Here is a 57,671-nt window from a genome sequence, read left to right as displayed (position 1 = left end):
ACCTTCTCGGCATTTATACAAGTATTCTGCAATCCTCCCGGCATCTATTTTATCTGTCTTGCCTCGGAGATTCCCTAAAGAGTTACGTATCATATTGGCATTCTCATGCACAATTTTCGCTTTCTTTTTATGAAGTGCATGGAGAAGCGCATTGCAATAAAGCCCACTATGTTCCATTCCAAACACCGCATTGGATAATTTGAACCCTGCAATCTGTTTCAAATCCAAAATAAGGGATTCTATTTCACTGTCCTTATTTAAAACCTGCTTATGATGTAATACAGTCTTTCCTTGGGTAATGACATAATCAAAGAATGATTTAGAAACGTCGATCCCGATGTAAAACTTAAACTTCCTTGTTAATTCTGTTCCCATGTTATTTAAGTTACAACACCTCTGTTGCGGTCGAGTTTTAAAGCGCCCTATAGGTCATTAACCTTGCGGTATTATAAATCAACTCGACCTCCTTCATTTGCATTACTTAGATTCCGACTTTAAACTTCTGATAGGTCTTGAGCCTCAGTTTCCTTTTGAGTCTTACTAAGTCAGGATCTTGAAGCAATCCATCTGAAGTATAGAGGTGTCAACAATGTTACGCCTTTAATCGATCAACTCATAATGGTGACAATAAAATCTATTTGCTTCTTCTCGCTTTTACTGATAACAATATAGCCTTGTCTGCCGGCTAAATGATTCCAAGATTCTGCTGAACTTCTCCAATCAACAAAGACTAAATCGTCAAGATTGTAGCGTTTCACTTCTGGAGGTGATTTTGTTTCATAGTCGTAGTTCCAAACCTGATAGTGGTTGTAGGCATCTAAGGGTAAATTTATTTCGCTGGGGTCGGCTAAAGTAGCTTTCAATACTGCATCCCAAGGTGCGATGGTATTCGTTTGGTCTAAATCGTCACGTAAACCCCAATTGTTAAGCGGGGATAAAGGGGCATTTGCTTTCACCGATTGTTTCTTTTGAAGTCTTTGGCTATATAAAGATAAGCTGAATATAATTAAAACCGTAGTTAATATTATAAAAACGTAAATCATCATCAAATTAGTTTCACGGTACACATTTCATAGCTTCCGATGGCGTATTTGATTGTCGTAATTCCTGCATCAATGCAAGTTTCAATCAAGCCTCTATGAAGACTTTGGCAATCTGTAAAGAATTGCGCTATCATACGTTCCTTCCATTCTTTTGCCAATCTAAACTCATTATAGGAGTAGTTCCCAGGGAATCTTTGCACTCCACCTTCAAAGTAAGGTTTCGCATTCAGAATGTGATGGTATCTGTCTGAATTCTTCAATAATTCAAATTCCCCAAATGTTATCGTTAAATTCTGGTCGTAATGTTTGCATTTTATATCTATACCGCTGGCTTGATATAATGACTTTATACTGTCTCCAATAGAATCACGTACTTCAGCAATCCCGTTAAATACATTACTCAGTGTTATTCCAATAGACATCTTATTTCCTTGAGGCTGCTGAATCGCAATCTTGAGCTGTCCAATACCAATATGGTTGTAACTCCTTGTTCCTCCCTTAGGTACTGAAAGCAGTGTCGGTATTTTACGTGGCGCATATTGACGATGTACTTCTTCTGGTCCTTCATAAAGTGGTTCAAACTTTTCCTTCAATTCAAGCTTTGGGACTGGCGTTGGATGCATCTTGGTAATAAACACATTGGCGTTAAAATCGATACATTCGTATTCACTGTTCTCGCGCAAGGTTTTTATCCATGTAACATAGATATAATTATCATAGGGGAAAACAATATTAAATCTCTCAATTATGTGTTGTCCAGCTTCTTGTTCAAACTGGAAACTAATGTCGGTGTTCAATTTGTAAGCGTTGCTTAGGGTATTTCCATGTTTGTTGGTTGAAATCAGCTTTTGGCTGTACTTATTAAGGAAATCATTCCTAGAGCCACTTACTGCAAAGTTATTTGTTCTCTTAATAAAATCATTGATAACATCTGTATATGGTTTAACCATACTGTAATTTAAGAAGCCGAAGCTAGAAAAGGGTTTAAGAATGTCCTCCGTCATGGGGATTGAGAGTTTGATTCGATAGTCCTCTCGATGGTTAAGAATGCATAAAGCGCAGGACTGAGCTATGTCTGCGTCTAAGAGGTTCGGCAAAAAACCCGACAACAACAAACAAGTCAGCACCTACGCTTTATGCGTAGGCGTGAACTCATCTGCTCTTGTTGTCTTTGTAATTTTGCCGATTCCTTAGACAAGAACTGATAGCTTACGCTAAATATCTATATGTTAATTAATTTTAAATTGCTTTGTTTATCTATAAAATATTGGGATTGATGCAGTCGTAAAGATAATAAGCAAATTTAAATAAAGCGCATTTCTGCGCTCTATTTTATGATTCAAGTTTGTCGACTGTTGCTATGCTCACGTAGTTCGACTCTCCTTCTGCTATACGACGATAAAAGAAGTTATGATGCTGATCAGCCTCTTTAAAGTTAATTCTAAGTGCATATTCAATACCAATGGTATTATCGTTAGAATGGGTAATTTCATACGCCTTTCTAAGAAATTGGTTTGTTAGACCATTACCGAAACGTTCTAAAGCTTCACCCCCGAGATCTACAAAAATATATGACTTGCCTTCCTTGCTGTTAGATAAGGTAATGTTCCAGAAGTAATTTAGGTGTTCTGAAATCATGTTGCTTTTGTACTCATTCTTTAAATGGTCAACGGTTGCATACGTCCTGTATTTGACCAAATCGAATTTACGTAGTTGTTCAACTGCTGCATCAACGATTAAGTTGTATGCCTTCTGTACCTGGGTGTTTACTAATAATTGCTGTTCGTTAATTACAACGAATTGTGTTTGCGGGTGTGCCGTCTTTTGCGTTCTTGCTGTCGCTTTCATCTTGTAAGAGTTTTAAATGTGAAACTTGGTGTAAATAGAAAAAGCATCCCGACTGAGGTGCTTATGTGTTCCTTTAAGAATTAATCAATACTGAGCTGGGTTTTTTGAGCCTTACCTTTACCAGAGTTACTCCCTGTCATTAACTGCTTTCATTAAGGAATCGTGTTCCGAATAACGTTATGGCATATAGAACATCTGTCGTATCAGTCACTCAGTATTGATTTGATTAATTGTGGTTTCTTTAAAAGGAAACTGGTGTATGATGGATAAAACATTGATTTTAAGGCCGCTGCTTTAGGAATTTTCGATTTAATACTAGGTGTTATCGGATCGATAATAATTCATTAAACCCATTTAAAAGGTCTTCTAAAACGAATTCTGTCGTTGGGATTACTATGTCTAGAATTGAAATTTATCGAATTTGACAAGTTCAATTTCCCTGTCACGGGTATTGATTGAGAGTGCTTTCTCGTTTGATTCACGCAGGATGTTTTACAGGTTGAAGCGGGAAATCCCTTTAACTTCATCTCAAACCGAAGCGGGGGGATGAAGTGTTAATACCTACAATGCTCGGTTAACAAATAGCAAATAACAATGCCTGTGGAAAAATATAAAAATAAAATTTTAATTCAGAAGGTAAACTAAACTTTAAGCTTGATCTCTCGTAATCCTTAAAACGAATTCACCTTACTGCATATTATTCCAATATTGCCTTCCTATTCTAAGAATTCGGCAATTTTCTGCAGAACCTCTATAGAGCGCAAAGCAAGCAATTTATTAGAAAGTAGAATCGCGATTATTTCTCTTCAATACGCCAAACATACTTCTTGTCCACTTTAGTGCGTTTAACTTCTTTAAATATGGTCTGCAATTGCGAAGCTGACGCTTTCTTTGGAGTTTCGATTGCCCCCTTCGTCTTCATCACACCGAACTTAACATATAAATTTTGTAATGTGTCGGAAGCTCGTGATGTCGAAACATTTGCATTTCGGTGTGTTTTAAAGTATTCTTCGGCAACATATTGCATAGCCTCATTATTGCGAGATTTTCTAAATAAGTCACGCATTTGATTTATGTTGAAATTATAACGTTTCATCACATCGCTCCCTAGTTCATTATAATATTCGATAATATATCCTAAATCTCTAGGAAGGAAGTCTTGCATTGAGGAATAATTCTCGACATTCTCTGAATTATTATGAAGTTCGTCCAAATATTCAACCATTAATTTGACTTTGTGACTTTCCTTCATTCTGAGGGGGATTTCGGGAATCTTTGGTACGTAATTTTTAGATATAGTTACTTTATAATGTGACTTCTCCCACGCCTGTCTGATATAATCTAAGTGGTTATATTCCTGGTTGCAATAGTTACCGTTAATAATACGGTCAACTTTAAAGTGGCTCAATGTCACTTCTTTAGTTGAAGTGACTTTATCACAATACTTTTCTACAGAGCGCTCAATGTCTTCATCAGCTGGAAAGTCATTATTTGTGCTGTTGTGAATGTGTGCATTATAGTGATTTATTACATCTTCCGCAGTTCTAAACGTACTTTCTTCTATATCTTCGAAATGAGTAAACACCTTTACCGCTCTGTCATTAGTAATATGGATTAAACGGTGTGATTTACTACGATTTCTTCCCAAAGCTTGAACGCATTTATTTGAAATGCCGGAACGTAATGTAAGTTGGTTTACGTCCGATATAACAATTAAAGTGGCATTTTTATCTTCTAAATCCCATCCCTCGAAGTACTTGGTTGTATAGAAATTATATTTGGAGAAAGAGTCTTGTTCTGGCTTTGCCTTAAAGTAGCCTCGGAGTTCATCCAACTCGTTCATGTTCTTGGTATCGTCCTTACAAAAGATGGCGCAGTCTTTAAGGTTAGCCATCCTTATAGCGTTCGCTATTCCCTTAACTGAATTAAGAAAGATATGAACTCTTGACGGAAAATGGTCTGGTGATGTCAATATCGTATGTAGGAGAGCTATTACGTAGGGAGTGGATTTGATTTCAATCGAGCCAATGAAATCATTAAATCTAATGGTGTAGCTGTCGAATGCTTGAATTCTCGCATCAGAGAATCTATAAGGTGTGGCACTTATCATTGATTTATATTTGAATTGAAAGAAGTATTCAAAGGCTAACAGCATGTTTTTTCGGTAGGCATCTGTAATTGTGCTGTGAGATTCATCAAATAATATGAACCATTGATTATGTAGCAGCTCAAGCGGATAACCGCTTTTAGCAATTTTTCCTAATGACTCGGGTGTACAGAATATCTTCTTGAAGGAAGTATCATCGGACATAAACTCCCTTAATTCAGCGAAATTAAAATCCTCTACTTTGCCCCTAACGACATAATGGTTCTCTAAAAGGTTGCCGGTAGAATCGAAACACTTGCTGTCTATAACTGCATTTGTAGGTATAACAATAATCGAATTGCGATCTGCTTTAATCTCCAAATATGTTCCTCCAATACCACATCTGCCTTTGTTAATTATACTATTTGAAGGTATTGCATCGAAGATTTTATCGAGTCGAACATCTGGCGCAATAGTAAAAGTATATTGACTGTTTAAATCAGTTACAATCGTTTCATCTGGTTCAACTATGTACTTTCCGTGTATCATCTTTAGTGTATTCAGCTTGCTTAATTGGTTTGCTTAATACAAAGATTCATGTTGTTACCACCTCAAATCGATTAGTTTAGTACACTCATTTAAAACACAATTATATCACTGTAAATCAGTGCGCTATGTGATACAAGCATTAGGTCTAAAACGTAAAAGAGGAGATAATCTCACCGACTATCTCCTTAAACCGTAATTGAAGATGAAAACTAAAATAGCTTATCTTCGTCGAAGTCATCTTCAGTAATGTCATCATCTGCTGAGGCGTTTTCTTCCACCTTAAATTCCTTAGCAAGATTTCTTTCTAATTCGTCGAAGTGCATGTCGTCAGCAAGGATTGAAGCTTCAAAGTTTTTAGCTTCAATCTCATCTAAAAGGAAATCCGTTTCTATCATGCCTAATTCATCAACTGAATTTGAGTATTCTTCCGATTCAATAACATCCCACACCACCTTGTAAATTAGCTTAAATGGGTCGATTTGGTTGGTTACTTGTAAATCGTGTATATGTATAATATACCTTGTTAAAAGATCAATAGGGATTTCTTTAGGCCCAATAGAGCTTTGATTAAAGAGAGGCTGTAGTCGCACTCTTGTAATTTGAGATTCGAATCTTTGTGCTTTTTCTCCTTTATAGAATACGTCAGCGATTGCGTAATTGTTGTTACCATGCCTCTCGATGTTAACATTTAGGACTTGATAGAAGCCTATTCTCATTCTTATTGGTGTCATTATTGATTATTTTGCTAATATCCCTTTCATTAGGAACAATACAAAAGTCATCCAATTCAGAAACCTAAGTTGAGTACTAGCAACTGTTAAATTAATACAGATTTATATCATTGTAAATCAGGTGATTGAATGCTTTTTATTAACATTGTATCCTGATGTGTTGAATTGGAAATGATTGAGCGCATATAATTAATCTTTTCGATATCCATTTCATGAGGCAAGTTGATTAAACCATGTAACTTACAGGTTTCATATATTACTCTCGCTTGGTCATTTGTCAGGTTTGCGGTGGGATGTGTTAGCGGTGAATGTTTCTTCAAATAGTTTCTTAGGCTTACGCATACTGTGTAAAGCAATTGGCTTCTGAATGCCTTTTCAGTTATGTCGATTAGCTGCAAATTGATTTGTTGTAATAGTGAAATGGTCGGGGTTGTGACATCACGCAACTGGTCAGCCAGTTCTATTGGCAACGATGAATAGTTGTGCTTAATGGAATTGAATAAAACATCTATGGCACCACTCAAGGCACCGCTAATTATTAATGGATTTTGAATCTTGGTAAAGTAGTCGAAATCTCTTCCTTTTAATACATGACTGATTTCTAGATTAAGATTCTTCGTGTTTTCTTTTAAATTCATTAGGTTAATAAGCAACGAAATATCAGCCCTTAATACCTTATGGAACATTGAATCTGCAAGTACGAAGTTTCCTTCCCATTCAATAATATTAGAAGTTATATATGATAAGTGACCAATGTGCAATCGTCCACACAAACCATCAATAACATTGCAATATCCTGTAAAGATTTCTTCAGCATGTACAAGATCCATAGCTGGAATAATCACATCAAACTCGAAATTAGTATCAATGGGTTGATTTTCTGACGTTCTCGACTCATATATGTGTTTAGCTGTAAAATGATATTCACTTAAGACTTTATAGCTGATTTCACCTCCTCCATTAACTAATACTTGTTGCATGATGCCAATACACTTTATGTTCGCTTTAAAGATATAAGGATTAGGCTAAATGTTCAAGCCATAGTATTTGATTCTGCTTTGTTATATTTGTAATCTAAATTATATTGATGGACAATTATCATAGACAAAGCCTGCTCAATCTTGCTTATGAAATGGGAATAACTATTAAATCAGATGATGATTTGATACAGTTCGAATATGAGCTTGTAATAAATGGCGATTTAGATGAGTCCTTACTTACAGATAATTCTGGGGAGATGACAAATATTGGTGCCGATCAACAAGCTCAGCAATTAAAACTTATACAAGACATTCATAAGGCGTTATTCAAAACTGCAACCGATAATAAATCGCTAAGTGAGGCGGAAATGGTTAAGGCTACAAAGGCGAGGTTGTTATTAAATACTGTAAAGGCCGCAAGAAGAAAATGACAAAAGCTTAAAAAGCCGCCTGAAGTACCATTTAGAAGCATTATATAAAGAAAATCTACACGGACATTTCACGGACTTTTATGTATATTTATACCATTATGCTAGAAAAGAAAACCCCTTTAAACAACAAAAAGACCACCTTACAGGTAGCCTTTAATGTGGTGGAGAATATCGGATTCGAACCGATCACCTCTTCACTGCCAGCGAAGCGCTCTAGCCAAATGAGCTAATCCCCCTTATGCAGCAAAAATAGCAATAAGTTTTTCTAAACCAAATGATATTTAATCTTTAAATCTAAAAGCGAAAAGAACAATCAGGCAGTAAATCGAAATTGCCGAGAGTAATGGATAAATTATAAAGAAAAAAAGCAAAAATGTGGCACCCAAAATCAACACAAAAAATGGTATTGCTTTCTATAAAGAATACATAAAACACATTGCAATAAGCGCCAAAATGTTAATAGAAACTAAAACCACTGCAGAAAACATTGCTGCCAAAATAATCGACAGGCATTACACTTAACTTATGCAGCAGTTAAATCAATAATTCTGTTGTTAAGTAAATCTTGATAAACATCAACAAACTGTGCAACATGAAATCCATCCATCAAAGCATGATTGGCATGTATGGAAACCGGCATTATCTTATTTCCATCTAAATCTTTAACCTTTCCAAAAGATATTTTCGGACAACTATCTTTATAAGCGTAATTGCGGGCGTGAGACATTGATGTAAAACTTAACCAAGGTAGCGCAGAATAGTGGATTACATTTTCTCCTGAGAAAGCGGGTATTAAGCCCGTGGTGTTCTTTACCCGTTCCATTTCCTGTTGGGCAGCTGCGTAGAAATCATGAAAGCTGTCTTTGTAATCAAAATAGCCAAAACCAAAAGTTCCATTCGGCCTGTTTACTGTTGCTGCCGCATGTATGTAATCGTATTGCCAAACTTCGCCATTGATAATTCTATATTTAAAATTTTCAATCTGGTTTGCCGCAACCAGCGATTTGTACAAGTAAAGCAAAAAGAATGATGTTTGATTTACTTTCGCTTCTTCGTAAGTTGCCGTGCAGTTTACATCCACCGTTACGCCAAAAAAAGGCTCATCGAAAGCATTGAAAAAGTTAAAGTGATCTTTCCGCAGCCAGGTATTTATATCTATTTTTTCTTTCATTAAATTAATTTTGTTAAAACTTCTGCAAGGCTATCCATCTGATAAAAATTAGGATGATTGATGGTATGGTCGATGTGCTCATGCACCCATGTTGTATGATATGGTATATGAACGGCATGCCCGCCGATAGCGAGCACCGGCAAAACATCAGACTTTAGTGAATTGCCCAACATCAAAAATTCTTCAGGTTTACAATCCAGGTGCTTTAAAAGCTTTCGATAATCTTGCTCTTGCTTATCGCTCATAATTTCAATATGATGAAAATAATGGTCGAGGCCGGATTTCGTGAGCTTTCTTTGTTGATCCAGTAGATCGCCCTTGGTAGCCACAACCAACCGAAACTTTCCGTTTAGCGCTTTCAAAACATCTTCAACACCATCTAATAGCTCAACTGGTTTGCTCAACATCTCCTGCCCAAGTTCAAGTACTTTTTTAAGCACTTCAGGGTTTGCTTTTCCGTTAGTAATTTTCAAAACAGTTTCTATCATGCTAAGCATAAAACCTTTAATGCCATAACCATAAAGCGGCAAATTGGCAACCTCTGTTTTATACAATTCTGAAACGATGCTGTGACGTGGCAAAAAATCTTCCAATAAACCGGCGAATTGGTCTTCCGCTTCACGAAAGTAGGGTTCGTTTGCCCAAAGTGTATCGTCGGCATCGAAAGCAATTACACTAATTTTATTATTCATTGTTATGCTTACTTTAGTGCTGCAAAAGTAAATCAACCTTCATCAATAAGAAAGGACATTTGTCTCGACAGAAATTATGTTACGAACAAACCTTAAATTTTTATCCTTTATAGAGGATTTTCACCTTGCAAATGCCGAAGGAAAAAACATCACCTTAAAATATTTTCCTCCAGGATTTAGGTTTATCGAACAGGGTGAAACGATTAGAAATATTTACGTTATTAAAGATGGGTTAACTAAATGCTTCATTTCTGAAGAGAACGGAAAAAACTTTATCATCGAATTTTTGGGCAAAGGAGAAGTTGTGGGCGAGCTCGAAGCCATTAAAAAAATAGATTGCCTTTGCAATGTTGAAGCCATAAATGCAGTTGCGGCTTATGCTATTCCGGATCATTTCTTTTTAAAACTGGTTGAAGAGAATATCGAGTTCAGTAAACTGTTACTTCAGGAACTTTCAACGCGGATTATCCAAACCAGTTCACGAGCGTCATTCCAGCAATTATACACCTTAGAATATGGGTTAATGAAACTTTTAAAGTTTCAAACGGAAGAAAACATTTCTGTGTCTAAGGAAGACATGGCTGCCTATTTAGGTATTTCGGTACGGAGTTTTAACAGAACTTTAAAACAAATGAAGGCGAAAGGTACTTTTAGCGGTGATGAAAATTTTAATAAACTTTTAGCAAAACTGAGCTGATTTAAATCATAAAAAAATGTCTGGCAATGAAACTGCCAGACATTTCTTTGAATTCATCGAATGATTTTAATTTTTTACCGGTGCCGCACCTGGTGCCGGAGCATTGAAATCAAGCTCATTAAGTGGAATATCGAAGTAATCCATAAAATTGTAATCGATAAAGCAGCTTCTTATTTGTGAGGCGGTAGTACCAAGTGTAGAGCCTTGAATAAGTACATTTGCCGCCGCACGGCCGCCACCTGAAGCTGCAGATTGTGTTACGCCCCACCGTCTGGCATCATAAAATGCGGTTCCACGCTGAAATAAGGCAACCCTGCGTTCGCGTTTTAAAATTGCTATGGCGGCAGCTTGTGTTAATCCTGTGCCAGCAGTTGCCGCAACTTTTGCGCCCTGGTAAGCACGAACCTGATCAATAATTGCCAGACCAGTTTCTACAGCGCCGGTTCTGATGTTCGCCTCGGCAATGTCTAAACGCGTTTCCTCATAGGTTGCACCAACCTCCATAAAGCCTTGATTATCACTAGTTGCAAATTTACCTCCCGATTCAATCGGTACAGCGCCATATCGGGTTCCGAAGTTAAAACCCCTGTCGTTGCGTAAGTTTGGCGAAGTAAGCAAATAAAAATTGGCCGCCAACCGGGCATCATTTGCATCAAATTCCTGCACCAACCGTTCACTTACAAATGTAAACTGAGCGCCCAGGCCTAATAAAGAAAATGGATGATAAAACGCACCGGATAAATCATTTGTGCCGTTAGGATCCATACCGATTCGAAAATTATTGTCTGTTGCCTGCATGCCCGCATTCGCAAGGGTAGAAACTGCCGACCAGTCTGCGGTAGTCATGGTTGCAACTTTCTTGTTAGCCATTAAATTACGGGCTTTGTAGCTGCTTATTTGCCTTTTCCACATGTCGGGCGTTATCCTCGAAGAACGTGCAGCGAAATCAGGCGTTACAGCATCGATTGTAGCATTGTAAGCATCTATATTCGCCGCAGCAACGGTATTAAGTTGCGCAACACATTTATCAAAGTTGCTTGTCGCCTCAGTAATTATCGCATCACGGGTTATAAAATTTCCGTTTGTTGTACCATCAGCATTGTTATTAATTACGCCGGAAATGTACATCGAACCGATGTGTGAGTAGGCATACGCTTTCCACCAATAAGCCCAGGCACGCAATGTTGCCTTCTTTGTGGCCGCGTCGCCTGTAAATTTAGTTTCGGGTTTATCAATTGATGCAAGTAAAAGATTACAACTCGCGTTCAATAAATTCATCGACTCCCATTCGTATTTAAATACGTTTAATTCGCCCGCCGTTCTGCTATTTGTACTTTGTAACTGCAGCTTTTGCTCCGGGCCGATTGGGTTTTTTAAAACCGTACCATTTGGCAAAGTTACGGAGGTAACCTGCTCAGCCCATCTCCAGCCCCAATTGCCATAAGGTGAGTAAAGTTCATCGCCCATAAAGCTGTGTAAAGACCAGGCAATAACGAAATTGGCGCCAAGGCCTTTAACGTATAAGCCTTTCGAAAATGCTAATATTCCGTCTTCAACTGTAAGCGATGCATCGGGCGTTGGCGAGTTTGGGTTAATCAGTTCGAGGTCTGTTTTCTGGCAACTGCTCATAAAAGCAGCCAAAATAAATATGCTAATAATTTTTTTCATGATTTCAGGTTTAAAAGCCAATGTTAACACCAAATTGATAAGATTTTAAGTTCGGAAAACCAAAGTTGTCTACGCCCCTGTCTAAAGTGCCAGTGCTGCTCGATTCCGGATCCAATCCGCTGTATTTGGTGATGGTTAAAATATTTCTGGCCGAAGCGGTTACTGAAACCGTTTTAGCCCATTTGATATTTAAAGCATTACGAAGGTTGTATGATAAGGACAAATCTCTCAGGCGCAGGAACGAACCGCTTTCTGCAAACCAGCTAATTGGATTTGTTGAGTTGTACAAACTTCCGTAATAGGCGGTAAACGCACCGGTCTGACCGTTAACAGTAACTTCCTTATCAAAATCTGCAGCCAGCTGATCTCTATATAACCATTGGCGAGTTAAATTGTAAACCTTGTTTCCGTAATTCCAATCGAACTGAAACGAGAGACTTAAATTTTGATAAATGTTGAAACTGTTTATAAACGACATGGTAAACTTCGGTGTTGGGTCGCCCATATTTTTCTTATCATCGCTACCTGTAACGAGAACTTGCTTTGTCGTTTTATTGGTTACAAACCCATTAACCAACTCATAATCTCCAACATTTGCCGCAGCAATATAACGTGAACCATCAGGTTTTAACTGATCTACTGATGATAGCGGAACCTGCCCATAAAAGATACCGAAGCGTTCGCCCGCTTTTAAGGCAAAGTTGCCTGAAACCACATCCTGGCCATTTGCAATTTTATCCACAATGGTTTGAGAATGTGCGAAGCGAATGCCGAAATTCCAGGTTAGGTTCTTTTTTTGAAGCATGGTTGCGTCAGCACTAAATTCGTAGCCACTGGATTTTAGCGTCATTAAGTTATCGTTTATCGCAACATAGCCTGTTGATGGAGATAAATCGGCTGCCTGGATTACATCGCCACTTTCCCGCTTCCAATATGTAGCTGTAACCGCTATCCTACTCACCCAGGCTTTGTTGTTGTTTGCGAGCACAAAATCAGTCCCTGCTTCAAACTCTTTAGATGTCTGCACCCGTAAAAAAGGGTTACTGGCCGTACCCGGAAGTGTTAAATAACTGCCATCGCCTAAGGTCCCAGCATCTAAGGTTACCTGACGGGCATATCTTCCCGGTTGAATTCCGGCTTCTCCATAGGCTGCTCGGACTTTCCACTGTGGCAACCAGGATAATTTTAACAAATCTGAAGGGTTAAAATAAGCGGTTCCTCTTGGAAATGTAAAAGCCTTACCACCAGCACCAAATTCTGATGAATAATCGGACCTTACCCCAACGGATACTCCCGCCAAAGTTCCCCAATCGATGCTCTGATTAAACAAAAGGCCATAGCTTAAAAAAGCGTTTGAGTTGCCGGTTGCTGTCTTTGTTGTTGCAACGTTGATGTTGTACGGTGGATAAGAAGGCAAACCCACTCCTCTTCCGTTAAAATAGTTATAACCTTCTTTACGCACGTCATAAGAAACCTGCGTTGAGGTCGTAACCGGTAATTTCGAATTGAAATCTTTTACAAAGTCGGTTCTGAAAAATACCGAAGCAATTGAATTGAATTTGGTATTCCTGGTGTTGCTTTGCTCGTAAGAACCTTCCCGTGTTCCAAAATAAAGATCCTGTCCTGTTGATGTCTGGTTTTTATAATAATCGAGGTTATTTAAGGCATAGTAATCTAAACCAACTTTATAATCTAGCTCAACAAATTTCGGGAACTTGTAATTAAGGTTTAAACTTTGTACAAACCGGGTTGATTTATCTTTTCGTACGTGCCAGTCATTTTCGGCAAGTGAGTTACTTTGGTTTTCTTCTTTTGGCTGTACGATAAGATTTCCCAAGGCATCCCTAAACGTAAAATCGATAAACTGATAGGAGTTCAAAAGCGGAAAACGATTTCCTGAAATTAAGTTCTCATCTTCAATTATGGCTTGTGAGGTTGACCTTAAGGTAAAGTTTTTAAACAGCTCCACACCCAAATTGATACCGGCAGTATGCCTGGTAAGTTTGTTGTTCATTACGTTTTGCTGATCTAGTCTGGATACGTTAATCGAGTAATCAGACTTATCTCCACCGCCCGAAATACTCAGGTTATTATTGTAAGTTGAAGCCGTTCTGAATGCTTGTTTGAGGTGATCGTAAACAGGCTCCAGATACGGCTTATTATTTACCGTAGTTGCCCCCGATAAAAGTGCCGGCTCGGTGTATTTGCCGTCAGAACCGCGGGCAATTCTTACGCCGTTGTTGTCTAAAATATAGCCCTGACCATCGGTAACATAATGATGGTATTTAGCCAGGAGGTCGTCTCCCTGTATGATTTGATCGGAACTAAATTTTGAACTGAAATTAATTGTAGGCGCAGTTCCTCTTGTTCCTTTTTTGGTAAAAACCTGGATAACGCCATTTCCACCTTGCGCACCATAAAGCATGCCTGCGGCGGCACCTTTAACTACCTCTACACGTTCTACCAAACTTGGGTCGAGTCCGTTTAAGTCAGAAACTTCTACCCCATCAACCAAAATCATCGGGTATGTGCTACCCAACGTATTAATACCACGGAGAATAATTGAAGCCCCATCGCCTGGCTGCCCGGAACCTGTACGAATAACCGCACCGGCTATCTGGCCCTGGAGTGCTTGTTCTACCGAGCCGGTTACCACACTTTTCGCAAAGTTTTTTGATGATAAAGTTGCCACATCCACGCCGATTTTTCTTTTGTCTGTTGCAGTACCAACACCGGTTACTACCACGTCCGATAGTTGTTTGGAATCTACCGCCATAGACACTTTAAGGTCTGTACCACTAACAGAAACAATTTGAGTAGAATAGCCAAGAAAGCTGAAAGTTAATTCTGTTGCGCTGGCGGGCAGGGAAAGTTTAAAGGTTCCGCTGGCGCCGGTTGTGGTCATGGCTTTAATGCCTTTTGCAGAAACGGTAACGCCCGGAAGCGGCAATCCGTCATCTTTTCCCACTACGGTACCAGTGATTGTACGATCCTGTGCATAAATACCTTGGGCAAGGTAAAGCACCAGAAAAGAAATTAAGAGTAATTTTCTCTTCATAACAATAGGTTTAGTTGATTTTAGGTTTAATTATCACGAATTTATTACAAAACAGATATTAAAACGAACAAAAAACCGCTAATGGTAATATACTGCTACAATAAGTTAATTAACTATCGAGATTTTCTTATCGAAAATGGAAGAAATATATAAAATATCCACTATTTAATTACTTAAAAGTAATAATGACAAGCTCTAACAATAAAAACAAAACAATAAGTTGAATAAAACTCAACTATTTTAATATAAACGAGAAAATATACGGTAAAAACAGCAAAAAAAGCCTGATAAAGTGAACGACTTGATTAATATCAAACTATAATTAAAACCAATCAGTTCGCAGCTTGGTCATTAGCGAAGCTGGATTGTACCTCAATTTAAAGTGCAAAGCGTCTATTTTTTAAGAGAATTTTAACAGTTAGGAATTAATGGAAAACAGGAAATGTTTCTTTAGTTTTATCGCAGAATAAATCTTAAATTATTACAACCCTATAAAATTAGAAGAATGAAAGTAGAAGATGTATTTAAGAACAACGAAAAATGGATTTCGGATAAATTGTCGATCAATCCAGATTATTTCACAGAATTATCTAAAGGCCAGACACCGGAATTTTTATACATCGGCTGTTCTGATAGCCGCGTTACCGCAGAAGACCTGATGGGCATCCAGCCAGGCCAGGCTTTTGTGCATAGGAACGTGGCAAACCTTGTAAACAACGTTGATTTAAACGTTATGACGGTTTTAAACTATTCGGTTCGCCACCTGAAAGTGAATCATATCGTTGTTTGCGGTCACTACAATTGTGGCGGGGTTAAGGCGGCGATGCAACCTGCAGACATGGGGATTTTAAACCCCTGGCTGAGAAACATCAGAGATGTATACCGTATTTATAGAGATGAACTAAACGCAATAGAAGATGAAGGAAAACGGTACGACAGGCTCGTAGAACTTAATGTTCAGGAGCAATGCGTAAACTTATTAAAAACCGCAGCCGTTCAGGAAGCCATCACACAGCGTGGCTTAACAGTTCACGGATGGGTTTTCGACATTAGAACTGGGAAACTGGTAGATTTAAAAATTGATTTTGAGGCGATATTGAAAGACATTAGAGAAATTTACAACCTCTATTAGTTGCAATCAGTTAAATAATAGTAACCGATTTAGCTTTCAAAATCTATCGTGGCAACGATGTTACGCCTAATTTTTTTTTTAAAAGCAAATGCCGGAAGTTTGGTTAGACTACTATCTCAAACTTCCGGCATTTTATTTATTTGCAACCTAATAATCGCAGCAGCGGGAACTACCTTCCCATCCAGCCGCCATCTACAGTTAAAATTGTTCCGTGAACATAATCTCCTGCTTTTGAAGCCAGGAAAATGGTAGGTCCTTTAAAATCTTCGGGCGTTCCCCACCTTCCGGCCGGGATGCGAGATAGAATCGAAGTACTTCGCTCCTCATCATCGCGTAAAGCAGAAGTATTATCCGTTGCGATATAACCTGGCGCAATCGCGTTAACATTTACCCCTTTGGATGCCCACTCATTTGCAAAAGCTTTTGTTAAAGATGCAATGGCGCCTTTACTTGCCGCATAACCCGGAACAGTAATCCCGCCTTGAAATGACAAAAGCGAAGCCGTAAAAATGACCTTGCCGCTCCCTCTCGCCACCATATCCCTGCCAATTTCTCTGGTTAAAATAAAAGGCGCATTTTGATTTACCGCAATCACTTCATCCCACATTTCATCAGGATGTTCGGCAATAGGCTTGCGTAAAATAGTTCCGGCATTATTTACCAGAATATCAATAACAGGATGATCTGCTTTCACTTTTGCTGCAAACTCTAAAGTTGCCTCACGTTTACCGAAATCACATTGATAAGCGTAAAATTTCCTGCCCAGCGCTTTCACCTCCTGCTCTACAGCACTACCGTTTAGTTCTAAACTTGCAGAAACGCCAATAATATCTGCTCCGGCTTCTGCCAGCGCCAAAGCCATCGCTTTGCCAATACCTCTTTTACAGCCGGTAACCAGCGCAATTTTACCCGTTAAATCGAATATGTCAGCCATTTTATTCTTCTTGCTAATTAGTATTAAGTTCTGTTAAATTATTTCACATCGAATGGCTACTTCAATTCTGTTATGGCGCAATGATCCATGTCGCCATAATCCAGGTTTTCGCCGGCCATACCCCAGATAAAGGTGTAATTGCTTGTGCCTGCACCAGAATGGATTGACCAGTTTGGAGATATCACTGCCTGGTCATTCTGCATCCAGATGTGGCGTGTTTCCTGTGGCTGACCCATAAAATGACAAACACTCTGTCCCTGTGGAACTTCAAAATAAAAATAAGCTTCCATCCGCCTGTCGTGCGTATGTGCAGGCATAGTATTCCAAACACTTCCCGATTTTAACTCTGTCATACCCATTTGAAGTTGGCATGTTGGCAAAACACTATTTACCAAAAGCTTATTTATCACCCGGTGATTGGCCGTTTCTGGCGTACCTAATTCTACAATTTCTGCATCAGCTTTGCTTACTTTCTTCGTTGGATAAGTGTGGTGTGCCGGTGCTGAATTGATGTATAGTTTTGCAGGCTTCCCGCTATCTACCGATTTAAAGGAAACATCTTTTGTGCCTTTACCAATGTATAAAGCCTCCTTATAATCAAGTTCGAATGTTGTGCCGTCTGCCTTTACAACTGCTTTGCCACCAACATTAATAATACCTAATTCTCTCCTTTCCAAAAAAAAGTTTGCTTTCAAATCGTCGGGGTTAGGCAAGTCTAACTTCTCGTTTACAGGCATTGCACCACCAACAATATATCTATCGAAATGCGATAGGGTAAGATTCACCTGATTGGCCTCAAAAACATTTTCAATTAAAAAATTATCACGCAGAGAAGCGGTATCCATTTGTTTAACTTCTTTCGGACTTTGAGCGTAACGGCTTTCGAATTTATTCATTGCTTAAAATTTGGAATGACTGACTTGAAAAATTCAAATCATAATGGCAAATATATTTATACAATAATTAATAAGGGAATGAATAGTCAACTTATTTAAAATAAAGGTACTTCGCTCAATTGTTGTCGTTTAAACCGAAAGTTTCGAAAATTTGACGCACCTTGCTGTAATATTAAATTTATTTTTTTTACCAAACAGTTTCAGTCAAGCCAGCCTTTAGGATAAAATTGTCAGCAGGATTTAGATCTTTACGCACGTATGCGGTTTCCATCCATTTGCTTTAAGTTAGCATGGCTTAGTCGAATTTTCAAGCCAAAAATTTTTACACCAGTGGAACAAAACTATTTTCATCAATTGGCGTTTATTGTCAATTGCCTAACCATTATTTGCAGCACTTAGAACTTGACAACAACAGCTAAACCAAACCCACCGAAAAGTTCAGTGGTTTCAAAAATATTGCTTGTACTCGGTTTAACGCTTTTGTTAGCGGTAGAGGGTTATTTCGGTTATCAATTGCATGAACTCTCCAGCCGGCAGGAAGAAATTAAAAAAGATTTCTCGGATTATAACAACATCACTTACGGTTTATTCTCAGTAGACCAATGGAAAGAGGAAGTTTCCGGCATCGTAAATCATCAGGTTCGCCATTTTACGATGACACCCAAGCAGAAAAAGGAGCTTCAGGTAGAGGTTGAACAGATTATTTTGGCGCTGATAAACAAAGCTGAGGCCATTGTAAACAAACCGCAAAAAACAGTTGGCGGAAAACTAACGAAATTTGCAGTCAGGAATTTTGTAAACACCGACGATATAAAAGCCCAGGTTCCTGGCTTCGCCAAAACCATTATTGCGAAAGTAGATAACCCTGCAAACAAAAAGCAATTAAGTAAAATGGCGATGGGTCAATTCAATGCCATTCAACAAACGGGCGATATCGACAGCTTGCTGACGGAAAAAAACACCATGGTTGATCGCTTATATAAGAAATACCATGTTTCTACTACCGATGAGTTTAATACAAAACTATCCGCTTCTTTAGATAAAATCCGTACAACCACATACACTTACTCATTTGTGATGTTGGTTTGCATCCTTGTTGTATTAGCCTTGTGGTGGTTGCTTAGAAAACGCACTGAGTTACATGCTACGCTGTTTATTATGTCGCTACTTTTCGCTTTCATTTTACTGGCCATTGGCTTAACGGCATCAATGATTGAGGTGGATGCAAGAATTAAAACACTGGATTTTGTGCTCTTGGGCGAACATGTTGTTTTTAAAAACCAGGTCTTGTTCTTCCAAAGCAAAAGCATTTTAGATGTGGTAGAAGTGTTGGTAAAACAGCCTGCAATCGATTCTATTCTTGTGGGTATTTTAATCCTGATTTTTAGCATTCTTTTTCCTGTTATGAAACTTACATCCACAGGCATTCACCTGCTTAGTAAGAAGAAAATTGCCGAAAGTAAATTTATCAGATACTTTGCATTTCAATCTGGCAAATGGAGCATGGCCGATGTAATTGTGATCGCAATACTAATGGTTTACATCGGGTTAAATGGTTTGTTGGAAAGCCAGCTGGCAAACCTGAATATTAAAAGCGATACGCTCACCGTGCTTACCACGAATAATACTGCACTGCAGCCCGGTTATATCATTTTTATAAGTTTTGTGCTGTATGGCCTTACGCTTTCAACGATATTGAAATTTATTACCCCGCACGATGCACACTAAATGCTGTTTATACCAATTAAACTATTAACCTGTAACTACGTTGACAACGCACCAAGAAACACCGTCCAATAAAAAAAGCGCACTTAATGTATTTCTCATCATTGGGTTGTCTGTTTTGCTATGCGGAACCATTTATTTTGGCTACCGGCTTAACGAAAATGCCATTGAGCGTGAGCAGATTAAGGAAGATTACAGCATGGTTAATAACATAACTTTCGGTTTATTTTCTGTTGATCAGTGGCGTGATAAACTTGTAGAGGTTGTTAACCGGCAGGTTACCGATTTTAATATGACCGGCAAACAGAAGAAAGAACTGCAGGCAGAGGTCGAACATCAGCTACATGGGCTGGTTACAAAAGCGGTATCTGAAATTAATAAACCTCAGAAAACGCTCAGTGGAAAGCTCACAAAATTTGCGTTTAAACAATTCGTAGATCCTAAAAAAATTCATGCTCAGGTGCCGGCCTTTGCTAAAACCATCATCACGAAAATTAACAGTCCGGCGAGTAAAAAGAGGTTAAAAAATATAGCTACCAGTAAACTGGAACAGCTCGAAAACCAAACTTACGATAGTACAAATGTGGCTAGCGCTTCGGTAATTAAATATATCGCGAAAAAATACCTGGTATCCGATCCGGTTAAGTTTAACAGCCGCATAAACTATAAACTTGCAGTAATTAACAAAGCAACGTACAATTCATCATTCGCGATGCTTGGCTGCGTCCTGGCGGCGCTTGCTTTGTGGCTAATCATGAAAAAGCAGGTTAAATTACACAACACGCTATTTATCATGTCGCTGTTGTTTGCTTTTGTACTTCTTGTTGTTGGAACTACAACACCTATAATTGAGGTTGACGCACGGATACATAGCCTTAACTTTTTAATTCTTGGCGAAAAGATTACATTCGAAAATCAGGTTCTTTTCTTCCAGAGTAAAAGCATTGTTGATATTATCAGCGTTTTAATTTCGCAGCCAAAGCCAGATTCTGTTGTAATCGGCGTTCTGATTTTAATTTTCGTGATTCTATTGCCAATTTTGAGGTTAACGGCAAAGGGTATTCATGTACTTGGCAAAGATCGGTTTGCCGAGAACAAGATTGTTAAATATTTAACTTTCGAATCTGGGAAATGGGACATGGCAGATGTAATGGTTGTTGGCATACTGATGACATACATCGGATTGAATGGTATTTTGAAAAGTCAGCTTTCCAACCTCGAAATCCATAACAATGTTTTAACAACCATGACTGAAAACAATACTTCGCTACAGCCCGGTTATTTTGTGTTTGCGGGATATGTTGTGTATTCAATCATCTTGTCGGTAATTCTTAAACGAATGACGCCGAATGATATGATTATCTAAGCGAAATTTATCGAAACTTTTTTCCGCAAAAATAACTTGTATTAATTATGAAACTATTACAAGCATTAGTGGGCGGCTTTACAGGCGCAATAGCCCTAAACTTACTCCATGAAACCGCGAGACGAGTGGATTCGAAAGCGCCGAGAATCGATTTGCTTGGCGAACAGGCCTTAAACAAAACGCTTTCTGCTGTTAGTGCGCCAAAATTAAGCGGCAATAAGCTTTATGCGGCAACCTTAGCAGGAGATATGGTAAGTAATGGTTTGTATTATTCGCTGATTGGATTAGGTGAGCAAAATAACACCTGGACAAAAGCTATAACTTTAGGTTTAACGGCGGGCATTGGAGCAATTGAAGTTCCAAAAAACATTGGCCTGAATGATGAGCCCGTAACAAAAACAAATAAGACAAAGATTTTAACAGTCGCCTGGTACTTATTTGGTGCGATAGTTACCGCATCCATAATTAACACTATGCGAAAAAATGATACGGCATAAATGAAAAATAGCTGCAATTTGCAGCTATTCCCCGTTCATGAACTAAGATTACAACATCATAAAGTAACTTAGCTTACAATTTGTATTAGATGATGTCGTTCCTGCTTGCTTCGTCATCATCTTCGTCGTCATCGTAAAGCGCATCTTCATCTAAATCCGAAGCGGAACCGACGTTCCGATCCTGGTCAGCGTCGCTTCCATCCAATTGTTCATCCAAGTCATCAGTATCATCGTCATCATCAAGAAACTGATCGGTATCGGCATCACTGGCGTCAATTTCATCACCAAGGTCGTTTGCATCTGCGTTGTCGCCACTCAGGCTTCCGGTTCCAGATTCAGTACCTGAATTTCCTGACGCACCGCCCCCTTCATTTTGTCCTTGCCCAAAAGAGCCACCTGTGGTTTCGGGCTCAGATGCGGTTCCATTTCCGCCCCCCAAATTTTGGTTTTCTTCCAAGTTGCTGTCGTCTAAATTTTGATTTTCCATGGTTAAATTTTTAAAATAGGTAGATTGCTGCGTTAAGCTTTTCAACGCTATAAATACAACTCCTTTTCGCAAACTAAAGTTCGCTGTAGAAACACCGGTTCGTTATGTATTAATACGGAAATGCTAATTATTTATCGCTAAAACCTGTACCGTAAATTTTTGTTTATTAACTGTTCTACAACCGATTTTATATGCGATACCGCTTTACCAATCTTATATCACTTTTTCTCCCATTGATAGTTTTAGCTTCCTGTAAAACAGGTACGATGAACTTATTTAAAGCGGGTTCGCCCCACGAACTTTACCAGAGAAAGTTGGTTTCAGCGGGACTTGATAAGACCGCTATTGGGGGCGAGTGGATTAATTTAGCTTCAGGTATTTTACAAAAACCGCTAACCATAAACATTCCTTACAAAGAAACAGGCTACTTCTCGGCAGAAAATGCAAACGCCGCAGCTTATCGCTTTAACGCCATAAAGGGCGAAAAAATTCAGGTTTCCATTATGAAAAAACCAGCTGAAGCCGCCGTGATTTACACAGATATCTGGCTAGAGCCAACTGGTGGAACGATCAAATTACTCGCATCAGCAGATACCCTTGGCAATAACATAGCACTTGATATAGAAGAAACCGGAAATTATATAATCAGGCTACAGCCAGAGCTTTTACGAAGTGCAGAGTATACCCTTGAAATTACCTCCGGGCCATCGCTGGGTTTCCCGACAAAAACTGGCAGAAACAATATCCAGAGCTTTTGGGGCGACGGCCGGGATGATAATCATCGTAAGCATGAGGGCGTTGATATCTTCGGAAAATTTAGAAGTCCTGTTGTAGCCACGAACGATGGTACCGTAACCCGTGTAAATGAAAATAACCTGGGCGGAAAAGTAGTTTGGTTTAGGCCGAAAGGCAAAGATTATACTTTGTATTATGCCCATCTGGATGAACAGGCAGCAAAATCAGGTCAGGAAGTTTTGGCCGGCGATACAATTGGCTTCATGGGCAACACCGGAAATGCAAAAACAACACTACCACATCTGCATTTCGGGATATACACCTTCAGCGGAGCGGTAGACCCACTTCCTTTTATAAACCCGGTTATTAAACAAGCGACAAAAATTACAGCGCCAGTGTCAAATCTTAACAAAACATTTAGAACAACATCCAAAGTTACGCTTAGAGCTGCATCGGATAACAAATCTACCGGAATTGCTCAAATTGCTCCGGGCACAGTTGTTAAAATAAACTCGGCAACGGCAAGCTGGTACAAAGTAGAGCTACCGAACGGAGAGAAGGGTTTTTTACAAACTACGATGATAACTCAGGCTTCAAAAGCACTTCGAAAACTTGGAATAACAACATCAAATACTTCCGTTTATGATAAGCCTGACAGCCTGGCCGCTGTAAAATCAAAATTGAGCGCCGGCGATAAGGTTGATTTATTAGGTAACTTTGGAAATTATAGTCTGATCAGTACCAACAGTTCAACATCCGGGTGGATTAAAAATTTACGATGAAAATATTCCAAAAAGCATTTACGTTAAAGGAGAAGAAAAGAGGTTTTCATCTCATAACAGATGAATTAGTTAATTCGTTTCCGGAATTGAAGAACATTTCAATCGGTTTATGCCAGGTGTTTATACAGCACACCTCGGCGGCGCTTACCATAAACGAAAACGCAGACCCAACGGTTAGGATTGATTTTGAAATGTTCTTTAACAGAAGTGTTCCGGAAAACGATCCGGATTATGAACATGATTACGAAGGCTCGGATGACATGCCTGCCCACTTAAAAGCATCGCTGCTTGGTGCATCGGTTATCATACCGGTTAGAAGCGGACGTCTCGCTTTTGGCACCTGGCAGGGAATCTACCTTTGCGAACATCGAAATCGAGGTGGGGCAAGAAATATTTTGGTTACCGCATGGGGCGAGTAAGGTTTTAGCAACCCGGCTTAAACTAATTTATTTGTCTGGAACCTTTTCCTGTAATTCTTTGTGATTATCCTGAATGGAGTTCCCCTCGGTCTCTACTTCAACCTCTTTTGTTGTAACCGCATAGTGCGACGGGTGAATTTCTGACCCGTAAGCAACAGCGTAAGCTTTTGTAAATTCGGCACCAAAATATAGAATGATGGAAGAATAATAAGTCCATAATAACAAAATTACCAGCGAGCCTGCAGCGCCGTAAGTGCTGCCAACATTGCTTGAGCCGATATAGAAAGATATGCCGAACTTGCCCACCATGAAAAGCACGCCAGTTACTATTGAACCAAGGATAACATCTCGCCATTTAATTATGGCATCGGGCAGTACCTTGAATATCACCGCGAACATTAATGAAATAACGGCCAGTGTTATCGCCATGTTTAATACGTAAAAAACAACAACCGAAACTTCTTCAAACCGTGCTTCCAAACGTTTGCTAAAGGCATCAACAACGGTATTTACCACTAAAGAAACCATTAGAACGAAGCCTAAACTTACTATTACTGAAAACGATAAAAATCTGTTCTGAAGCATTTTCAGCCAACCTCTCTTTGGCTTTGGTTTTAAGCCCCAAATGGTGTTAATTGAATCCTGAATATCGCCAAAAATTGTTGTTGCACCTATAAGTAACGTAACCAAACCAATGATAAAAGCAACAGTACTTTTGCCATTTAAGTAGGCACTCTTTATAATCTGCTGTAACTGCAACGCAGTATCTTTTCCTAAAAAGCCGGCAAGTTGCGCATAAACCTGACCTTCTGCAGCCTCTCTTTTTAAGAAAATGCCACAAAGCGAAATAATGATAACGAGTAAGGGCGCCATGGAAAAAACGGTATAATAGGCTAACGAACCACTAAGTTTGGTTACTTTGTGATCTGTAAAACCACCGAATGACGCTTTTAAAACTTCCCATATTCCCTTTAACGTAACTTTCTTCTTATTCATAATGCATCGGAATTGATATACATTAGAACCCGTCGCTTCCTGTTTTTGTTTGTAACGAAATGCATTGAAGTGCTTTGCTGACTAATAAGTCGGAACATTTTTCGGAAAAAAAAATGAAGGAAAAGGTCGTAAAACCCGAATTAGTTTAGGCAAAACTCCTAGAAAAAAAATGCTAACTAAAGTTGTAAATCCAGTTAACTGCAAAAAAAATAGCCCTTTAAAAAAGGGCTATTCAATTATGAAGTGAAACAGATTACTTTATCTTTATCCAGGCTACAATATCATTAATAAGCGTTGCGGATACACTTGAGAAAGCCTGATACTGAACCCCGGTTCCTTTCTCTACCTGTTGACTTAAAAGATGATTCAATTCAGGATAAAATTTAAATTCAGCATTTTGATTTCCGGAAAGACCGGCCTTCCATAAGTCGAAATCCTTTTGGCCTACCTGAAAATCGTTACCGCCCTGAATGATGAAAATTCTAGGTTTGATAAGTTTTTTCGCTGCAGCAACCTGGTCGTAATTATTAATATCTACCCAATATGAGGCTGGAATACCTAAAATTGCTGAGTCTGGCTTCATTGTTCCTAATTGAGTGATATTTCCTTTAGCAATTTCTGCTGTAGCCAGGTCGAACTGCGTTTTTGCAAGCTTCGCGGTGTCGGCAACTTTGTCGAAAAGGTATTTGTTTTGCTCGAGCATAAGCTCGCTAAGCTTTCTAGCCGGCGCTGCCGCCAAAATTACGCCGCTTAAATCAGGAACCTGGGCTGCAATGCGAGGCGCAAGCATACCACCTAAACTATGGCCGAAAAGGTAAATATTTTTACTATCTGCACCAGGAATGGTCTTTGCCATGGCTAAAGCGGCAACGGCATCGTCCATTACCTCTTCTTTAACCGTAAAGGTTTTCCTAAACTCCTGCGCGTAAACCATAGTGCGTTTAACATAGCGGATGGAACCTATACCCTGCGCCGCCAACCCTGCAGCCAAATCTTTGAAGGGTTTGTTCGGGCCAACCGTCTCATCCATATCAGCCGGACCAGAACCATGAACGAACACAACCATAGGAAAGCTCTTAAGATTTTTTGGTGTTGTTATGACCGCAGCTAATTGATGACCGGGTGAATTCAGATAAGCTGTTTTCTCCGCATAAAGGGTGGTATCTGCATAAGATGGAGCCAAATATTTAGAAACTACAGGCTTTGGAGCCAAAAATAAGCCGACTATTTTTTGAGTCTTGTTAAAGCCAAGAATAAAAGACTGAGTTCCCCTTTCAAATTCACCCTCCACTGTTACAGCAAAAAAATCGCCCTGGGTTTTACTTTGAACAGCCTCCAAAGATTTCGACTTGCCTAAAGCGGTGTGGATATCAGTCCACATTTTTTTTAACTGTTCTTCCGATAACTTAGCTTTAACTGTTTCATCAAAATTTCCGTAAGCCTCAGTAAATTTTCCATCTTCTAACAGCTGAAAGAAATTATTAGCGCCATTAAAAAGGCTGATAACATTCTGAGCAAAAGATGCCGTTGTAAAAAATAATAGCGCAAAAACTATTAGTATACTTTTCTTCATGAATAATAATGTATTGTTTAGTTAAACAATCAAAGTTAACAATATTTGATTCCTATTTTGTTAAAATACAACCAATTGCTCAACTTTTTATTGCTAAGCTTTAAGAATAATTTTGATATCATTTGCGCCGCAAGCCCTTTATTTAGCAGAGCAAGAAATCAAATCACAAAAAAAATAAAAAAAAATACCGCTTAATACAATAATTTCATTTATCAGCGTTTATGTATGTGAGAGCGTTAATTTAGATGACGGGGATGCTGCTTCGGCGGAATCCCCGTTTCTTTTTTCAACTTGGCGCCATCCGCCGATTAAATATCCTTTCTCTGTGCCTGTTTCACTTACTAATAATTTCTATGCACAAAAAAGGGACACTTTGAAATGTCCCTTGAGATATATGATGGGTTAAGAATTTTAGTTTTCTTTGGGAAATGCTGAGGAATCCCGGAAGTTATTGTTAAAGGTTTTATATTTTCTGGGTTTCAACAATACCCATAAACCCAATCCAATTAACACAAGAGCTGTTGTAATTTTTGAAAGTTCGAAGTCAAAAACGGTGATGTCTTGAAGCGTGAAAAATCCGCCAATAACTGTGAGCGCCAACCAGCCTCCACCCTGAAAGTTTTTACGATAACCTATCCATAAACCTGCGGCAAGCATAATGGTGTGCCAGCTAAATATCCAGTGTGGCATTGCCCAGCCAATATTTTTAAGTAAGAATATCGAACCAATAACGATAACTAAAATGCCCAAAGCGTTTTGTTTATCTGTGTAGTTTTTTCTGATTAAATTTTCCATGACGTTTGTTTTTATATATCAAATGTACATCGAACAAGCAGAAGAGCGAATGGATTTTCTCCAAACTACTTCAGTTTATCGGTGAGTGAAACAAAAGCGTCGGCAAAAAAAATGAAAGGCATTTAAGGGAGCGAAAAACCTCGGTGAAAAAAGTAGGAAGGTAACCATTTGCTGTTTCGAAGCGCCAGGCTGCAGGTGGCGAAATTAACGCTTTGCGGAAATGTTACTTATTCAATATATAGGTGAAACCAGTTTGTAATTGGGTTAGAAGAAATTCGCTGTTTCGGCCGAAAGCTTAGGAACGCGACTATTCAAAAACCAGGATTTCCTCAGCCCTGGCCATGATAACTTTCGATGTTAAGCCAATAAATAATCCATGTGCCAAAACGCCATCGATTTGATTTAAGGTAAAAGCGAGTTCTGCGGGTTCTGCTATTAAACCAAAGTTTGCATCGATAATGTAATTTCCATTATCAGTTACAAAGGTTTCACCCTCACGTTTACGCAAAATGCCGCTGCCACCTGCTTTCTCCAATTGGTCAGAAACATATTGTAGGGCCAGTGGAACGACCTCAACGGGTACAGTAAAGGCACCAAGTGTATCTACTTTTTTAGATGAATCGGCAACAATAACTGAAAATTTACTCAACGAAGCAACTATTTTTTCGCGGAAAAGTGCACCGCCGCCACCTTTAATCAAATTCAGCGATTCGGTAAATTCATCAGCTCCATCAATACTGAGATCAATTGACCCTAATGTTTCCAGTTTTAAAATCGGAATGCCGTATGAAGATGCAATTTCCTCAGTTTTAAGAGAACTCGCGGCGGCCGTAATCTGCAAACCATTTTTCATTCTTTCGGCAAGTTCTTTAATGGCAAATGTAGCTGTAGAACCCGTGCCCAAGCCAACAACATCATTGTTTTTAACCAATTTAACTGCCTCTTTTGCTGCAGCCAGCTTTTCTGCATCTTGTTTAACTTTATCAATGGATTCCATTTCGTAAAATTAGCGAATTAACCAGTCATTATCATTTCATTTAACCAGATTCTACAGTGTGATAAAAAAAATTTAAGAAAATTTAACGGCTATACAATAAATCTTAATTACAGCGTTTATGTATATGAGAGCGTTAATTTAGATGATGGGGATTCTGCGATAAGCGGAATCTCCATTTCTTTTTTTAGCTCTCTTCTGATTGGTTTTAACAAAAAAAACGGTTGATGTTTCCACCAACCGTTTAACCAAATTATTCAAACTAACTATTTTTATTTATCTAGTGAATTAATCCACGCAGCAATTTTTAAAGCTTCAGCTTTCGTTACCTGCGGCATTGGAGGCATTTCTGTAGAATAACCCGGCCAGTTTTGTGGTTGCGGATTATGGATTAATGAATAAATCTTCTCTGGCGAATATTTACGTTTAGCAATTTCTACGAAAGGGGGACCTATCTGTCTTTTCGTTGGATTGTGGCAAGCTAAACAAGTATTCTTCGTTAGTAAACCTTCAACCTCTTTGTAAGTTGGTGTTTTTGCCGATGCGGTTGTAGCGGTAGTTGCTTTAGCAGGCGTGGTATTTGTTGCGCCTTTGGCTTCAGGTTTGTTACCTGTTGAAGCTTTAGGTTTTGCAGACGGTTTAACCGGCGTAGCCGATGCTTTCGGGCCAGCTTCAGAGTTTCTGGTGCTTACCTCGCTCATTGATAACTTATCTCCATCAGCAATTTGGTTAAGGGTATAATAAGCAACGGGATGTACCAATGAATAAAAACCTTCCTTGTCGCGAACACCATCTAATGTTAGAGTATGAATGTAGTATTGACGAAGATTCGGAATAATTAATCTGGCTTTCAAACCATCTTCGGAAACCTTTACACCTGTAATTTTCAGCGTTTCAACATTTACCGGCGGCGAACCATAAACCGGGTGATACTTATAAATAAAGCTTTCAGCTGCATAAGAAGCTAAATCTTCGGCCGATTTACGGTCAACTGGTTTTGTAAACTCAACTTCAAAACCATCAGGCATTGAGCGCACAGCTTTCATTTCGAAAGGTACTTTATTCGTGTAAACAAGACGTTCTAAACCTTCGTTCGCATCGCCGGCAGAACCCCAACCACGATTGGTTTCGCCAACAAACAATGAACCGTCAGTTCCCCAAGCCAATCTTAACACACCAGAACGGAATCCTTTTCTAAACAGGAAAGCTGCACCTTGCTCTTCGCCCTTCACAGTTTCGAGGAAAATTCTTGAAATTATACTCATCCCCTGGTCGCCAGCTAATATCTGCCCCGCAAAAGGACCAAAAGTATTTTCCGGTATTTTAACTGGTTCTGAAGATGAGATTCCTAAGATTCCGTACGGCAACCAAACTGAAGGCAGCTTTAATTCAGGGAAAACTTTTTTCATATCGAAAAGCGTTTTGAAGGTTTCATTTACCCTGTTTTCAGGCTTAATATATCTTCCCTGATCGTTTTTGATACGGCGTTCATCAATGTTTGAATAGAAAAAATCTGAAGATAATTTAACTGGCGAATCTGATCTGCCAGTCCAGCGTAAGCTTGCCGGGTGACCCATAAAGTCGCCTTTATTAATTTTCCACAAACCACCAGAACCTACCCAGTCGCCCTGATTTTCTGTATAATAAAACTGATTGTCAATCATACCGATACCAGCAGGCGAACGGAAACCAGCTGCATAAGGTGTCATTTTACCATCTTCGGTAATGTTCATAGCCCAGCCACGCATCGGTACACGGCTCTCGCCTCTCCACCATTCTTCATCGCCAAAAGCAACGTTAGCAGTTACCAGGAATGAACCATCGGCAGCAATTTTTGGCCCGAAACTATATTCGTGGTAGTGCCCACTTAAAGGCCAGGCATATACCGTTTCGTAAACATCGGCTTTGCCATCCATGTTTTTATCAACAAGTTTGGTCAGTTCGCCACGCTGTGCTACGTAAAGCGCTCCATTTTTTTGTGCTAATCCTAAAATTTCGTGTAATCCGGTTGCGAATTTGCGAAAATAAGGCTTAATGCTTGTCGGGTTTTCTACTACCCAAACATCGCCTCTACGCGTAGAAATTGCTAAGTCGCCATTTGGCATTGTAACCAAACCGCCAACTTCAAGAATTGGTCCTTCCGGAACGCGTACTCTATTTACTCTGAAAAAATCTTCTTCTTTTGGTGTTTCCTGAGCGAAAAGCGTTGAGAAACTCAAGCTAAGCGCCATTATTGCAAGTGTTTTAAATGTATATCTCATCGTAATTCAGACTAAAATAAAATAGAATAATTTAATTTGCTTCCGATTGCTATAATCAGTTGTTTTTTACCGTTAACATCTCTAACGATAGGTTTTTCCCCATTCGGGAATTGTAGGTAATAGGCTTTATCATCAACTAAATACAAGCCTTTAGAAACCTCATTAACATCTGATACCTCAGCCAAAAGCAGGTACAAATCTTTAGCCGGTTGCTCCAGGCTCACTTCTCTCGATAAGCCCTGGCCGTTTTCTAAAACCTTCACAGCATCGGTTACCTTGTTTCCATAAATCATGTACTTAAACTCGGGACGATCCTGATTATCTAAAGTGTAACCTTTGGTACGGAAACCGGTTCCTGTTGTATCTGTAACCCATGCAGCCTCTGCATTGGCCAATTTTGCAATGGCTAAAACAGGTTTTTTGGTGAAACGCGTTACGCTTCCCATCGGGCGAGACGTACCGTTTCCACGACCATCCCACATTGGCGTTGCATCTAAAAAGCCGCCATGCCAGCCGTGTAAAACTGTTCCGTTATCTAAATCGTAACTAAAAGCAGTTTGTTGCGGGCCGCCAACAGAAATTGCATGCACAGAACGAACACCTGGAACCACGTCGATAAAGCTGCGAAGCATTGTATTTACAGGCGCTTCTACATAAATTGGATCGCCGCCACCGCCGCCACGACGAAAGCCTTGAGCAGATGAAGCAGGAAGATCTGTAATTGAAATATTTCTGAAAGCAATTGAACCATGATCACCTTGTAAGCGAATTGGGGCCATTGCCTTTTCGGTGCCATAACCACCTCTTGTAGCGCCCCAAAGTTCTACATTTTCGTGGATGGTTACGCCATTCAGCTCTACACTTAGTAAACGAGCATTAGCAATTTTTTTCCCGCTTCCGTCGAATTTCGGTGCCTGGAATGCAATTTTTATGTGTTGCCAAAGTCCAGGTGCTTTACTCGCATTTTGACGGGGAGCAATACCTCCGTAACCTTTCTCGCCTTCCGGCTTATCGTTATCCCAACGCTCGTAAAGGCCACCGTTGTTAGAGGAAAGTGGATTTCTCACTGTCCACGAATCTTCCAGTTGTATCTCGTAATTGTTTTGAAGATAGATTCCTGAATTTGTGCCCTTAGCAGTAAGGTAATCCAATTCTAAAATCATGTCACCATATTCCTTGATTGTTGTCAGGTCGAAGCCGGCTTTTTTCGGTGCAGAAATGTTTAGCAAAATTCCTGTTCCTTTCGTTCCCTTAATTGCGTTTGCCTCATTTAAATCCACGGCAACATCACCTACCAACGACCAAGAGTTTCCTGGTTCTTTAAATGCTGATAAATCTGTGAGTGGAATATTGGGTTGCTGGCCAAAAGCCATGCAGGTACCTAAAAGCCAGACAAAGCCTGTAGAACCTGTTTTTAAGAAGTTAATCTTCATAATATTCGGTTTTGTTAGTAATCGTTTTGGTTTCTACCAATTTATTTAGTCTTATCAAGATGGTTTTGAGCTTCCAGCAAGTGTGTGATACCCGCCGGAAGCTCATCCTTCCAAATTGTTTTATTTTTCTGTTGATAACGAGTAAGGAAAATCTGCCGGATTTGAACCTCTGGTTTTGTTTGGTGTAGCGGTCATGTTAAAATTTAATACTGCACCTTTTTGCAAACCACTGTGGTTAATCCAGTTTTTAGAATATGGTTTTCCATCCAATTGCAATGATTGAACATAACGATTTTCGTCGCTGTTTGCGGCTGCATTTATCACTACTGTTTTCCCATTATCTAAAGTGAGCGTTATCTTTTTAAACAACGGCGCACCCAAAACATACTGGTCTGTTGCTGGCGTTACGGGATAAAATCCCATTGCCGAAAATACATACCAGGCAGAAGTTTGTCCGTTATCTTCATCACCACAGTAACCATCGGGCGTTGCTTTGTACATTCTATCCATAGTTTCGCGAACCCAATATTGTGTTTTATACGGGGCACCACCAAAATTGTACAGGTATATCATATGCTGAATTGGCTGATTCCCGTGCGCATACTGACCCATGTTGGCAATCTGCATTTCACGAATTTCGTGGATTACGCCGCCATAAGCACTTTCATCAAATATTGGAGGCATAGAGAAAACCGAATCAAGCTTGGTTACAAACTTTTCATGCCCACCCATTAATTTAGCTAAACCATCAATATCCTGAAATACCGACCAGGTGTAATGCCAGCTGTTACCTTCGGTAAAAGCACCACCCCATTTAAACGGACTGAAAGGACTCTGGAACGTTCCATCCTGATTTTTACCACGCATTAGGCCAGATGCAGGGTCAAAAAGATTTTTGTAATTCATCGCTCTTTTCTTATAGATTTCAATTTCAGAAGCTGGGCGTTTAAGCGCTCTTCCTAACTGATAGATGGCAAAATCATCGTAAGAGTATTCCAAAGTCTTTGCAGCATTTTCATTTATTTTAACATCAAAAGGTACATAGCCTAATTCGTTATAATATTTTACACCATTACGGCCAACTGCGGCCATTGGGCCTTCGTTATTTGCACCGTGTTTAACGGCATCCCACAAAGTATTGATATCGTAACTACGAAGACCTTTTATGTAAGCATCTGAAACAACAGAAGCAGAATTGTTACCCACCATAATGTTGGCAAAACCAGGGCTGCTCCATTCGGGCAGGAAACCACCCTCTTTATAATCGTTTATTAAACCTTCCTGCATTTCCTTATTTATTGATGGATAAACAAGATTTAAAAATGGATATAAAGCTCTGAAAGTATCCCAAAAACCTGTACCCGCAAACATATATCCTGGCTTAATATCGCCCGTGTAAGGACTCCAGTGCACTATTTGATTTTTTGCATCCAGCTCATATAATTTATTCGGGAAGAATAAGGTACGATAAAGGCAAGAGTAGAAAGTGCGCATCTGATCGATGGTACCACCTTCAACAGCAATTTTACTCAGGGTTTTATTCCAAACGGCTTTAGCTTTTGATTTTGTAGCATCAAAACTATCATTTGCCAGTTCTCTTTTCAAATTTAGTTCTGCCTGGTCAAAGCTTATAAATGATGATGCGGTTTTAGCGGTAACTTTTTCACCTTTGGCAGTTTTAAAGCCAATAACTGCACCGGTGTGGTCGCTGGTAAGTTCCAAGTCGTTTCCTAACGTTTTTCCACTCCAGGTTTTCGCCAAAGTAAAGTCCTTATCAAAATATATTACAAAATAATTTTTAAAATTTTTAGGAAGCGGACCGCGTGCATATTTGCTCGTGTAGCCTATAATTTTTCTTTCTTTAGGGAAAATTTTAATGTAAGAACCTTTGTTCTGTGCATCGATTACCACAAAAGAGCTGTCTGTTTTAGGAAAAGTAAATCTAAACTGGGCGGCTCTTTCTGTTGGCGTAAGCTCAGTTGTCACATCAGCATCAGCTAAATAAACGCTGTAGTAGTAAGGTTTTGAAACCTCTGCCTTATGACTAAACCAGCTTGCACGTTCATCATCGGCAAATTTTAACTTGCCGGTAACCGGCATAATTGCAAAAGCACCGTAATCATTCATCCATGGCGATGGCTGGTGTGTTTGTTTAAAGCCGCGAATTTTATCAGCGTCGTAAGTATATGCCCAACCATCACCCATTTTACCGGTTTGTGGTGTCCACATATTCATTCCCCACGGAACGCCAACCGCGGGATAGGTATTGCCGTTAGACAGGCTTGGTTTAGAAGCCGATCCCATCAGCGGATTAATCCATTCTACGGGGTCGTTAACTTTGCCCACTTGTTGTGCGAAAGTTCCTGTAGCCGCAAAACTTAATAAGGCGATGAATAGTTTTTTCATTATTTGTATATCAGTTTATGTGTTTGCTAATTGAGTAAAGTTTTGAATCTCTAAATTTCAGGATTTTAAAGATAAGCGTCCTAAATTGCATCTAAATCTTTACCTGTTATTTTCCCCGTTCAATTTAATTTCGGTTTTCATTGTAAAGGATTATAATCAAGTGCTGAAGGAGGCAAATCTTTCACACCCCAGTTTTTATTGGGTACATTCCCCATCACCAAATTCAGCACCCCGCCAGCAGCAAGTTCTTTATGCGTAAACCAAGCCCGGTTTAAAACTTTACCGTTTAACTCGGCACTTTGTACATATTTATTCTCTGCAGAGTTGTTTCGGGCATTTAGCGTGAAATTTTTACCATTATCAAGTTTTATTGAAATCTTGTTAAAAGCCGGGCTTCCAATGCTATAAACAGGCACGCCAGGTGTTACCGGGAAAAAGCCCATCATTGAAAATACGACGAATGCGGTCATACCTCCCCCATCCTCATCTCCGGGAATGCCAAAAAGATTGTCTGTGTACCAGGTATCCATCAGCATACGAATTCTTTTCTGCGTTTTCCATGGCGAGCCAAGGTAATTGTAGATGTATGGAATGTGGAAACTTGGCTCGTTACCCATCACAAACTGACCAACAAGTCCGGTTGCATCTGGGAATGTGTACCAAAGATTATATTTACTTCTGCCAAGGCTCGCTCTAAACAAATCATCGAGTTTTTCCTCTGCTTTTGCCTTTCCGCCCATTAAAGCAAACATGCCGTTTAAGTCGTGTTTTACATCCCAGTTGTAGGTGTAAGCATTGTTTTCGGTAAAATATTCGCGACCTCCCTGTCCGCCAGAAAATTTCGGATCAAATGGTTCAATCCAGTTGCCGTCAGCATCTTTTGGCCAAACAAAGCCCTTATCTACTCTAAAAACATTTTTATAGTTTGCTGCACGCTCTAAAAACAGCTTTCTGTCTCTTTGGTTCCCACCGGCATTGGCAAGTTGTGCAATGCACCAGTCATCAAAACTATTCTCCAGCGTTACAGAAACACTCTGTCTTTTTTCGAAGCCGTGCACTTCTTTCACAGGTTCTTTCTCGCCTGGGTTAAGTGCAGGCATATAGCCGTTTTTGGTGTAAAAACTATCAAGCGAGGTTGCGGGACCATTTTTCCAGGGCAACAGAGTTGCTTCTAACGAATTCTTTCTAACCCCTTCATAAGCTTTTTTCAAATCAAAATTACTAACGCCTTTATTATACGCATCTAAGATCCAGGCGGCGGCGTGGTTACCCGTCATACACGGATCATCACCAAAGGTTAGCGCAAAAGAGGGCATCCAACCGCTTTGTTCATACATTTGTACGTAGGACTGAATTTTGTCGCCTTCCATTTTAGGATTTAAAATGGTTTGCAAAGGTTCCAGCGCAATGTATGTATCCCATAACCAATTATCCACAAAGAATGGTTTATCCGAAGTGTGTATTTGTTTATCATAACCGCTATAGTAACGCCCGTATTCATTAATATCAATCATTCTTTCGTATGAACGATACAATGAGGTGTAAAAAACCCGCTTCTGAGCTTCAGTTCCACCTTCGATATTAATCTGGTTGAGTGCTTTGTTCCATGCTGATGTGGCTTTTGCATGAACTTTGGCCATATCCCAATCTGGAATTTCGTTGGCTAAATTTTGCTTGGCCTGTTCTACACTTATAAATGAAACTCCGTATTTAAATGAAACACTCTGAACCTGGTTGCTCACCTTGAAAAAGGCTTTTGTTTTTGTTTGATTATTTTGATAAACAATTTCCAGCGGCGTATTTGTTTCAGCATAGAAATAAGCTTTCATACCTCTAAAATCTTCAACGCCGCTAATACTCGTTTTGCTGTTGAGGTTAATTTCGCCTTTGTTTAGAATATGCATCCTCAAATACTTATCAGCTTTTGAACCGAAGTTTACTTTGAAAAAGCCTGATTTTGCTGCCGGTGTGAAACTGATATTCGTACCTTGGTCTTCAAGCGTAACCTGGTAAAAATCCGGACTTATTTTTTCATTATCTGAAGTAAATTTCTTTGTCCATGCCTGCTCATTTACCGCTCCGGTATACGGCATAAAACCGAACAACCAGTTTTGCCTGTGGGATGAGATGGTTAGCGGGAAATAAGCAATCTGATCATCAATCTGGTCGGCACGAACAGGAAAAACCCGAACCATGCTATTTGGTAAATGAACAGCCGGCCTTGTTGGCTCCAAAATTAGCCCAACGCTACCAATCTTCGGATCAACGTATTTTATATTAGACGAATTCTGCTGCGCTAAAGTATTCGTTGCATTAAACGAAATACAGCAACATGCAACCCATAAAAAACTATAAAATTTGCTCGTTTTGAGATTCATATTTATCACCAGTTAAAAGGGAGTTACCGGCCCTTTTATCACTTTATTGTATTACTAAATGGTTTTACTATCCTCGCATAAAAAAAAGGCATTACCCTCCTTTCAATGAAATTTCTTTTCAGCAATTATGGCATTTTCGCTCCTGTCTTCGAGCAGAAAATTTAAATCGCAACAGCTTGCAGCACCGATTAATGCAGCATGCTCTTTTAACTTCGTTACCTTAATATCGGTATGAATTCCATTTCCTTTTAAAGTTGCAATTAATTCGGGAGAAAATGCAGCAAAAGCTCTCGATATATTGCCCCCGATAATTACAATGTCTGCCTTGTGCTGCTTAATAACCGGAATTAAAAATTGAGCTAAATTGTGTCCAAACTCCATAAAAACGCGGGTTGCGAGATGATCTGTTGCCGTTAACGCAGTTAATTCTTTAACGCCTGCAACAGTATTATTACTAAGTTGATTGTACCGCTTCACAAACCAACGGGTAGATAAGTAATCTTCTGCAATTCCATTCATAAAGGGAGAATTCCATAAATCGGCATCTTTAGCAACGCCACCTTCGCTATAAGAAGAACCCAAACCAGTGCCGAGCGTTAAGCCAATAACGTTAGCATTACCCCGGGCCGCGCCACCAAAAACTTCTCCTTGTAAAAAGCCTGCAGCATCATTAATAAAATGAATGTTCTCGGCCTGAATATCCAAGCGCTTTGATAGTTCTTCTTTAATATTTACGCCATATAGTGCTTTAAATTTATCCTGATCTTTTATCAACGAAATACCTTTCTCATAATCGAAAGGACCCGGCATTGCTATACCAATGAGTTTTGTTTTAGATGTTGTTTTTAAAAAAGCTTTAACTATAACCTCGCACCATGCGGCTAAAATTTCCTCTTTACTTTCCTGGGAATCTACTGCATTGCGCTCTATCGAATCCGGAACAATTGTTCTGGTTTCTAAATCTATTAATGCCGCTGTGATGTGCGAACCGCCTATATCTACACCTAATGCAACAGGTTTTTCCATTGTCTATCTATCTTGTCTTTATAATTATTACCTGTAATTGTTGATGATACACCAGCAATTTTATCTTTATTTGCTCAAAGAAAATGGCTTATCTTCTTCCAGTTTTCCCCTGTTTATATTTGGTTTGTTACTCATATCTAACTTAAAAATCCCACCATTTAAGATGTCGCGATGCGATAAGAAGGTGCGAGTATAGTTATTTCCATTTAAAGTGGCGGCGTTTATGTAAACATTCTCTTTGCTGTTATTTGGAGCGTCTATTACGAACTTTTTCGAATCGCCTAAATTAATAGTTATTTTCTTAAACATCGGGCTTCCAAGAACATATTCTCCACTGCCGGGCGTAACGCTGTAAAAACCCAGTGCGCTAAGCACGTACCACGATGACGTTTGACCTTGATCCTCATCTCCCGGGTAACCATTTTCTGTGGCATCGTAGAGTTTAGTCATTACCTCGCGGGCATGGAACTGAGCTTTCCAGGGCTCGTTAGCATAATTATATAAGTAAACCATGTGCTGTATGGGTTGATTTCCGTGGGCATACTGGCCAAGATTGGCCATTACCATTTCGGTCATTTCATGTATCATGCCGCCATAAGTACCAACTTTAACTTTGTTCGGCTCTGTAAAAACAGCGTCTAACTTATCTACAAAGTTTTGGTTGCCACCCATTAAATTTATCAAGCCTTTGGTATCCTGAAAAACCGACCATTGCCAATGCCAGGCATTTCCTTCGGTAAATGGGCCACCCCACTCTATCGGGTCGAAATTTGGAGACCAATTTCCGTTTAAATCTCTGCCACGCATAAATTTTGAATCCGCATCGTAAACATTGCGGTAATTGTACATCTGCCGCTCAAAAATATCCATGTAAAACTTATTGCCTGTCATTTTCGCCAGCTGATAAGCACAATAGTCATCATATGCATATTCCAAAGTTTTTGCAGTGGCTTCACGATATTTTGGATAAGGCACGTAACCCAGCTCAAAGTATTCCTTCCATCCATCGCGTCCATTGGCCGGGCCCCACGGACCTTTATTTGTCGCTTCGTGCAAATAGGCTTCCAAAGCCGCTTTCGGGTCGAAAGTTCTTATTCCCTTAACCCAGGCATCTGCCAGAAGAGAAATCGCATGGTTCCCAATCATGCTGCCACCTTCACTTGGAAAAGACCATGAAGGCAGCCAGCCACATTGTTTATAAGCATCGAGCAAGGCTTGCATATATTGCCCGTGCATTTCTGACTGTAGCAAAGTATTTAATGGAAATTGTGCCCGGAAGGTATCCCAAAATCCAGTATCGGTAAACATATAACCAGGATGAACCTGGCCATCGTACGGACTAAAATAATATGGTTTGCCCTCGGCATTAAGCTCATAGAATTTCCGTGAGAAAAGACTTGCCCTAAAAAAGCAGGAGTAAAAAGTTTCCGTATCTTCTTTGGAACCACCTTCGACTAAAATTTTACCTAAGGATTTATTCCATACCGCAGCTGCATTCGCCTTTGTTTGTTCTAATGTTTTATCTGCACCGAGTTCGGTTTTTAAATTTAGTTCGGCCTGCTCCAAACTGATGTAGGAGGAGGCCGTTTTTACCTGGACATTGGAACCGGGTTTAAATTCGATGTAAGCTCCTTTACCCAAGCCTTCTGCCGTGGTTGAATCTGGAGTAATGATATTCTTTTTGTTTTCCCAGGTTCCGAAAGCTTTTATTGGCTGGTCGAACTGAATAACAAAATAACTTTTCCATTCTTTTTTAAAACCTTGCCCATTGCTAACATAACCTGTTATTTTCTTTTGTTTCGGGTAGATTTTTACACCACTTGTACGGATGTAACCATCAAGAACAAGATAACTTTTTTTACCCTTCGGATAAGAAAAACGAAGATGAGCACCACGTTCGGAGGGTGAAATTTCGGTGGTAATCTGGTTCTCGAACTTTACTTTATAGTAATTTGGCTTAGCAATTTCGTTTGCGTGTTTAAATTTCGATTCACGCTGATTTTCATCGACCACCAAATTGTCTATCATCGGCATTAAAGAAAAGACAGCATAATCGCGGGTCCACGAACTGCATTGGTGTGCCTGTTGAAAACCTCTAATGGTCTCCTTAAAATACTGATATTTCCAGCCGTCGCCGTTTTTCCCTGTCTGGGGTGTCCAGGTGTGCATGCCAAAAGGGAGCGCGGTAGTTGGATAGGTGTTTCCCCTGGTTAATTCGTGTTTGGAATTTGTACCCTGTAAAGTATTAACATACTGAACTAAATCTGCCTGTTGAGCAAACAGATTCGCATGGAGCATGCTTAAAACAAGAACGATAGAATGTTTAAACTTCATATACAAATTCAGTAATTCTAATTTCTAACGCCCCATTTTTCTGCGAGTAACTTTATGAAATAGCCACCCACAACACTTCTTGCCTGAAACCCGACTTTTGCGCCGGTTGTGGTTTCGTGCCAATCATTAAGCGGCACTCTACTTTCCGTTTCATTGGCAAACTTATAGATAGGCTTTATAAACTTCTGAAAATCCTGTTGATTATCGGCAAGCGTTGCTGTCCACATTATCCAATCAGATTTGGTGTAGGTTTTACGACTATCTAAAGGCAACCCAAAAGCATTTTGCTTCGTTAAATAGTAGTTTATTTCTTTTTTATAAACGGCTTCAGGAAAAAGTTTCAATCCTAAAAGCTTATCCCAAACCAGGTTATATTTTTGGCTCCAGGTATTTTTATCATTAAAAGTTAAGGCAAAATGGTCGCCATCATCAGCCATTTGCTGCCACTTACCGGCCATGCCCAAAGCAATGTTCCTGTACTTTTCAGCTTCTGCAGTTTTTCCAATCTGCTGAGCCAGTTGTGCATAGGCGCCAATTGCTACAATCGCTTTAACTGATAAATTTGCATTTCTGGCCAGGTGGCCGGCGAAATCATCGGTGCATAACTGGTTTGCTGGGTCAAAGCCTTCTTTAGAAAGGTACCCGGCCCAGGTAGCCAATGTGTTCCAGTGCTTTTCAGCATATTTTGCATTCCCTTGTGCCCTGGCAATTGCGGCTGTCAAAATTATCATGTTTCCCGCTTCTTCTACAGGCATGTCTTCTCCATAAGTTTGTCCGTTGGCAAAAGGATAAGTACCTAAATCGTGTGCGGGGTAAGGTTTCTTCCATTTTCCACTTTCAGCATAATAGAAAATGCCGTTAAGCATACCTGTTAATAATTCGGGGTTATAAATTAAATATTCCGGCGCAGACGGGTAAGTAACATCCACCGTATTGATAAAGCCTCCACTAAAGTTCTCTTTTGAGAGGAATAAGATGTCGCCATTCGGTGCATAAACTATTTTATGCGCCGCAATACTTTGTCGGTAAGCCAGCTCACATAACTCAGCATATTCCTTACCACCTGCTCTTTCAGCATCAGCAAAAAGTTTCGTGCTAAAATCTGCACATTTCTTAATGATTGTAGTATAATCTTTAGCTGCGTTTGCAAGCTGCGTTTCGAAGTTTCCGCCAGATTTTTTCCAGATAGGTGCCAACTGTGTACCGAAATATTCAACTGATTTTAAGTCGTCGTAACCCATCATTAAATACGTCTCCACCGCAGTGCTACCAACGGTTCCAAACGGGATGATACTGCTTAAATTTAATTCTTTGCCATTGGCAACCGATGCAGTTGCCGGGTAGTTGTTGCCCAAAAAGCTATTCAAACTTTCTTCCTGTTTATTAATGTACTGCGTTGCCTTAAACTTCTGAGGAACTGCTACGTACATATAACCCCAGTCAATTCTTAAGTCGTCTCCTTTCTTTTGTAAAACTGGCTGTTCTACGGTACCGGCGCTAAGTATTGAAAGGTTATTAGAAAGCGTTTTCTTCGCCGCAACGGGCTGGTTTGGTGTATTTACTGCAATATTTGTTGATGCACTGAAGTACAAATCAACTTTATGTGCTTTGCCATCAGTAGCTTTAGCAGCATAGCTGATATAACTTATAGGTCTGGCGGTAAGCGCAATATCATTTAACAGCAAGGGCGAAGTAAATGTAATATCCAAATTGACTGCACCACAGATAAAACTGTACTTTGTAGCAGTTGCATCAACCTTTACATTTGTTTGTTTTGCTAAACCAATAGCCGATTTCTGAGGTACTTCTTCTACGATACCTGCGTCAAGAAATCTGCCACCTGCAGAGTTTTTGACATGAATTGCAAGTATGTTTTCGCCCGAGGTTAATACGCTTTCTTCAATTGGAATATAGATGTACTCGTGTACCCAACCTTCCTTTTTGTAAATCTGCTTACCGTTAATAAATACTTCAACGTTATCATCATGGTTAAGCTTTAAATATCGTTTTCCCACTGCTGTTTTCGCGGTGGTAAATTTTCTTCTGTAGTATAAATCGTCGCTTTTCCATTTGGTTTTAGCGGCGTCATCATCGCCAAAAGGCGCAGTTCCTTTTTGCCATTTTGCGTCATCAAACGCCGAGGCTATCCAGCCATCTGCTGGTTTATTAAATGTGTAACTTGCCTGATAAGCAGATTCATCTGCTGCAGGAAGTATGGTTTTATATTCTTTGGATTCGGCACCTAAGAAGCGGTAAAATTTACCATCAACTTTAAGTACGCCAGATAACGATTGGTTTTTACCGGTCCAGTGTTTGGTTACAGACTGGTTCAATTCATCGCCGAAAGACCAAATGCTGAAATAGGTATCATGTGTAATTAATGGGTAAGCTGGTGCTTTGTCTTGAGCAACTGATTGGAAAACGAACAATATGCTCAGCAGTAAAAAGGAAAGATGTCTTTTCATAAATATTTGGTTTAGGCAGCACCAGATTGATAAGGCAGATTGGTAAAACGTTTTACCATTGCCAATATTAAGTAAAAATCAAGAATTTTGATGAATCGAAAAATGTAATATATGAGTTACATAAATGACTTATTAAATTGCAAATCAAAAAAAAGGTGCTCATAATTGAGCACCTTAATTATTGACCTTTTTATTAGTAACCAGGATTTTGAGTTAAGTTTCCGTTAAGGTTTCTTTGAACCTGAGGAATTGGATAAAGCGCTTTAGTAGCTGTTGTTGGCGTGTGATCCCACCAGGTAGCTGTAGCAAATTTTCCAAAGCGAATCAAATCGTCTCTTCTTAATCCTTCGAAGATAAATTCTCTTCCTCTTTCTGCCAACAATTCATCAAGCGTTAAGGTAGCCGGAGTATAAGCTCTGGTTGCCCAATCAGCAGGTGAATATGCACGTTTTTTACAATCGTTAATTAACTGAACGGCTTCTGCATTTGCAACACCACCATTTTTACGCATAATTGCTTCTGCTTTCGCAAAATAAATCATCGTTAAACGATAAATGTTCCAGTCGCCATTGTTATAGTTTGCATCAATTGCAGGCACACCACCCGGACCAGCGAACTGGTTACCTAGCTTGTACTTGTTAAAACGAACACCGCTGTTTTCTTCACCTTCACTCATGTTTGAAACTTTCGAGCCAGTTTTATTTTTCTGAATGTTATCAACAAAGGTAAGTTGTAAACCATTGTATTCTTCCGATGCTAAAACCGGTTGCGTAGGCGCAACAAATTTAAACATTGGGCCTTCTAACATCCATTCTCTTTTTCTTAAATCAGCATCTTCATACGTTGTAAACACACCAGGAATTACAACAATACCATCATTACCATTTCTACCACCGCCGTAAATTTCCTGCTGTTTAAAGTGGTAAAATTCACTTGGCCACGATGGCTGGAAGTTGGCTACGCTATAGTTATAAGCGATTGAGAAAATAACTTCTTTAGATAAATCGTTTGTTGTTTTAAATTGGTCAGTAATGTTTGGATCTAATTGCATAGTTCCATTCTGAGCACCGCCTTCACCTGCAATTAATTTGTTTGCAGCAGCAATACAATCATCCCAACGTGCTGTGCCTGTCCAAACTTCTGCGTTTAAGTAAAGTTCTACCAACATTGCGTAAGCGCCGGCCTGGCTCATACGTCCTAACTGGCCGCGAGATAATTTCGGCGCTTTATCGATGTTCGACTTAATTTCAGATTCGATGAAATTAAATACGTCTTTACGCGATTTGGTTTCCGGTTTTGCAGGGATACCAACTTGTGTAACGATTGGAATATTTCCGAACAAATCCATCAATTTCAAGTAGTGGAATGCTCTTAAAAGTTTAAGCTCAGAAATAAATGCATCTTTTTCAACTTGTGTAATACCCATTGCCGATATTTCACGTTTTTCGATGTTCTCGATTGGGTCATTACATAATCCCATTCCCCAGAACATTAAAGACCAGGCATTGTTAATTCCACCTTCGTCTGTAGTCCAGGTGTGGTAGTGCAATCTTTTCCACTTACCTCCATCTTCACCATGGCGGCCTTTAGTTGGCCATGCCAATTGGTCGCCAGAAAGTTCGGCTAAACGCCACCAGCCATCCTGACCAGAAGGTGTAACCCAAGCATTTGCATGGGTATATGGCCTTAAAACTGCTGATAAAACTTCAGTTTTATTGTTATAGAAGTTATCTGTTAAAAGCTGATCGTATGCATTTTCATCTAACTTCGTACATGCATTTGTAAGGCATAAAACGCCTGCAAGCACACTGTATATAATTGATTTATTTTTCATTTTTTTTTAATCTTTAGAATCCAACATTTAAGCCAAACAAGAACGAACGTGAACTTGGATAAGCACCACTATTATCAACACCCGGGCCAGTACCGTTATCGCTGATGAAATCAGGATCGCTACCAGTATAACCAGTAATTGTTGCCAAGTTTTGTCCGGTTGCGTAAATACGCATGTTTCTAATTAATTTGGTTTTCAATTTGAAATTATAGCCAATCGTTACTTCATCGAGTTTTACAAAGCTTCCTTTTTCCAAATAGTAATCAGAATACATATAAGTATCATTAATTTGGCTATACTTATCGAAAGTACTTCTTAACAAATTGCCAGACCAGGTTTTGTTAGCATAGGAAAGTGCAGTTCTATTTAAAATATCGTAATCAAATTTACCTCTTAAGAAAACACGTAAATCGAACTGTTTGTACCTGAAATTGTTCGCTAACGACGCATAATACTTTGGAATTGCATTACCAAGCATTTGTAAATCAGTTACATTTTTGTCTCTAGAGTTGTTGATCTGCGCATTTGGTACAGCCTGGCCATTTCTGTTGTAGAACAACCATTTACCATCAGCCGTAAAACCTGCGAATTTTTTACCCCAAAATTCACCTAGTGCGCCACCTTCGTAAGTGGTGATTGCATCACCTAATGCACCAGCACCACCGATTCCACCAAATGTTTTAAACAAAATTTTGTATTCATCATTTGAATAAGAATCTAAAGTATTTCTTAAGGTACTTGCTGTAGCGTCAATATCCCAGGTAAAATCTTTAGTGTTAAATGCTGCATAACTTAATGCAAGTTCGATACCTTTTGATGAAATCGTACCTACGTTTGTATAAATTGAACTTTGAACAAATGGAGGTTGAGGAGAAGTATAGGTATCTAATAAATCTTTAGTGGTACGTTTAAATAAATCTAATGAACCAGATAATCTACTTTTTAACACAGTAAATTCTAACCCAATGTTTGTTTCTCTTTTGGTTTCCCATTTAAGGTTAGGATTTGGATTTCTGTTCGGACCATAAGTTTCAAGGTATTGGCCATCAGGATATAGATATCTACCACCGCCACCAAGCGTTACCCTCGATGCATTGTTTGCAAAACCACTGTTACCAGTTTCACCGTAACCAACTCTTAATTTTAAGTTGTTTACCCAGTTTACGTTTTTCATGAAGTTTTCATCAGAGATGTTCCATGCACCAGAAATAGCAGGGAAATTACCCCACTTGTTGTTGGCACCAAAACGTGATGAACCTTCTCTCCTTAATATTGCAGTTAATAAATATTTCCCAGCAAAGCTATAGTTAACACGACCGAAAAATGCGATTAACGTGTTGTCATTTTTATAACTACCCATTGCAGCTTTACCAACACCTAATGCAGAACCCTGACCTAAGTTATCCTCATGGAATAAATCGTTGATGAAACCACGGTTACTTGCTGATAAGCCTTCACTGATTCCGTAACGATAACTATAACCTAATAAGCCAGTAATTGTATGTTTAGAAGCAATTGTTGTATTGTATTGTAACGTTGGTTCAACAGCGAAGTTCTGATCTAAAAAGTCTGACTTTGCCGCATAACCTCCACCTGGGAAATCGGTATTTTCTAACGAGTTTTCACTTGCTTTAACGCGGTATGCACCATCGTTTCCACTGTTTCTGGTTACAGATCCGAAAATCGAAGCTTTTAAACCTTTGATAATGTCTAAATCAACTTTAACATCTGCAGAACTTGTTTGCTGTTTGCGGTAAGAAGTTTCCTGGAACAAACGTGCATACTCATTATTACTTGTTAAATCGAAACGGTAGCTTCCATCAGGATTGAAGTTAGAAAGTGTTGGATTTTTAGTTTGCTCACTTTCCCAAGTACCACTATTTTCTCTTGCACCACCACTACCTAATAAGTTAGCTTTGTTAAAGTTGGTAACTAAATTTGCCTGAATTTTCAATCTATCATCTAAACCAGTCTGGTTGATGTTAAATCTTAAAGTATATTCTTCACGACCATTTTCTTTTCCGATACCCTGTAAATCACGATAGTTGATACTTGCTCTATAGCTTGTTTTATCTGTACCGCCACTAAAGTTTAAGTTGTGGTTTTGGGATAAGTTATCGTGGTTGATTAACTGATCAACAAAATCAGTTTCACTTCCAAAGTTCTGTTGCTTAATCTCGCCAGAAGCAATTCTTGCTTTATATTCAGACGGAGATAAGAAATCTAACCATTGGTTGTAATACTCCTTTCTTGCATAACCAGAATAATTAAACTGAGGCGGCCCGGTTTTACCTTTTTTAGTAGTAATCAAGATTACACCTGCGTTGGCGCTCGATCCATAAATTGCAGCTGCAGAACCATCTTTTAGCACATCAATAGCCTCGATATCATCCTGTTGTAACAAATCCGGGTTACCACCTGGAATACCATCAATTACAAATAACGGACTCGTACTACCCGTAACAGAAACAACACCACGAAGCTGAACGCTTACACCAGAGTTAGGGTTAGAACCGCTACGCGTGATATTAAGACCCGCAACTTTACCTTGAATAAGATCCAAAGCATTTCTTGAACCACTTTGTCTGAAATCATCGGCACCAACGTGGGCTACTGCCGAAGTTGTCTCCTTTTGTAACTGCGTACCATATCCAACCGCAACAACCGTTACATCATCTAGTTTTGTTTCGGTAGTTGTAGCTAATTTTACGCTAACTGTTTTGCTTGTGCCAACGGTAACATTCTGTGTTTCGAAACCGATGTAGGTAAAGCGCAAAACCTCGCCCGCATTAGCTTCAATTGTAAATTTACCGTTTGCGTCGGTAACTGTTGTTTTTCCAGAAGTTTGATTTCTGATGCCAACACCAGGAACTGCTGAGTTTTTATCATCAACCACCGTTCCGGTAATAACATTTTGCGTCTGAACTTGCTGCCACAGCTTGTTCGTATCCATGAATCCCTTCGCCCCTTCCCACTCTGAATTCATTGAAAACGCAGGGCCATTCAGCAATATAATTGCAGCAGACAGCCCAGTAATTTTTAGTAAATTAATTTTCATTAGCGGTTTTGTTAAATTTTAATTGATTAGTTTATATTGTATTTTCTTTTTACTGTGTACGCCCTTTGTCGATATCTGATATATCTTAACTCTCAGCACAAGGCATATCAAGCTATACCTTGTATTGTATTCTATTTATTATGAACCGAGAAAAATTTAGTGTAAAAACAAAACTGTGCCGGGCAGATAAGTTCTTCTGTAGTCAGGAATAGTAGTACTTGCCATACAGTTAGGGTCCTGCGTAAGTCTCATAAATACATTTGGTTATAGTAAATCGTTTTACTACATCAATGATAGAAATTTTTTGTCAATTAATAAAACGATTTAGTTGTAAAAAAAACGTTACAACAGGATTGCTTTACTAATTTTTAATCTCTGAGGATAAGCTTTGCCGGAATAATGATTTGTTGGTTTGGCAATTTCGATTTTGAAGATAACTGACTTAATATGAGCTGAATAACGTTTTCAGCGATTTCCTCTAAAGGCTGCTGAACGGTTGAAATGCCCGGCGTGTGGAGCTCGAAGGCTTCATGATCATCGTAGGCAATTACTGAAAAATCTGCTCCGATTTGCTTCTTTATTTGTTTAAGCACCTTTAAACCGCTAATGGCTAAGTAGTTGGTTGCGAATAAAACGGCATCTATCTGCTGGTCTTTGAACAAAGACTCCATCTGGCTGATGGTATCCTTTTCATCTTGATTGAAATGAATTTTTAGCACCAGACTTTCATCGTAAGGAAGGCCGTAGTCGACCAAAGCTTTTTTGTAGCCCTCTAAACGCTCTGTTATCTGCTGCACGTCGATATCGGTGGTAACAAGCGCAATTTTCTTTTTGCCTTGCTCAATAAAATTCTCGATTGATTGGTACGAAGCGCTGAAATGATTTGCACCTACGTAGTTTGTGCTTAAATCCGGAAGATTCCTATCAAAGAGAATAACAGGCTTATCATCATTTAAAAGAATCTGTATATCTTCTTCCAAACCCTTTATCGGCGAGATAATGTAGGCATCTACCTTTCTCGATTTGAACATATTGATGAGTTCCTGCGCTTTTGCTATGCTGTTTTCGGTACTCGAATAAATGATTTTGTATCCGCGTTTGTACGCTTTATCTTCTATTAAACGAGCTATCTTGGCAAAGAAAGAGTTTGAAATATCCTCTACGATGAGGCCGATAATGTTGGAATTTCCGGTACGTAAACTTCTGGCAATCTGGTTTGGCTTATAACCGCTCTCCTCTATAATCTTTTCCACCTTTTCTATAACTGCCTCACTTATGGATTTTTCTTTGGCTTTTCCATTTATGATGAAGGAAACTGTGGTTATAGAAACATTCGCTTTAACGGCGATATCTTTTATGGAGAGGGCTTTCATTTGCTTAGTTAATTCATGGTATACTAATCAAAACTAAATAAAAAAAAGATAATTTAGTATGGAGAACACTTGCAAGGAACTGATTTAACACTTAGCGTGTAAAATTTAACGTTTTAAATAGTTAATAATCAATTTAGCAGTTTTATCTGATGCACCCGGATTTCCCATTAAAGCCAGCAGTTCATTGTAACCCTTAAGCAGCGCCGCTCTCCCCTCGCCGCCCACAATTATGCCCACTTCTTTGCTAACCTGCTCTGTGGTGCAACTTTCTTGTATAAGTTCGGTTACTATCTTTTTGTTTACAATCAAATTTACAAGCGAGATGAACTTGATTTTCACCAGCATTCTTGCAATTGCGATAGAAACTGCGCCGCCCTTGTACACAACAACCTGAGGCACTTTAAACAAAGCTGTTTCTAAAGTTGCAGTACCCGAAGCCACGACTGCAGCATGCGCATTGTACAACAGGTTATAGGTATTACCGAACAATAATTTAACTTTTTTATCACCGATAAACGCCTGATAATAAGCTTCGCTGAAAGTTGGTGCCGCCGCAATTGCAAACTGATAATCGGGATAATGGGCTGTAATGCTTAACATAACAGGGAGTAACCTTTCTATCTCCTGTTTACGACTTCCGGGAAGCAGGGCTATAATTTTTGAATCGCCAAGGTCATTTTGCGCTCTGAAATTGAAATCAGGCTTAAACTGTGCCTTTTCATCCAGTAATGGATTGCCAACATAATCGACCTCCATACCCCATGTTTTGTAAAAACTGACCTCAAAAGGCAGAATACAAAACATATGGTCGACAACTTTCTTAATTTTAAGTACCCGTTTTTGGTTCCATGCCCAAACCTTCGGTGAAATGTAATAACAAACCTTTATGCCATTAGCCTTTGCAAACTCAGCTATTTTTAAATTAAAACCTGGGAAATCAATCAAAATTAGCACGTCGGGTTGCCAATCCAGCAGGTCTTTTTTGCATGCACTTAAGTTTTTGTAAATGGTACGCAGGTTTAACAGGACTTCGGTAAAACCCATAAAAGCCATATCAGCATAATGTTTCACTAACTGGCCGCCTTCTGCCTGCATCTTGTTGCCACCAAAATATCTGAACACAGCTTCGCCATCTTCAGCTTTTAGCGCTTTCATTAAATTTGCACCGTGTAAATCGCCCGATGCTTCGCCGGCGACGAGGTAATATTTCATATTTGCTTATCTTTCTCCTTCATCATTTACAAACGAAACCTTTTACAAGATAGCTTGCTTTTGAACCTGGCAATACCGCATTAACTTAAAAAACTTTATAATAGAAAAACACAAATGCACATAGAAATGTCGCTGCCAAAATGCCTCTGCCAATATTTTCTTTATAATGTTTGAAAAAATATTGCATAGTATAAGCATTAGCGGCAATACAGCCAATGTATAACAAATCGGCCTTGGCAAGATAGATTATGTGATGAATCAGGTACCAGGCCAAAGTGCAAAGCACAGCAGGCGTAAATAAACCAATGCCCAAACCAATCCAAACCGAATCTTTTAATTTATTTAACTGATGGTTCATTTGCTAACTAACCAAGGTTTAAACCATCCGGCGCTGAAATTTTTGTAGAAGAATTATCTGCTTTCTTGTTTACATCGAAACTCCAGCTGTTTAATAAAGGTATAGCATGATGCGCCGTTAAATCGAACTGAACCGGAACAATGGAAACATAGCCGTGTTCCAATGCCCAAACATCCGTATCTTCACCGCGGTCAAAGTTTTCGAAAACACCGGTTAACCAATAATAAGGTCTTTTGTAAGGGTCAGTTCTTTCATCAAACTCTTCCATCCACTTAGCATTGGCCTGACGGCAGATTTTAACGCCCTTAAGTTTATCGCCTTTCGGAAAATTAACATTTAGTAAAGTTCCTTCAGGCAAGCCATTTGCCAAAACCTGTTCGCAAATTTGCTTTATGTACTTTTTGGTGAAACTGAAATCTGCATCGGCGGCAAAATCATCCAGCGAAAAACCAACAGATGGTATTTTTTCTATAGCACCCTCAACCGCGGCAGACATGGTACCCGAATAAAGTACATTTATCGAATTGTTTAATCCGTGATTGATTCCTGAAACACATAAATCGGGTTTTTTTCCCTTAAAAATTTTGTTGACGCCAAGTTTAACGCAATCTACAGGCGTACCGCTGCATTTATACATTTCTACGCCAGGATACAAATCTACCTTATCGAAACGAATCGGTTTGCCAATTGTAATTGCATGTCCCATCCCGCTCTGCGGACTATCTGGCGCAACAACAACTACATTTCCCAGCTCCTGCATAACTTCCATCAGGTTCTTGATCCCGGTTGCAGTTATGCCATCATCATTAACAACTAAAATATTTGGTTTTGTACTTTGCTTCGTCATGATGTAAAAATACAGATTATTAAATTTAAGGCGTAATAAAGCTAAATTTTTAAGTTGCCAAGTTAATTCCTATATCTTTAGTTTGAAGAAAAAATTATTTCTTTCGATGGCTTAAAGCATATATATTTGGATAAATAACTTATTTGCTGCGATCATTCATTCACCCCTAAGTTGATGAACATCAGCAACCACAAACCAAATCCAAATAAATGAAATTCAAACTATTTACTCTTGCCTGTTTTCTGATAACCGGTACGTTTGTTAAAGCGCAAACTTATCAGTGGAAAACCGGTTCATCGGGCGGTTACACATACAAGTATGTAACAAGCGACCCTACATCAACCCGCTTCTACACGCTAAAAAACGGGTTAACTGTTATTCTTTCACCTAATAATAAAGAACCGAATATCCAGTTTCGAATGAGTGTTAGAGCGGGTAGCAACACCGACCCCAAAGCTGCAACAGGCTTAGCGCATTATTTGGAGCATTTGTTATTCAAAGGCACAGATAAATTTGGTACCGCAGATTGGGCAAAAGAAAAGCCTTATCTAGATAAAATTGATGCACTTTACGAAAAGTACAACAAAACAACCGACCCTGTTCAGCGCAAAGAAATTTACAAGGAAATTGATAAGACTTCGGGCGAAGCTTCGAACTTTTCGATAGCGAACGAGTACGACAAAATGATGTCGGGCATTGGTGGCAACTCTTCAAATGCGCACACCTGGTACGAAGAAACGGTTTACAACGAAGATTTTCCATCAAACGCTACCGATAAATTCTTAGCCATTCAGGGCGAACGTTTCCGTAAACCTATTTTCAGAATCTTCCATACAGAGCTAGAAGCTGTTTACGAAGAGAAAAACCGCGGTTTGGATAACGACCCTAATAAACTGGATGAAGCAATGATGGCTTTGTTGTTCCCTACCCATAATTATGGTCAGCAGACTACCATTGGTACAATAGAGCATTTAAAAAATCCATCTTTGGTAGAAATCAGAAATTATTACAACAAATACTATGTGCCAAATAATATGGCCGCAGTATTTACAGGCGATTTTAATCCTGATGTAATGATTAAAAAAATCGACAATACGTTTGGTTACATGGTTTCAAAACCTGTTTCACTTTACAATCCTGCTCCTGAAAAACCATTAACTAAGATTCAGCAGGTTGATGTTTACGGTCCGAGTGCCGAAATGGTAGAGATTTACTACCGCGGTTTTGCTGAAAACACGCAGAACAGCTTAATGCTTAACCTAATAAAAAGTATCTTATTTAACGGCAAAGCGGGTTTAATCGATATTAATTTAAACAAACAACAAAAAACCCAGCGAGCCAGCGCCAGTTACCAACAAATGAAAGACTATGGTGTGTTTAACCTATCGGCACAACCACGTCAGGGCCAGAGCCTGGAGCAGGCATCCAAGTTATTGTTAGAGCAAATTACAATGTTAAAAGAAGGCAAGTTCGATGATGACTTAATAAAAGCCATTGTTGCGAACCAAAAACTAAGTTTTTTACAGGCCTTTGATAGCAACAACAGCAGAGCTGAATATCTATCTAACGAGTTCATTTTAAACCGCGGTACCAAATGGGACAAAAGCTTAAGCGATATTGAGGAAACGGCAAAGATTACGAAAGCGCAGGTTATCGCATTTGCAAAAACTTATTTTAAAGATGATTACGTAATTGGTTTCAAACATAAAGGTGAGGATAAAAATATTGTAAAAGTAGAAAAGCCAACCATTACGCCAATAAATGCGAACGGAAACCTGACTTCGCCATTTGTAAAAAACATTTTGGAAGCGCCGGTAAAACCGATGGAACCAAAGTTTTTAGATTACAAAAAAGACATTGTAACTGGTAAAGTTGGCATTGCAGATGTTTTGACCACAAAAAACAGTGAAAATTCTATTTTTAGAATGACCTATCGATTTAACCATGGCGCAAACAGCTATAAATTATTGCCTTATGCGGCGAGTTATTTGCCTTTTTTAAGCACCGATAAATATAGTGCAGAAGAAATTAGCAAGGCATTTTACAACATAGCTTGTACCTACAGCTTATCCGTTGGAACAGAGAATACAACGATTAATATAAGCGGTTTGCAAGAGAACTTCGACAAAGCAGTTAGCCTGGTTGAACATATTTTTGCAAATGTAAAGCCAAATGAGAAAGCTTTATCTGATTTGAAAAGTACAATATTAAAAAGCAGAGAGAATAACAAATTAAATAAAGGCCAGATTATGGCCGGTTTAACTTCGTATGCGCAGTACGGCAGTGTAAACCCTTATAATAATGTGTTATCGAACGAAGATGTTAAGAATATGAAAGCAGATGATTTAATTTACCTGCTTAAAAACCTTACAAACTATGAGCACGTAATAACTTATTATGGGCCTAAAGATGTAAATGCTTTTACCGCTGAGATTAAAAAGCAGCACCTGTTACCGAAAGAATTTACGCCAGCTGCGCCAGCCAAAGTATATGCATATAGCGTCCAAGACAGCAACAGAGTGTATTTTGCAAATTACGACATGGTGCAATCGGAAATTCGCTGGTTTAGAAACACTGGTTTATACAACAAAACCGACAGGGCAAACATTGAAGTTTTTAACAACTATTTCGGTGGCGGTATGGGTTCTATTGTATTCCAAACCATTCGTGAATCGAAAGCATTGGCCTATTCTACCTATGCCACTTACCAAATGCCTGATAAAGCAGACAGACAATACAGCATGTTGGCCTATGTTGGCAGCCAGGCCGATAAGATGACGGATGCGGTGAATGGCATGAATGAATTGTTAAATGTTTTACCACAAAGTGATAAATCTTTCGATGGAGCTAAATCTAACGTTTTAACTTATTTAGAATCAAACAGGGTTACCAAAGATGGTATTTTTTACTACTATTTTGCGGATAAGAAACTAGGTTATGACTACGATTCGCGAATTGATTTGTACAAAGAGTTGAAGCCAATAAATTTCGCAAGCATCAAGACTTTTCACGATGAAAAAGTTGCGAATCAGCCATACACCTACTTAATAGTTGCATCTGATAAAAAGGTGAAACTGGAGGATATGCAAAAGTTTGGTAACGTTAGAACATTAACATTAGAAGAGATTTTCGGTTACTAAGTATTAGGCAACCTGAATTAAAAAGGCGATTCTCAGAAATGGGAATCGCCTTTTTTAGTTAGAGAGATTGACACACCTTTTATATCTAGTACAATTCCAGTTGCAAATAATTCACAGAGCCATTTTGGGCCGTCTCACTGTGAAACGGGCGCCTTTTGGCTTGTGTATAAGTGAATGTGGAGATTTGGGTAAAACCTCAGCAGGCAATAATGCCCGTGTTTACCGCAGCAAACTGAGTTTTATACATGGTGATATTTTAGTTGAGATAAAATACTTTGAATTGAAAAGGTAGCTCCACAAACAAACTCGTCTGCTGCGCCATAATAAATAGTTAATTCGTCGCCCTTAATCACGTGGCCATTCGTAAAAACAACCTGCCCAAAAAAGCCACATAATTCATATTCCTCAGTCGGTTTCATAATAGGCTCTTCAGTTTGGGCCAAAACCTTCGACGGGTCATTCAAGTCCATCAAAAATGCGCCCAGGCAATATTGGTGTTCATTATTTGCACCGTGGTAAATTTCGAGCCAGCCTTTGTCTGTTTTAATTGGTGCTGACCCGGCGCCAACGCGTTTACTATCCCAACTGTTCTTTCGGGTTTTAATTAAACATTTATGATTGCCCCAATGGATTCCATCCGGCGATTCCGCAAGCCAAATGTAGTTACCTCCTAAATCCACACTACTCGGCCGGTGTAGTGTGTAAAATTTGCCGTTTATCTTCTCTTCAAAAATTGCACAATCCTTATTATGAGGTGGAATTACCATCCCATGCTTTTCAAATGTTTTCCAATCTTTTGTGGTGCGCAAGCCTACACCTACACCATGGCCGGAAACAGCTGTAAAAGTCAGGTAATAAACGTCATCAATTAAGGCCACTCTGCAGTCTTCGATGCCAAAAGCTTCATCTTCACCCTCACCCTGAAGTAAAGGATAACCTTCTGGCTGGTAAAAATTGATGCCATCGTCGCTACAAACCAACCGCAAATGCGAAAGGGTAGTCAGGTAATCGGCACCCTTGTAAGTAATCACCCTCGGGTCGGTTGCAATCAAATCCGGGTCTTTTTCATTTATCGCGATAATTTCGATTCCATTATGTTTCAAAACCGGAAATGAAATTACGCCTTCTATTTGTGTAGGCCTTTCGGCAACGCGAACCAGCAACCATGTTTTATTTTGAAAGGTAAAAACGCCCGGATTTAACAGGCAGGCAATTTCTAAACCCTGACGACTTGGAACTAAATCTTTTGGAGATAAAATTGGGTTTTGTGAAAATCTTTGTGCAAAATCTGTCATAACATTTGGGAAAATAGATTTCCATAGCCAGAATTGCACTGGCATGGTCTGTAAAAAATTATCAAAACTTCTCCATCAAAAAAAACGATGTCCATGTTTTCAATTAATAACCAGCGTTTTTAGTTATTGTTCGGCCAAATTTATCTATTACGCCCTTAAGAGTTTGGTAAGCTGACCTCCCATTAGGCTTCGCGAATAAATACAAGAAATTAAAGTTTAGGCGCAATGGTTAGCCTGAATTGGCATTTAGCGCTACTTGCAAGACGAAATAAAACAATGAATTAACGAAGATTTGCCCAAAACGAAAACAGGCAACCAAATATGTTGATTGCCTGTTTCTCGTGGTTCTTTTTTGATATTATAAAGAATTAATCCATTTTACCAATTCATCACGACCTTTTCCTGTTTTCTGTTGCAGTTTGCCTAACAGTTCATCATCCTGACCATCTTCATGAGCTAAATCATCGTCTGTTAAATCGCCGTAAGCTTGTTTAACTTTGCCTTTAATCTCATTCCATTTTCCTTTTAATTCTAATTTATCCATTTTATTTATCGTTTTGTATCCTTTAATATTTGTTTTTGTTTCTAAGTAACATTTGACGGTTACATATTGTTTCAGAAGGATTTAAATACTTTTATTTGAAGAAAAACTGGATTTTTAATATTAAATATTCATACTATTTTCGTTACATTTATAATATCTACACCTACAAACAAACATTTATTAACTAAAACCTCAAATTTGATGAAAAAACTACTATTAAGTTTATTCGTATTTTTCTGTGCGTATACTTTTGTCTTTGCGCAAGACAAAGTAATCAGCGGAAAGGTTACGAGCCAAAATGCAGAGCCAATTCCTGGCGCAAGTATTTTTGTAAAGGGTTCACCCTCAACAGGCACACAAACAGATGTCGCCGGATTTTACAAACTATCGGTACCTGCCAATACGAAAACCATTGTGGTGAGCTTTGTTGGCTATAAAAGTAAAGAAGTTGGGCTAAGCGGCCAAACCGCTAATGTAAGCCTCGATGAAGAAAATACAACCTTAACGGATGTTGTTGTTGTCGGTTACGGAACACAATCAAAACGCGATTTAAAGGGTTCACAATCTTCTGTAAGTTCAAAAGACTTAGAAAATTTACCTGTAACCACCTTCGAACAAGCCTTACAAGGTAAAGCCGCAGGCGTAAGTATATCTGCTCAAAACGGTAAGTTGGGTCAGGGTATTACCGTTCGTGTGAGGGGTGCCGCTTCGGTAACGGCCGGTAGCGAACCTTTATATGTTGTAGATGGTATTCCAATTACATCTGGTGATTTTTCCAGCACTTCTGCCCCAACAAGTGCGCTGGCAGATATCAATACAAATGATATTGAATCTATTGAGATTTTAAAAGATGCATCTGCCTCTGCTATTTATGGTGCAAGAGCGTCTAATGGTGTAGTTTTAATAACTACTAAACAAGGTAAAGTTGGAAAAACGACCATCAATTTTAGTGCTTTAGGTGGTATTAGTTCTCCATCAAACCACCGGGAATTTATGAATGCTCAACAATACGTGCAAATTTTGCGCCGAGCTGGTGATGGTGCGGCAAATCAGGATTTCTTAAATGGTGATTATGCGACACTGGCTGATGCAAAAGCAGATTATGCAACACTGGTTGAGAGCAGATTAAATAGATATTCTGCAGGAAATAACGATTATCAAACGTACAAAGTAAACTCCAATTGGGAAGCAGCTGCTTTTCAGGATAATCCGGTAACGCAGCAATATGATTTGAATTTAACGGGTGGCAATGAAAAAACTAAATTTTACATTGGCGGCCAGGCCTTAGACCAGGATGGAATTATTGTTGGAAATAGCTACAAACGTTACAGCGGTAGGTTAAATTTAACAAATAAAGTAACTGATTTCATTGAAGTTGGTGTAAATATTAATTTTTCAAACAGCATAAACAACAGGCTTTCT

Annotated in this window: 44 protein-coding genes and 1 tRNA gene (2 of these 45 only partly in view); 11 read left to right on the top strand and 34 right to left on the bottom strand. The window is 39.2% G+C overall.

The window, feature by feature from the left end:
- From ASG14_RS04710 to ASG14_RS04680, 7 genes are all read right to left on the bottom strand, one after another.
- On the bottom strand, positions 1-375 hold the 5' end (the start) of the coding sequence (locus ASG14_RS04710) for an IS110 family transposase (RefSeq protein ID WP_056869845.1). 744 nt of this gene lie to the left of the window's left edge; the window shows 375 of its 1,119 coding nt (coding positions 1-375); its start codon is at positions 373-375; its stop codon lies off the left edge, out of view.
- 233 nt (positions 376-608) lie between these two features.
- A complete protein-coding gene (locus ASG14_RS04705; RefSeq protein ID WP_157274830.1) occupies positions 609-1,046 on the bottom strand; it encodes a hypothetical protein in 438 nt (145 codons plus the stop codon).
- Positions 1,046-2,047: a hypothetical protein gene (locus ASG14_RS04700; protein WP_162238703.1), complete on the bottom strand. Its 1,002-nt coding sequence runs from the start codon at positions 2,045-2,047 to the stop codon at positions 1,046-1,048. The genes ASG14_RS04705 and ASG14_RS04700 overlap by 1 nt, the downstream gene beginning before the upstream one ends.
- Positions 2,048-2,375: 328 nt before the next feature.
- Positions 2,376-2,891 (bottom strand): hypothetical protein, encoded by a 516-nt coding sequence (locus ASG14_RS04695; protein ID WP_056869842.1) that lies wholly within the window; start codon positions 2,889-2,891, stop codon positions 2,376-2,378.
- A gap of 796 nt (positions 2,892-3,687) precedes the next feature.
- Positions 3,688-5,526, bottom strand: a complete 1,839-nt coding sequence (locus ASG14_RS04690; protein WP_056869841.1) for a hypothetical protein — start codon at positions 5,524-5,526, stop codon at positions 3,688-3,690.
- Between the two features lie 209 nt (positions 5,527-5,735).
- The gene (locus ASG14_RS04685; protein ID WP_157274829.1) at positions 5,736-6,242 is read right to left on the bottom strand and encodes a hypothetical protein; all 507 of its coding nucleotides are present in this window, start codon (positions 6,240-6,242) and stop codon (positions 5,736-5,738) included.
- Between the two features lie 122 nt (positions 6,243-6,364).
- A complete protein-coding gene (locus ASG14_RS04680) occupies positions 6,365-7,237 on the bottom strand; it encodes a hypothetical protein (RefSeq protein ID WP_056869839.1) in 873 nt (290 codons plus the stop codon).
- Positions 7,238-7,344: 107 nt separating this feature from the next.
- Between ASG14_RS04680 and ASG14_RS04675 the strand changes: the two genes are divergently transcribed.
- Positions 7,345-7,668, top strand: coding sequence for a hypothetical protein (locus ASG14_RS04675; protein WP_056869838.1), 324 nt, complete (start codon positions 7,345-7,347; stop codon positions 7,666-7,668).
- 159 nt (positions 7,669-7,827) lie between these two features.
- Here ASG14_RS04675 and ASG14_RS04670 read toward each other — a convergent pair.
- Positions 7,828-7,904, bottom strand: a tRNA-Ala gene (locus tag ASG14_RS04670).
- Between the two features lie 139 nt (positions 7,905-8,043).
- On the opposite strand from ASG14_RS04670, the gene ASG14_RS20185 reads away from it, so the two are divergent.
- Positions 8,044-8,190, top strand: coding sequence for a hypothetical protein (locus ASG14_RS20185; RefSeq protein WP_157274828.1), 147 nt, complete (start codon positions 8,044-8,046; stop codon positions 8,188-8,190).
- A 1-nt stretch (position 8,191) separates the two neighbouring features.
- On the opposite strand, the gene ASG14_RS04665 is transcribed toward ASG14_RS20185, so the two are convergent.
- A complete protein-coding gene (locus tag ASG14_RS04665; RefSeq protein ID WP_056869837.1) occupies positions 8,192-8,839 on the bottom strand; it encodes a chloramphenicol acetyltransferase in 648 nt (215 codons plus the stop codon).
- Positions 8,839-9,531 carry an HAD family hydrolase gene (locus tag ASG14_RS04660; RefSeq protein WP_056869836.1) on the bottom strand — a complete coding sequence of 231 codons (693 nt, stop codon included), beginning with the start codon at positions 9,529-9,531 and terminating at the stop codon, positions 8,839-8,841. Before ASG14_RS04660 ends, ASG14_RS04665 begins: the two co-directional genes overlap by 1 nt.
- Before the next feature lie 76 nt (positions 9,532-9,607).
- On the opposite strand from ASG14_RS04660, the gene ASG14_RS04655 reads away from it, so the two are divergent.
- Complete coding sequence (locus ASG14_RS04655; protein WP_056869835.1) at positions 9,608-10,228, top strand: Crp/Fnr family transcriptional regulator; 621 nt, start codon at positions 9,608-9,610, stop codon at positions 10,226-10,228.
- 66 nt (positions 10,229-10,294) lie between these two features.
- On the opposite strand, the gene ASG14_RS04650 is transcribed toward ASG14_RS04655, so the two are convergent.
- A complete protein-coding gene (locus ASG14_RS04650; RefSeq protein WP_157274827.1) occupies positions 10,295-11,896 on the bottom strand; it encodes a RagB/SusD family nutrient uptake outer membrane protein in 1,602 nt (533 codons plus the stop codon).
- Positions 11,897-11,906: 10 nt separating this feature from the next.
- The gene (locus ASG14_RS04645; RefSeq protein WP_056869833.1) at positions 11,907-14,954 is read right to left on the bottom strand and encodes a SusC/RagA family TonB-linked outer membrane protein; all 3,048 of its coding nucleotides are present in this window, start codon (positions 14,952-14,954) and stop codon (positions 11,907-11,909) included.
- Positions 14,955-15,459: 505 nt separating this feature from the next.
- Here ASG14_RS04645 and ASG14_RS04640 point away from each other — a divergent pair.
- Positions 15,460-16,086: a carbonic anhydrase gene (locus ASG14_RS04640; protein ID WP_056869832.1), complete on the top strand. Its 627-nt coding sequence runs from the start codon at positions 15,460-15,462 to the stop codon at positions 16,084-16,086.
- A 169-nt stretch (positions 16,087-16,255) separates the two neighbouring features.
- On the opposite strand, the gene ASG14_RS04635 is transcribed toward ASG14_RS04640, so the two are convergent.
- Positions 16,256-17,020, bottom strand: coding sequence for an SDR family NAD(P)-dependent oxidoreductase (locus tag ASG14_RS04635; protein ID WP_056869831.1), 765 nt, complete (start codon positions 17,018-17,020; stop codon positions 16,256-16,258).
- 56 nt (positions 17,021-17,076) lie between these two features.
- Positions 17,077-17,916 carry a 5-dehydro-4-deoxy-D-glucuronate isomerase gene (gene kduI, locus ASG14_RS04630; RefSeq protein ID WP_056869830.1) on the bottom strand — a complete coding sequence of 280 codons (840 nt, stop codon included), beginning with the start codon at positions 17,914-17,916 and terminating at the stop codon, positions 17,077-17,079.
- 441 nt (positions 17,917-18,357) lie between these two features.
- On the opposite strand from kduI, the gene ASG14_RS04625 reads away from it, so the two are divergent.
- Genes ASG14_RS04625 through ASG14_RS04615 form a run of 3 tightly spaced genes read left to right on the top strand, consistent with a single transcriptional unit; the run spans position 18,358 to position 21,504 of the window.
- Positions 18,358-19,644 (top strand): paraquat-inducible protein A, encoded by a 1,287-nt coding sequence (locus tag ASG14_RS04625; RefSeq protein ID WP_235528518.1) that lies wholly within the window; start codon positions 18,358-18,360, stop codon positions 19,642-19,644.
- 40 nt (positions 19,645-19,684) lie between these two features.
- The gene (locus ASG14_RS04620; protein ID WP_056869828.1) at positions 19,685-21,007 is read left to right on the top strand and encodes a paraquat-inducible protein A; all 1,323 of its coding nucleotides are present in this window, start codon (positions 19,685-19,687) and stop codon (positions 21,005-21,007) included.
- A 47-nt stretch (positions 21,008-21,054) separates the two neighbouring features.
- On the top strand, positions 21,055-21,504 hold the full coding sequence (locus ASG14_RS04615) for a hypothetical protein (protein WP_056869827.1): 450 nt from the start codon (positions 21,055-21,057) through the stop codon (positions 21,502-21,504).
- 85 nt (positions 21,505-21,589) lie between these two features.
- Here the strand turns inward: ASG14_RS04615 and ASG14_RS04610 are convergent, their stop codons facing one another.
- Entirely contained in the window at positions 21,590-21,991 is a 402-nt protein-coding gene (locus ASG14_RS04610; RefSeq protein ID WP_157274826.1) for a hypothetical protein, read from the bottom strand.
- 266 nt (positions 21,992-22,257) lie between these two features.
- Between ASG14_RS04610 and ASG14_RS04605 the strand changes: the two genes are divergently transcribed.
- Positions 22,258-23,508: a M23 family metallopeptidase gene (locus ASG14_RS04605; protein ID WP_056869825.1), complete on the top strand. Its 1,251-nt coding sequence runs from the start codon at positions 22,258-22,260 to the stop codon at positions 23,506-23,508.
- Positions 23,505-23,927 carry a secondary thiamine-phosphate synthase enzyme YjbQ gene (locus tag ASG14_RS04600; RefSeq protein ID WP_056869824.1) on the top strand — a complete coding sequence of 141 codons (423 nt, stop codon included), beginning with the start codon at positions 23,505-23,507 and terminating at the stop codon, positions 23,925-23,927. Before ASG14_RS04605 ends, ASG14_RS04600 begins: the two co-directional genes overlap by 4 nt.
- Positions 23,928-23,954: 27 nt before the next feature.
- Here the strand turns inward: ASG14_RS04600 and ASG14_RS04595 are convergent, their stop codons facing one another.
- The 17 genes from ASG14_RS04595 to surE all read right to left on the bottom strand — a co-directional run bounded on the left by ASG14_RS04595 (position 23,955) and on the right by surE (position 51,270).
- Positions 23,955-24,923: a YihY/virulence factor BrkB family protein gene (locus ASG14_RS04595; protein ID WP_056869823.1), complete on the bottom strand. Its 969-nt coding sequence runs from the start codon at positions 24,921-24,923 to the stop codon at positions 23,955-23,957.
- Between the two features lie 253 nt (positions 24,924-25,176).
- Entirely contained in the window at positions 25,177-26,496 is a 1,320-nt protein-coding gene (locus tag ASG14_RS04590; protein WP_056869822.1) for a DUF3887 domain-containing protein, read from the bottom strand.
- Positions 26,497-26,907: 411 nt separating this feature from the next.
- A complete protein-coding gene (locus ASG14_RS04585) occupies positions 26,908-27,291 on the bottom strand; it encodes a LiaI-LiaF-like domain-containing protein (RefSeq protein WP_056869821.1) in 384 nt (127 codons plus the stop codon).
- A 307-nt stretch (positions 27,292-27,598) separates the two neighbouring features.
- Positions 27,599-28,288: a ribose-5-phosphate isomerase RpiA gene (gene rpiA / locus ASG14_RS04580; RefSeq protein WP_056869820.1), complete on the bottom strand. Its 690-nt coding sequence runs from the start codon at positions 28,286-28,288 to the stop codon at positions 27,599-27,601.
- A gap of 269 nt (positions 28,289-28,557) precedes the next feature.
- Positions 28,558-30,546 (bottom strand): c-type cytochrome, encoded by a 1,989-nt coding sequence (locus ASG14_RS04575; protein ID WP_056869819.1) that lies wholly within the window; start codon positions 30,544-30,546, stop codon positions 28,558-28,560.
- 11 nt (positions 30,547-30,557) lie between these two features.
- On the bottom strand, positions 30,558-31,979 hold the full coding sequence (locus ASG14_RS04570) for a DUF1080 domain-containing protein (protein ID WP_056869818.1): 1,422 nt from the start codon (positions 31,977-31,979) through the stop codon (positions 30,558-30,560).
- Between the two features lie 120 nt (positions 31,980-32,099).
- A complete protein-coding gene (locus tag ASG14_RS04565; RefSeq protein WP_056869817.1) occupies positions 32,100-34,385 on the bottom strand; it encodes a GH92 family glycosyl hydrolase in 2,286 nt (761 codons plus the stop codon).
- A 137-nt stretch (positions 34,386-34,522) separates the two neighbouring features.
- The gene (locus ASG14_RS04560) at positions 34,523-36,763 is read right to left on the bottom strand and encodes a GH92 family glycosyl hydrolase (RefSeq protein WP_056869816.1); all 2,241 of its coding nucleotides are present in this window, start codon (positions 36,761-36,763) and stop codon (positions 34,523-34,525) included.
- A 102-nt stretch (positions 36,764-36,865) separates the two neighbouring features.
- Positions 36,866-37,789 carry an ROK family protein gene (locus tag ASG14_RS04555; protein ID WP_082491333.1) on the bottom strand — a complete coding sequence of 308 codons (924 nt, stop codon included), beginning with the start codon at positions 37,787-37,789 and terminating at the stop codon, positions 36,866-36,868.
- 66 nt (positions 37,790-37,855) lie between these two features.
- The gene (locus tag ASG14_RS04550) at positions 37,856-40,123 is read right to left on the bottom strand and encodes a GH92 family glycosyl hydrolase (protein ID WP_056869815.1); all 2,268 of its coding nucleotides are present in this window, start codon (positions 40,121-40,123) and stop codon (positions 37,856-37,858) included.
- 17 nt (positions 40,124-40,140) lie between these two features.
- The gene (locus tag ASG14_RS04545) at positions 40,141-42,588 is read right to left on the bottom strand and encodes a glutaminase family protein (protein ID WP_056869814.1); all 2,448 of its coding nucleotides are present in this window, start codon (positions 42,586-42,588) and stop codon (positions 40,141-40,143) included.
- A gap of 193 nt (positions 42,589-42,781) precedes the next feature.
- Complete coding sequence (locus ASG14_RS04540; RefSeq protein ID WP_056869813.1) at positions 42,782-44,422, bottom strand: RagB/SusD family nutrient uptake outer membrane protein; 1,641 nt, start codon at positions 44,420-44,422, stop codon at positions 42,782-42,784.
- Between the two features lie 13 nt (positions 44,423-44,435).
- Positions 44,436-47,480, bottom strand: coding sequence for a SusC/RagA family TonB-linked outer membrane protein (locus ASG14_RS04535; RefSeq protein ID WP_235528516.1), 3,045 nt, complete (start codon positions 47,478-47,480; stop codon positions 44,436-44,438).
- A gap of 368 nt (positions 47,481-47,848) precedes the next feature.
- Positions 47,849-48,853, bottom strand: a complete 1,005-nt coding sequence (locus tag ASG14_RS04530) for a LacI family DNA-binding transcriptional regulator (RefSeq protein WP_056869811.1) — start codon at positions 48,851-48,853, stop codon at positions 47,849-47,851.
- Positions 48,854-48,958: 105 nt separating this feature from the next.
- Entirely contained in the window at positions 48,959-50,065 is a 1,107-nt protein-coding gene (gene lpxB / locus ASG14_RS04525; protein WP_056869810.1) for a lipid-A-disaccharide synthase, read from the bottom strand.
- Positions 50,066-50,150: 85 nt separating this feature from the next.
- A complete protein-coding gene (locus ASG14_RS04520; RefSeq protein WP_056869809.1) occupies positions 50,151-50,423 on the bottom strand; it encodes a hypothetical protein in 273 nt (90 codons plus the stop codon).
- Positions 50,424-50,430: 7 nt separating this feature from the next.
- A complete protein-coding gene (gene surE / locus ASG14_RS04515) occupies positions 50,431-51,270 on the bottom strand; it encodes a 5'/3'-nucleotidase SurE (RefSeq protein ID WP_056869808.1) in 840 nt (279 codons plus the stop codon).
- Between the two features lie 209 nt (positions 51,271-51,479).
- On the opposite strand from surE, the gene ASG14_RS04510 reads away from it, so the two are divergent.
- Positions 51,480-54,410, top strand: a complete 2,931-nt coding sequence (locus ASG14_RS04510) for a pitrilysin family protein (RefSeq protein WP_056869807.1) — start codon at positions 51,480-51,482, stop codon at positions 54,408-54,410.
- Between the two features lie 239 nt (positions 54,411-54,649).
- Here the strand turns inward: ASG14_RS04510 and ASG14_RS04505 are convergent, their stop codons facing one another.
- Positions 54,650-55,705 (bottom strand): glycoside hydrolase family 130 protein, encoded by a 1,056-nt coding sequence (locus tag ASG14_RS04505; protein ID WP_056870243.1) that lies wholly within the window; start codon positions 55,703-55,705, stop codon positions 54,650-54,652.
- Positions 55,706-56,063: 358 nt separating this feature from the next.
- Entirely contained in the window at positions 56,064-56,249 is a 186-nt protein-coding gene (locus ASG14_RS04500) for a CsbD family protein (protein WP_056869806.1), read from the bottom strand.
- Between the two features lie 201 nt (positions 56,250-56,450).
- Here ASG14_RS04500 and ASG14_RS04495 point away from each other — a divergent pair, with 201 nt between their 5' ends.
- On the top strand, positions 56,451-57,671 hold the 5' portion of the coding sequence (locus ASG14_RS04495; protein WP_056869805.1) for a TonB-dependent receptor. The gene runs 1,875 nt beyond the window's last position; only the first 1,221 of its 3,096 coding nucleotides appear in the window; its start codon is at positions 56,451-56,453; its stop codon lies off the right edge, out of view.

It is taken from the genome of Pedobacter sp. Leaf194, from assembly GCF_001423945.1.
Classification (GTDB): domain Bacteria; phylum Bacteroidota; class Bacteroidia; order Sphingobacteriales; family Sphingobacteriaceae; genus Pedobacter.
This window is presented reverse-complemented; position numbering and strand designations above follow the sequence as displayed.

What these genes read in the sequence shown, in the direction of transcription:
- ASG14_RS04705 (WP_157274830.1), bottom strand. Translation starts at nt 1,046, where the DNA reads ATGATGATTTACGTTTTTATAATATTAACTACGGTTTTAATTATATTC.
- ASG14_RS04700 (WP_162238703.1), bottom strand. Translation starts at nt 2,047, where the DNA reads ATGACGGAGGACATTCTTAAACCCTTTTCTAGCTTCGGCTTCTTAAAT.
- ASG14_RS04695 (WP_056869842.1), bottom strand. Translation starts at nt 2,891, where the DNA reads ATGAAAGCGACAGCAAGAACGCAAAAGACGGCACACCCGCAAACACAA.
- ASG14_RS04690 (WP_056869841.1), bottom strand. Translation starts at nt 5,526, where the DNA reads ATGATACACGGAAAGTACATAGTTGAACCAGATGAAACGATTGTAACT.
- ASG14_RS04685 (WP_157274829.1), bottom strand. Translation starts at nt 6,242, where the DNA reads ATGAGAATAGGCTTCTATCAAGTCCTAAATGTTAACATCGAGAGGCAT.
- ASG14_RS04680 (WP_056869839.1), bottom strand. Translation starts at nt 7,237, where the DNA reads ATGCAACAAGTATTAGTTAATGGAGGAGGTGAAATCAGCTATAAAGTC.
- ASG14_RS04675 (WP_056869838.1), top strand. Translation starts at nt 7,345, where the DNA reads ATGGACAATTATCATAGACAAAGCCTGCTCAATCTTGCTTATGAAATG.
- ASG14_RS04665 (WP_056869837.1), bottom strand. Translation starts at nt 8,839, where the DNA reads ATGAAAGAAAAAATAGATATAAATACCTGGCTGCGGAAAGATCACTTT.
- ASG14_RS04660 (WP_056869836.1), bottom strand. Translation starts at nt 9,531, where the DNA reads ATGAATAATAAAATTAGTGTAATTGCTTTCGATGCCGACGATACACTT.
- ASG14_RS04655 (WP_056869835.1), top strand. Translation starts at nt 9,608, where the DNA reads ATGTTACGAACAAACCTTAAATTTTTATCCTTTATAGAGGATTTTCAC.
- ASG14_RS04650 (WP_157274827.1), bottom strand. Translation starts at nt 11,896, where the DNA reads ATGAAAAAAATTATTAGCATATTTATTTTGGCTGCTTTTATGAGCAGT.
- ASG14_RS04645 (WP_056869833.1), bottom strand. Translation starts at nt 14,954, where the DNA reads ATGAAGAGAAAATTACTCTTAATTTCTTTTCTGGTGCTTTACCTTGCC.
- ASG14_RS04640 (WP_056869832.1), top strand. Translation starts at nt 15,460, where the DNA reads ATGAAAGTAGAAGATGTATTTAAGAACAACGAAAAATGGATTTCGGAT.
- ASG14_RS04635 (WP_056869831.1), bottom strand. Translation starts at nt 17,020, where the DNA reads ATGGCTGACATATTCGATTTAACGGGTAAAATTGCGCTGGTTACCGGC.
- kduI (WP_056869830.1), bottom strand. Translation starts at nt 17,916, where the DNA reads ATGAATAAATTCGAAAGCCGTTACGCTCAAAGTCCGAAAGAAGTTAAA.
- ASG14_RS04615 (WP_056869827.1), top strand. Translation starts at nt 21,055, where the DNA reads ATGAAACTATTACAAGCATTAGTGGGCGGCTTTACAGGCGCAATAGCC.
- ASG14_RS04610 (WP_157274826.1), bottom strand. Translation starts at nt 21,991, where the DNA reads ATGGAAAATCAAAATTTAGACGACAGCAACTTGGAAGAAAACCAAAAT.
- ASG14_RS04605 (WP_056869825.1), top strand. Translation starts at nt 22,258, where the DNA reads ATGAACTTATTTAAAGCGGGTTCGCCCCACGAACTTTACCAGAGAAAG.
- ASG14_RS04600 (WP_056869824.1), top strand. Translation starts at nt 23,505, where the DNA reads ATGAAAATATTCCAAAAAGCATTTACGTTAAAGGAGAAGAAAAGAGGT.
- ASG14_RS04595 (WP_056869823.1), bottom strand. Translation starts at nt 24,923, where the DNA reads ATGAATAAGAAGAAAGTTACGTTAAAGGGAATATGGGAAGTTTTAAAA.
- ASG14_RS04590 (WP_056869822.1), bottom strand. Translation starts at nt 26,496, where the DNA reads ATGAAGAAAAGTATACTAATAGTTTTTGCGCTATTATTTTTTACAACG.
- ASG14_RS04585 (WP_056869821.1), bottom strand. Translation starts at nt 27,291, where the DNA reads ATGGAAAATTTAATCAGAAAAAACTACACAGATAAACAAAACGCTTTG.
- rpiA (WP_056869820.1), bottom strand. Translation starts at nt 28,288, where the DNA reads ATGGAATCCATTGATAAAGTTAAACAAGATGCAGAAAAGCTGGCTGCA.
- ASG14_RS04575 (WP_056869819.1), bottom strand. Translation starts at nt 30,546, where the DNA reads ATGAGATATACATTTAAAACACTTGCAATAATGGCGCTTAGCTTGAGT.
- ASG14_RS04570 (WP_056869818.1), bottom strand. Translation starts at nt 31,979, where the DNA reads ATGAAGATTAACTTCTTAAAAACAGGTTCTACAGGCTTTGTCTGGCTT.
- ASG14_RS04565 (WP_056869817.1), bottom strand. Translation starts at nt 34,385, where the DNA reads ATGAAAAAACTATTCATCGCCTTATTAAGTTTTGCGGCTACAGGAACT.
- ASG14_RS04560 (WP_056869816.1), bottom strand. Translation starts at nt 36,763, where the DNA reads ATGAATCTCAAAACGAGCAAATTTTATAGTTTTTTATGGGTTGCATGT.
- ASG14_RS04555 (WP_082491333.1), bottom strand. Translation starts at nt 37,789, where the DNA reads ATGGAAAAACCTGTTGCATTAGGTGTAGATATAGGCGGTTCGCACATC.
- ASG14_RS04550 (WP_056869815.1), bottom strand. Translation starts at nt 40,123, where the DNA reads ATGAAGTTTAAACATTCTATCGTTCTTGTTTTAAGCATGCTCCATGCG.
- ASG14_RS04545 (WP_056869814.1), bottom strand. Translation starts at nt 42,588, where the DNA reads ATGAAAAGACATCTTTCCTTTTTACTGCTGAGCATATTGTTCGTTTTC.
- ASG14_RS04540 (WP_056869813.1), bottom strand. Translation starts at nt 44,422, where the DNA reads ATGAAAAATAAATCAATTATATACAGTGTGCTTGCAGGCGTTTTATGC.
- ASG14_RS04535 (WP_235528516.1), bottom strand. Translation starts at nt 47,480, where the DNA reads ATGAAAATTAATTTACTAAAAATTACTGGGCTGTCTGCTGCAATTATA.
- ASG14_RS04530 (WP_056869811.1), bottom strand. Translation starts at nt 48,853, where the DNA reads ATGAAAGCCCTCTCCATAAAAGATATCGCCGTTAAAGCGAATGTTTCT.
- lpxB (WP_056869810.1), bottom strand. Translation starts at nt 50,065, where the DNA reads ATGAAATATTACCTCGTCGCCGGCGAAGCATCGGGCGATTTACACGGT.
- ASG14_RS04520 (WP_056869809.1), bottom strand. Translation starts at nt 50,423, where the DNA reads ATGAACCATCAGTTAAATAAATTAAAAGATTCGGTTTGGATTGGTTTG.
- surE (WP_056869808.1), bottom strand. Translation starts at nt 51,270, where the DNA reads ATGACGAAGCAAAGTACAAAACCAAATATTTTAGTTGTTAATGATGAT.
- ASG14_RS04510 (WP_056869807.1), top strand. Translation starts at nt 51,480, where the DNA reads ATGAAATTCAAACTATTTACTCTTGCCTGTTTTCTGATAACCGGTACG.
- ASG14_RS04505 (WP_056870243.1), bottom strand. Translation starts at nt 55,705, where the DNA reads ATGACAGATTTTGCACAAAGATTTTCACAAAACCCAATTTTATCTCCA.
- ASG14_RS04500 (WP_056869806.1), bottom strand. Translation starts at nt 56,249, where the DNA reads ATGGATAAATTAGAATTAAAAGGAAAATGGAATGAGATTAAAGGCAAA.